This window comes from Roseovarius sp. Pro17 (genome assembly GCF_035599575.1).
Taxonomy (GTDB): Bacteria; Pseudomonadota; Alphaproteobacteria; order Rhodobacterales; family Rhodobacteraceae; genus Roseovarius.
Genome location: NZ_CP141179.1, coordinates 3441877 through 3498470, shown reverse-complemented (window position 1 = coordinate 3498470; position 56594 = coordinate 3441877). Strand labels below are relative to the sequence as shown.

Genomic DNA, 56594 nt, shown 5'->3' with positions numbered 1-56594 from the left:
GGACTACCTCGACCGGTCGTTCCAGTTCGCACAAGGCGCGAACATGATCCTCGACGATGGCGGCGATGCGACGCTGTACGTTCTACTGGGCGCGCGCGTCGAGGCGGGCGAGACGGATCTGATTGAGACGCCCACCTCGGAAGAGGAAGAGGCGGTATTCGCCCAGATCAAGAAGCGCATGAAAGAGAGCCCCGGCTGGTTCACCAAAACCCGCGATGCGATCAAGGGTGTATCTGAGGAGACGACGACAGGCGTTCACCGCCTCTATGATCTGCACAAGAAGGGTCAGCTGCCGTTCCCTGCGATCAACGTGAACGATTCAGTGACCAAGTCGAAGTTCGACAACAAGTATGGCTGTAAGGAATCGCTGGTCGACGGTATCCGCCGCGCAACCGACACGATGATGGCTGGCAAGGTCGCGGTCGTCTTGGGCTACGGTGACGTCGGCAAAGGGTCGGCTGCGTCCCTCAGCGGTGCCGGTGCACGCGTAAAAGTGACCGAGGTCGACCCGATCTGCGCGCTTCAGGCGGCGATGGACGGCTTTGAGGTGGTTTTGCTCGAGGACGTGCTGGCAACTGCCGACATCTTCATCACCACGACCGGCAACAAGGACGTGATCCGCATCGAGCATATGCGCGAGATGAAGGATATGGCGATCGTTGGCAATATTGGCCATTTCGACAATGAAATTCAGGTCGCCAGCCTCAAGAACCACAAATGGACTAACATCAAAGAGCAAGTGGACATGATCGAGATGCCTTCGGGCAATCGTCTGATCCTGCTGTCCGAGGGGCGCCTATTGAATCTGGGCAATGCCACCGGGCATCCCAGCTTTGTCATGTCGGCCAGCTTTACCAATCAGGTGCTAGCGCAGATCGAGCTGTGGAAGAACGGCGGCGAGTACGAAAATCAGGTCTATATCCTGCCCAAGCATCTGGATGAGAAGGTCGCGCGCCTGCATCTGGACCGTATCGGCGTCAAACTGACCGTGCTCAGCCCCGAGCAGGCGGCCTATATCGGCGTCACGCCCGAAGGTCCGTTCAAGCCCGAGCATTATCGCTACTAGAGCGTTTCGCGAAAACCTGAGTTGCAGATTTTCGCGTACTGCAAGCAAGGCCCATTCGGTGTGCCGCGTTTCGGGCCATTCCTGTCTTAGGGTTGATTCGAAACGCTTAAATACCCAAAGTCGACGGATTTCCGCCGAAACAGGCAGGGCTCTTGGCGGGTTCCTGCCTGTTTTGCGTTTTGCCGACCTGTTTTACATTTTTGGGCGCTGGGGCGTGGAACCAAACACGTTCTGCGTGTCTTATCTGATCGTAACATGCTGCCAAGGAGGAAGCTACGATGACACTCAAGACTCTCATGATGACCGCCGCCGCATCCGCACTGATCGCAGGTGGGGCAATTGCTCAGGACACTAGCACGACGGACACGACCGGTGTTGATACCACCGTGACCGACGTGGCACCTGCCGCGCCCCAGTTCACCTCAATTAGCGAGATGACGGTTGGCGATCTGGTTGGCCAGAATGTCTATGAGCCGAATGGCAAAACTATCGGTGACATCGACTATATCATCGGTGCGGGCGGTGGTGCGGATGCCATTATCGGGATCGGCGGCTTCCTCGGTCTTGGCGAATATACAGTCGCCCTGCCGCTGGAAGAGTTCACCTTTGACGCTGAGTCGCAGATGGTGAAGCTGGATACGACGAAGGATGCGCTGAAAGAGCAGCCCGAATTCGACGAGTCCGAAGCCGAAAGCCTGCCGGATGAGACCCCGCTGGCCGACCTGATGGCAAGTGCGGACACCAGCGCGGATACTTCTGCCACAACGTCGACCGCCGATGACGGCGCGATGAAGACAGATGACGACATGGCCGACGATGCATCCGCCAGCGACGGTACTACCATGACCGAAGAGGGTGCCACCGAAGGCGACGACTCGATGGAGACTGAGGTCATCGAAGAGACCGACGTCATTGAGGAAGAGCCTGCCACAGAAGAAGAACCCGCCGCAGAATAAAGCGCGACGGACCAAGTGAAGAAGCAGGAGGCCGCCAGCACCTGATCGCCGGCTTGCGACCTGCAACACTCTCAACTCCCGGCCTCAAAAGGCCGGGAGTTTTTCGCATTTTGGTTGCGCTATACCAAGCCACAGGGATTTTTTCATTGTCAAACGGCCCGCACCCGATAGTCTTCGGCTCAGCCGTTCAGCGGCTTGGGACATTGAACAGCGGAAAGGCATCCGCGAAAAAGGAGATTTCTAATGGGCAAACGTGATGATTTGATCGCGCGCTATGCAGACGACCTGAAGGCGAAATGTGGCATGACGCCGGATATCGCGCTGCTGACCAAGGTGACGATCGGCTGTGGCCCGTCAATCTACAATGCCGACGCCTCGACCGTCGCCGCCAGCCAGAAGGAAGAGCTTGAGACCATCAAGAATAACTTCTTGGTCAAGAAACTGGGCCTTGCCGACGGCCCGCAACTGATGGATGCGATCAACAAGGTACTCGAGACCTACGGCCAATCCGAGCGTAACAAATATCGCGCGGTCGTCTATTACATGCTGACCAAGCATTTCGGCAAGGAATCCGTCTACGGCTGATCCCGTCCGTCATGCGCAGGCCCGCCCGCCCTTTCCGTGGCGGGCGTTTTCTTTGGCGGGCGTGGTAATTGCGGGTGGCAGCCCTAACTTATATGTGCAGACTTTGAGCCAAGGAGTGGCAGAATGACACACCAGACAGTCGACATGAAGGCGCAGCCGGACCGCGACGATGCGCAGGGTGCGTTGGCCGTTTTGCGGCGCTGGGCCGCCGCGGCCACCCCTGAGGAGGTGGCCGATCTGGACCCCTCTATCGCCCGCCTCTTGCCGGGTGGCGAGGTGTCGAACTATCCGGCTCTGTCGCGCGTCTATCCCGAGGGTTTTGAGGCGGACGAGGACCATCGCGCCAATATGCCCGATCTGCAAAATGGCCCCTCATCGCTGATCAAGGGATCTCATCAGCCGTTACAGCATGTGGGTATTTCGAATTTCCGCCTGCCGATCCGGTTTCACACCAAGGATGGCGGCGATCTGACGCTTGAGACGTCGGTGACAGGCACGGTCAACCTTGAGGCGAACAAGAAGGGCATCAACATGTCCCGGATCATGCGCAGTTTCTACAAGCACGCTGAAAAGACCTTTAGCTTTGAGGTGATCGCGTCGGCGCTGGATGACTATATCGCCGATCTGGGATCGGTCGACGCGCGCATCCAGATGCGGTTTTCCTATCCGGCCAAGGTGCAGTCCCTGCGTTCGGGGCTGGAGGGATACCAGTATTACGACATCGCGCTGGAACTGGTTGAAACGGATGGCGTGCGGCGCAAGTTTATGCATCTGGACTATGTCTATTCATCCACCTGCCCCTGCTCGCTGGAGCTGAGCGAACATGCGCGCCAGATGCGCGGGCAGTTGGCGACGCCCCATTCGCAGCGCTCGGTCGCGCGGATTTCCATTGAGGTGACATGCGAGGATTGCCTGTGGTTCGAGGATCTGATCCAGATTGCCCGCAGCGCCGTGCCGACTGAGACGCAGGTGATGGTCAAGCGCGAGGACGAGCAGGCCTTTGCCGAGCTGAACGCGGCCAACCCCATCTTTGTCGAAGATGCGGCGCGCCTGTTTTGCGAGCGACTGCTGGCCGATGGGCGCATCGGCGATTTCCGCATCGTGGCCAGCCATCAGGAAAGTCTGCACAGCCACGACGCTGTCAGCGTTCTGACCGAGGGCGAAACCTTCGCGGCGCAGAGCCTTGATCCGAAATTGTTTGCGACCCTTTTTCACACCGGCTGAGGCGGCTTAAAGCGTTTCGACTTATTTTTGGTTCACAACAATATGGCGAAACGCGCGCAACCTGTTAATCGGGTGGGCGTTTCGAGACAAGTTGTAATTCAAGTTTGTCGCGAAACGCTTTAGCCCTGCCAGATAGTTTCGGCAAGCGGCGCTGCCAGATCGGGCGTCGCGGGCATCAGCGGCGGGCGCAGGTTCAACCAGCGCGCATCACCGGTCTGTTGCGCCTTCAGCGCCTTGAGGCCGGGGATTAGCCCGCCAGTATGCACGGCGGCGCGGTGCGCGTCGATCTGCGGCCTCAGCGCCTTTGCCCCTGCCGTATCGCCCGCGCGGGCAAGGTCATAAAGCTTGCGAATGCCGACTGCGTTGGAATTGCAACTAGCCGATATGCATCCGCCCCCACCCAGCGCCATCGCGTCCAGCATCGCCGCCTCAGAGCCGGGAAAGACAGATATGCCCGGCGCGGACTCGATCACTGCGCGCGTGTTATCCCAATCGCCCGAGCTGTCCTTGAGCGCGGTCACGACCTCTGGAAAGGCCTGGTTAAGGCGCGCGGCGAGGGCGGGCGAGATGCCGATGCCGGCATATTGCGGGATGTGATAGAGGCAGATGGTCAGCGCGTCATTGCCCACCGCCTCGATCAGGGCGCTGAAATAGCGGTATAGCCCCTCATCGCTGGCTGTGACGAAATAGAAGGGCGGCAGTGTCATCACGGCGACGCAACCCAGCTCGACCGCATGGCGGCAAAGTGCCGTGGTTTCCTCGAGGTTGCACAGTCCGGTCCCCGGCATCAGCTGATCGGCGCGTGCGGCGCCACTGTCGATCAGCAGTTCGACCGCGCGCATCCGTTCGGCCACCGAATGGCTGAGCGCCTCGCTGGTCGTGCCAAAGGGCGACAGGAAATGCGACCCTTGGGCAAGGCAAGTGGCCGCGTGATCCACATAAAGGTCATCTGCGAGGCTGAAATCATCGTTGAATGGGGTTAGCAGCGGCGTGACGATCCCTGTCAAACGGTCGGCCATTGGATATCTCCCTCGGGGTTAAACGGCGTCCAGCGCCTGCATGATATCAGCGATCAGATCACCCTCATCCTCTATGCCCAGCGACAGTCGCACAAGGCCCGGTGTGATGCCGAGGCTGGCGCGTTGCGCCTCTGGCAGGCGTTGATGCGTGGTGGTCGCGGGATGGGTGATGATCGATTTCGTATCGCCCAGATTGTTCGAGATCAGCACGATTTTGAGCGCGTTGAGAAAGCGGAACGCCTCGGGCTGGCCTGCCAGTTCCAAGGCTACGACAGTGCCGCCCTTGCCCATCTGACGAACCACCAGATCGTTCTGGGGATGGCTGGTGTGGCCGGGATACAGGGCGCGTTTCAGCTTGGTGTGGCCTTGCAGCGCCTCGGTCAGCGCCAGTGCCGTCGCCGCCTGAGCGCGCACGCGCAGGTCTATCGTCTCAAGCCCCTTGAGCATGATCCATGCTGTAAAAGGCGACATGGAGCCGCCGGTATGCTTCATGTACGGCTCTAGCGTGCCGCGGATAAAGTCGCGCGTGCCAAGGACGATTCCTCCCAACGCGCGGCCCTGTCCGTCGATATGTTTCGTTGCCGAATAAACGACCACGTCAGCGCCCTGCGCGATGGCGTTGGAAAAGACCGGTGTGGCGAATACGTTGTCGACCACCACCAGCGCACCCTGCGCGTGGGCGAGTTTCGCGACGGCTTCGATATCGACGACTTCCAGCGTGGGGTTGGCGATGGTTTCGAAAAAGACGGAGGTGGTGTCGGGTCGGATCGCATCCCGCCACTGGTCCAGATCGGTGCCGTCGACAAAGGTTACCTCGACGCCGTAGCGCGCCAGAATGTCGCTGAGCACATAAAGGCACGAGCCAAAGAGAGCGCGCGCCGCGACGACGTGATCGCCTGCCTTCAGCATTGAGGTCAGCGCGCCCGACACTGCGGCCATGCCGCTGGCGGTGGCAAAGGCATCCTCGGCACCCTCCAGCAGGGCGATGCGTTTTTCGAACATGGCCACGGTGGGATTGCCGTAGCGGGCATAGATGTATTCGTCGGGACCGGTTTCGATAAAACGGGCCTGTGCGGCCTCGGCGGTATCGTAGACGAAGCCTTGAGTGAGGAAGATTGCCTCGCTCAGCTCGCCCCACTGGCTGCGGCAGGTGCCGCCATGCACCATCGCGGTGCGGGTGTTCCAGTCATCTGTCATGTTTCGACCTCCGGGCTGTGCCCATAAAAAACCCCGTGCCGGTCATGCGAAAAGGGGGGCCTTTCCCGTGACCTTTTAGCGAATTATTTAACGTGGCCCGCAATCCGGTAACAAATCGCCACGACGTCGCATCTACTCCTGCCGCGCGCCTGCGTCAACTGGGGCGGCCTCGGGCGAGAGTATTTGGAAGAACGACGAAATCGCGGTCACTCCTTCGGCTCGGAGCTATGCTCGCGGAAGGTTTTGGACTGGGTGATGAAGAAGAGGAAAATGGCCGCTGTCAGGCCGAAGGTTTTGAAATAGACCCATGTCTCCTCGGATTGGGTGCGCCAGATGATTTCGTTCAGAATGGCGAGGCCAAAGAAAAACAGCGTCAGGCGGCGGGTGAGGATCATCCAGCCCTCGTGCGTCAGCGGCATGACGGCGTCCATCACGGTTTGCAGATAGGATTTACCTTGCAGCAGACCGACGCCAAGGATGCCGCCGAAGAGGAGGTAGATGATTGTTGGTTTCATCTTGAAGAACCGGGGGTCGTTGAACCAGATACTGAGGCCGCCAAAGACGGTGATGAGGATGGCCGTCATCGCCTGCATTTTCGACAGGTGGCCGGTCAGCGCCCAGAGGATCGCGATTGAGATCAGGAACACCGGGATAAATCCTGCGGTGACCACGATGAAGCCTTCGTATTCGGTGCCAGCGATCAGAAAAGTGCGGTCCTTGAGCCAGATATAGGCGACGAAAAAGGCCAGTATTGGGCCGAGTTCAAGCGCGGTTTTCAGTGCGCCGTTGATCTTGCGTTCGCTCATTTGGTCTTCCTCCGGAGGCTACCCGCCCATTTCAACTATGATGGCACCGATGGCAATGAGCGACATCAGCGCCGTGCGCCTTGGGCCGACCGTTTCGCCCAGGACCAGCCAGCCAATGAGGGCGGCAAAGACGGTGGATGTTTCGCGCAGGACCGCCGCCTCGCCGACATTGTCGAGGCGGGTGGCCAGCATGATCGCGCCGAAGGACAGCAGGGCCAACACGCCTCCGATGGCACCGCGCAGCATCAGTGGGCCGGGGGTGGGCGGCGCCTCCATCCGGCGCCAGCGGTGCAGGGCGATCAGCGGCATCGTCAGCCCGTCGATAAAAAAGAACCACGCGAGGAAGGTGAATGGATCGGCGGTGGCGCGGATGCCGTAGGCATCAAAAGTGGTGTAGGATGCGACCAGCAGGCCGGTCACGAATGCCAGCATGAGCGCGGCGGGCAGGGTGTCACGTGCAGCGGTCAGGAACATCAGGTTATAGAACGCCAGCCCAAAGATCCCGGAGAGCAGTACGCCGACGCCAATCCATTGCACGACATTGAACGTCTCGCCAAAGATCAGGTAGGCACCGATCACCGCAAAGAGCGGCCCGGTGCCGCGCACGACCGGATAAACGACAGTGAAGGCACCGCGCGAATAGGCCATCGCTTGCAGGATCTTGTAGACCGTGTGCAGCGCCCACGCCCCAGCAAATAGAGGCCACATATGGGGCTCGGGCCATGGCACCACGAAGAGGGCGAGGGGTGCGGTAATCGCCGCATAACTGATATCGGAAGCGCCGCGGGTCAGCCATGGATCGTGCCGCCGCCCTTTTTGCAACGCGCCGAAGGCGGCGTGCAGAATCGCAGCCATGATGGCGAGGGCGAGGGCCAGGTGATGGCCTGCCGCTGTCCCTTCTAGTGAGATCAGCCAGTCGCTCATGCGTGGACATGCTCGCGGCGTGCTATGGCGAGACGCATCAGGAGGCGCATCACCCGGTGTCGAGGCCCGTCAGCGCTGCGGCGAATTCTTCGGGATCGAAGGGGGCCAGATCGTCGATCTGTTCGCCCACGCCGATGGCGTGGATCGGCAGGCCGAATTTGTCCGCCAGCGCCACCAGAACACCGCCGCGCGCGGTGCCGTCCAGTTTCGTCATCACGAGGCCCGACACGTCGGCCAGCTTTTGGAACGTCTCAACCTGGCTAAGGGCGTTCTGGCCGGTCGTGGCGTCCAGCACCAGCAGCGTATTGTGCGGGGCGGTTTCATCCTTTTTGCGGATGACACGGACGATTTTGGCCAGTTCCTCCATCAGGTCGGCGCGGTTTTGCAGGCGCCCGGCAGTGTCGATCATCAACAGGTCCACACCGTCGCGTTCAGCCTGCTCCATCGCGTCCCAGGCAAGGCTGGCCGGATCGCTGCCCTCGGGGGCGGTCAGCACTGGCACGCCTGCGCGATCACCCCAGATTTGCAACTGCTCAACCGCAGCAGCGCGGAAAGTATCACCGGCAGCAATAACCACTGATTTGCCCGCCGCCTTGAACTGGCTGGCCAGCTTGCCGATGGTCGTCGTTTTGCCCGACCCGTTGACACCGACCACCAGCACGACCTGCGGAGTTCTGCGATAGAGCGGCATGGGCTGCGCCACCGGCTCCATGATGCGGGCAATTTCGGCGGCGAGGAGTTGCTTGATCTCTTGCGCCGACAGGCGTTTTCCCATGCGCCCTTCGGCCATGTTGGCGGTGACGCGCAGGGCGGTCTCGACACCCATGTCTGCGGTGATCAGCAGCTCTTCGAGCTGCTCAAGCATGTCGTCGTCCAGCACGCGGCGCGGGGCGCGGGCGATGTCGCCACGGACAAAGAGACGGCCCAGTAGGCCGCTGCGTTGGTTGGTGTCTGGATCGGCTGTCGGGATGTCCTCGATCGGGATTTCCAGCGGCGTCGGCGCGGCGGTGGGCCGCACTGGCTGAGTGGGGATCTCGGGCGGCGTCTCGGCGGAGATTTCGCTGACCGGCGGGGGGATTTCCTCGGGCGTAGGGGGCGGGCGTGCAGGTGTGCGGGGCGCATCCTCGGAGGGAGCAGGCTCGACGGGAGCAGGCTCGGCTGGCGCTGGTTCGGCGGGCGCTGGTTCGGGCGCGGGGAGATCTGGCTGCGGCGTTGGCTGGACATCGGGGGGGTCGGTATCCTCCAGGTCGCCGTCCTGCATGATCGCGTCCAGCCCTTCGTCCAGCTTGGACGAGGAATTGAACAGCCGATCCTTGAGCTTCTTGAAAAAGGCCATGCCGCCCTCGTGTTATGCCTGCCCCATTCATCTAATCGTGTTAACGCCGATATGGAAGAGACCGAGGGGCGTTGTGGTTTTTTGCCGTGATCGCGGCGGCGGGTTCATATATTGCGGCTGGAAACCGGCCTGATTGGCCAAAGGTGGAGGCGCCCGGAATGATCCTGTTTACCTGCGCGACCCTTGCGCCGATCGCGATGATCCTGCTCAGCGCTGCGGTTGGCGGTCTCTGGCCCATCGCGACGCTGCTTTACATGACGGTTCTAACCTTCGCGCTGGATCGGATGATCGCGGCGGCCCCGGCCGAGGTGGACAGCAGCGCCGAATTTCCGGGCGCGCCCCGGCTGCTCGCTGTGCTGGGTGCGGTGCATTTTGTGGTACTGACCGTGGCGGTCTGGGCGGTCGCAGGGCAGTCCGGCCTCGGAGGGGGGCAGCGGATCTGCCTAGGGATTGCCGCCGGGATGGTGTTTGGCCAGATCGCGCATCCGGTCGCGCATGAGTTGATTCACAAGCGCGCGCGGACGCTGCGGATCATGGGCCGGGCGGTCTATACCAGCCTGCTGGTGGGGCATCACGCCAGCGCGCATCTGCTGGTGCATCATGTGCATGTGGGCAGTTCGGGCGACCCCAACAGCGCGGCCAAGGGCATTGGGTTCTACCGATTTGCCATGCGGGCCGGGTGGGGTGGATTCGTCGCCGGTTTGCGCGCCGAGACGGCCATGCTGCGCCGTGCCAGGCGGCCTGTGTGGCGCCACCCTTATGTTCTCTATGTCTTGGGCGGGATCGCCTGTATTTTGCTGGCGGCTGCGCTGGCCGGGTTGTGGGGTGTCGCTGCATATATCGCGATGTGCCTCTATGCGCAGATGCAGATTCTCATGTCGGATTATGTCCAGCATTACGGTCTGCGTCGCCGCACGTTGCCAAGTGGCGGGTTGGAGCCTGTGGGGCCAGCCCATTCGTGGAATGCGCCGCATCGCTTTTCCTCTGCGCTGACGCTGAACGCGCCGCGCCATTCGGATCATCACATCGCGCCCGCCACGCCCTATCCGGCGCTGCGTCTGACGCGCGGTGATATGCCGTGTCTGCCCTATCCGCTGCCGATGATGGCAGCACTGTCATTGGCTCCATCACTATGGCGCAGGGTGATGGACCGCCGTGTCGATCGCTGGACCGCCTCCGGGCCAGACAGCTAAAATCTGTGGCGGGCGGCGGCGCGTCGTGGCATGTTTGCGCCATGCGCACCCTGATCGTGATCCTGACGCTCCTTGCCTCGCCCGCTCTTGCCCAAGGCATGATGACGGCCGACGAGTTCGAGGCCTACACTGAGGGCAAGACCTTTACCTATGGCAGCCTGGGCGCGCCCTATGGGACCGAGCAATACCTAGCGAACCGTCGTGTGCGCTGGTCCTTTCTTGACCGGCGGTGTCAGGAGGGCGAGTGGTATGAGGACAATGGCCTGATCTGCTTTGTCTACGATACTGAGCCTGACCCGCAGTGCTGGAGTTTCCGGCGCGGTGCTGGCGGACTGATCGCGCAGTTCGAGAACGATCCGGGGTTGACCGAACTTTATGAGGTCGAGCGCAGCGAAGAGCCGCTGATGTGTATCGGTCCGGATATCGGTGTCTGATCGGGGTGCTGTGACAACAGCGATTTGATCCCACCGTTAGCGATACCTCCAGCAACAAGAGTGGGGGGGCTTAGCGACGTCTCAGATTCGCAGGAACGGTTGTGCGATGCGTGCCACCCAGCCGCGAAACCTGAGCGGCGCGTCAGTGGCGGCGAGACAGATGCAATCGTCGCCGATATCTGCAATGGGCGAGTGATCCAGATCTTCGGTCGCGATCTCGATATCGCCTCGCGCAAAACGCGCGCCGTCGTCCATGAACGCGCCTTGCAGGACCAGCGTCAATTCGGTGCCGTTATGGCCGTGATCAGGCACGGCGGTTCCGGCCCGGATATGCAACAATCTGGCGGTCGCTCCGCCTTGTGTCGGCAGGATCGCCTGGCGCACGCCATGACTGATGGCGCGCCATTTCACAGCCTCCAGATCGCCACCGACATAGCTTTGTAGCGGTGTCGGCAGGATGCCGGGTTTGCGCGGCACCGGGGATGCGGCAGGCGGCAGTTTGGCTGCCGTCAGGGCCGCGGCCATTGCGGACGGGTCCATCGCCGGGGCTTCGGCCGCGTCCAGCATGGCGCCGCCAATACTGTCAAACGCGCCAAGGCGCGCGCGGCATTCGTCGCACATCGACACATGCGTGGCGATGGTCAGGCTGAACGCCTCGGGCAGAGTGGCTGCGGAATACCCCATTAGCAGGGCGTCCGTCAGGTGGTGTTCGATAGAGTTTGGCATGTCTTGTCTCATTTCATCGTGTGGCGCAGGCGATCCAGCGCCAGGCGGATGCGGGATTTTATCGTACCAAGGGGCAGGCCGGTTTGATCCGCAATCTGGGTATGGCTGAGATCGCTGAAATACGCGGCCTCGATGAGCGATTTCTGCTTGGCAGGAAGGTCTTGGATGGCGCGCGCCAGTTGCGCGCTTTCCTGTTCCAGCGCCAATGCGTCGGATTGATCGGGCGGCGCCTCGGGAGTCCAGTCGATGTCCTCGGGTTCGGGTCGGCGCGCCTTGCGCAGCGCGTCGATGCGGCGGTTGCGCGCGATGGTAAAAATCCAAGTGGCTGCACTGGCGCGGGACGGATCAAACAGATGCGCCTTTTGCCATAGCGTCGCCATGACGTCCTGCGCACATTCCTCGGCCAGTGCCGCGCTGGCGCCTGATTTCATCAGGAAGCCCTTGATGCGCGGCGCAAAGTGATTGAACAGTTCGGCAAAGGCCGCCTCGTCCGCGCTGTCGCGGATGTGCGCAATGCAAATGGCCCATCGCAGGGCTTCGCTCTGTCTGGCCTCACTCTGCCCATGAATGCTTGGCCCGTCTTGTGGCACTTGGCTACGTCCTGACTGTTGCGTTTGCATCGCGCGCAGAGGTTTCGCCGCAAGTGCGCTGCTCAAAGATGCCAAGCGGGGGCCGGAGGTGTCAATCGTGCAAAACATGTGCCTGATACGGCGGATGCGCCCGGCTGGATCACCTTGCCGCGAAAAATAACGGACGCAAAAAGAAAATGCATCCGAAACCGCCGCTGACGCGTATTTACCCCGAACCACACGAATGAGAACGGATACGCAAGCACATGCCATTTGAAATGCAGCCCGCCCCGAGGCGCAAGATCGCAATCATCGGAGCAGGCATATCGGGGCTGGGTGCCGCGCATCGTCTGTCGTCCGATCACGACGTCACCCTTTACGAGTCCGAGCCCCGCCTTGGCGGGCATGCACGCACGATCATGGCAGGAAAACGCGGCGATCAGCCCGTTGATACCGGCTTTATCGTGTTCAACTATGCCAATTATCCGCATCTGGCCGATTTATTCGCAGAGCTGGAAGTGCCGGTCGTGCCCAGCGACATGAGTTTTGGCGCGTCGATAGATGGCGGGCGGCTGGAATATGGCCTGTCGGGCGGGCGCGCGGCCTTTGCCCAGTGGCGCAATGCGGCCCGTCCGGCTTTTCTGCGGATGATACGCGATATTTTCCACTTCAATTCCAATGCGGTGGACGCCGCGCGCGGCGGCATGACCATCAATGATCTGTTGGTGAATCTGCGCACCGGACCTTGGTTTCGTGATTATTACCTGTTGCCGCTATCTGGCGCGATCTGGTCGACACCCAAGGAAACGATCCTCGATTTTCCGGCCGAGGCAATGATGCGATTTTTCGAGAACCACGCGCTGCTCGGGTATGCCGGTCAGCACCAGTGGTACACGGTTCAGGGTGGATCGGTGCAATATGTCACGCGGCTCGAGGCGCATCTGCGCCGGATCGGCACACGGCTGCGCATCGGCTGTCCGGTGCAGGCCGTGCGGCGGATGCCCGGCGGTGTTCAGATCAGGGCGGACGGCGATTGGGAACGGTTTGACGAGGTCGTCATGGCCACACATTCCGACGACAGTCTGCGCCTGCTGAGCGATCCCACGCCTGACGAGCGGCGCGATCTGGGCGCCATCGCGTACCAGCCTAACGATATTGTGCTGCATTCCGACGCGTCGATTATGCCGCGCCGCCGTGCCGTCTGGTCGTCGTGGAACTATACTGAGGACCGGGCCAAGACGGACAGCCGGATCGACCTGACTTACTGGATGAACAGGCTTCAGCCGATCCCGATGGATGATCCGCATTTCGTCACGCTGAACACCACGCGCCATATCCGCGAGGAGCTGATCCACGACCGTGTCACGCTGCGCCATCCGGTCTATGATCACGCGGCTCTCGCGGCGCAGGCGCGCATTGCGGCGAGGAACGGCGCGCAGAATACATGGTATTGCGGTGCATGGATGAAGAACGGCTTTCACGAGGATGGCCTTGGCAGCGCGGTCGACGTGGCCGAGGCGATTACCGCACGTGGAGTGCTGGCGGCGGCATGAGCCGTGTTCGCCATATCGCGGGCCACACGTGGCATGGGCGCAAGGGGGCGGTGCGTAACGCGTTCCGTTATTCCATAGATTATGTGCTGCTGGACGCCGAAGGGCCGGTCGAGGCGCCCCGCCTTTTTGGCCGCAACCGGCGCGGGTTGGCCAGCCTGCACGACGCCGATCATGGCGGTGTGCCACACGAGGGTATCGGCGCGCCATGGGTGCGCCAAGTGCTGGACAGCTATCAGTTGCCGTCGCCCGCGCGGATTGAATTGCTGGCGCAGCCGCGCATTCTGGGCCATGTCTTTAACCCCGTGTCGTTCTGGCTGTGCCGGGATGTGGAGGGCGGTCTGCGGCAGGTGATCGCAGAGGTCAGCAATACGTTCGGCGATCGGCACAGCTATCTGTGCCACAAGCCCGACAATTCCGTGATTGAGGCCAGTGACCGGCTGCACGCGGCCAAGGTTTTTCACGTCTCGCCCTTTCAGCAGGTCGAGGGCGGGTATGAGTTCCGTTTTGATCTGCGCGAGGATCGCATCGGCGTCTGGATCGACATGAGCGGCGGTGATGGCGGCGTTGTCGCCACGTTGGTTGGGCCATGCCGGCCACTGACCAATCGTGGCCTTTTGAGTGCGCTGCTGCGCCGACCTCTTGGTTCGCGACGGGTGCTGGCGCTGATCCACTGGCAGGCGCTGAAATTATGGTGGAAAGGCGCGCAATACCGCCCCCACCCCGAACCGCCGGAGCAGGATGTATCGCGGTGAGAACCGCGCCACGTCTGCCTGCATATTCGGTTTTTGCGGCTTATCTGGCCGCGGCGGGCCTGCCGATCTACATCCACGCGCCCAAGTTCTACGTGGACGAGTATGGAGTATCGCTGACGCTGCTGGGCGGTGTGTTGTTCGCGTTGCGGCTGATCGACGTGGTGCAGGATCCGCTTCTGGGGCGCCTGGCGGCGCGCACCCAGCGTTGGCGCGCGACGACGGTGCTGGTGGCGGGGGCGGCTATGGCGGTGGCGATGCTGGGCCTTTTTGCCGTGACGCCGCCCATCGCGCCGATCTGGTGGTTCGCTGTGATGCTGACGATCGTCTTTTCCGGCTTCAGCTATCTGACGATCTGTTTCTATGCCCAAGGTGTGGCCGCTGCGGGTGCGTTGCGGCAATCGGGGCATTTGCGGCTGGCGCGCTGGCGCGAAACCGGCGCGCTGCTGGGCATCTGCGCGGCATCGGTCGCGCCGATCCTGCTGGGCGGCTATGGCGTTTTCGCGCTTGCGTTTGCGGCGCTGGGCATTGCGGCGCTGATAGCGATGTGGGGCCAATGGGCGCGCGCGTCCATCCCGTCCGAAGGGTTCGGCCCGGTCCTGCGCGACGCCGTGTCGCGCCGCTTGTTGCTGATTGCGTTGGTCAATGCGGCACCGGTCGCCGTCAGCTCGACCCTGTTCCTTTTCTTTGTCGAAAGCCGGCTGGGTGCGCCGGGATGGGAGGGGCCATTGCTGTTGCTTTTCTTCCTCTCGGCGGCTTTGGCAGCGCCATTCTGGGGTCGCGCGGCCGAGCGGTGGGGCGCGCGCCCGGTTCTTTTGGTGGCCATGGTTCTGGCCATCGTCGCCTTTGGTTGCGCCGCGCTGTTGGGGGTGGGCGATCAATTGGCCTTTGCAGCGGTTTGCGTGGCATCTGGCGCCGCCGTGGGCGCGGACCTGACGCTGCTGCCTGCGATGTTTGCCCGCCGCATGGCCGATATCGCGCCGGGGGCGAGCGAGGGGTTCGGCCTCTGGTCGTTCGTGTCGAAGCTGACGCTGGCACTGGCCGCTATCGCGCTGCTGCCCGCGCTGGAGGCCGGGGGATTTCAGGCGGGAGCATATAACGACGCTGACGCGCTGCGCCTGCTGACGCTGCTCTATTGCGCGCTGCCTTGCGTGCTGAAACTGATCGCTATCGCCCTGCTGCTGCGCACCAATATCCCACAGGACATTGCCGCCTGAGCGGGCCGGGGGGAACCGTCCGCGCGTGCCGCAAGTTTTGCTTATGACTGAACAGGATGGCCGAACCTGCGTGGCCGCCACAATGAGGATGACAGCCGCATGACTGAATGGATCTCAAAGCGCTATTGGATGATCGGCGCAAGTGACGGTCTGGGCGCGGCCCTCGCGCACAAGCTGAGCGCGGCGGGCGTTGAGGTGATCCTGTCGTCGCGCAGCGAGGACAAGCTAAAGGCCGTCGCCGCCGAATTGCCGGGCCGCGCGCATGTGGTGACGGTCGACGTCGCCGATCTAGACAGCGTGCGCCGCGCCGCCGAGGAGGTCGGGGAAATCGACGGCATGGTCTATACCGCCGGGGTCTATTGGCCCATGGCCGCCCAAGACTGGAACGCCGAGCAGGCCGAGGCGATGGGCGACATCAACTTTGTCGGTGCGATGCGTGCCTGTGGCGTGGTCGTGCCAAAAATGGTGGCGCGGAATAGGGGCCATATCGTTCTGACCGGATCGCTGTCGGGCTTTCGCGGGCTGCCGGGGGCCATCGGCTACGCGGCGTCCAAGGCGGGCGTCATGGCGCTGGGCGAGAGCCTGCAATGCGATCTGTTCAAAACGGGCGTGCGCGTGCAGATCGCCAATCCCGGTTTTATCAAGACCCGGCTGACCGACAAAAACGATTTCACCATGCCGTTCATCATGACGCCAGAAGAGGCCGCGCAGGAGATGTTCGAGATGATGTGTGACGACAGCGCAACCGTGCGTCATTTCCCGCGCATCTTCAGCTATCTCTTTCGCTTTAGCCGGATCTGGCCGGATTGGCTCTACAACCGCTTTTTCGCCAAGTGATCGAGTCGTCGCGGATGTCGGTGCCGTTTGGCCGATGCCGGGAGTTGGATATTTTCACAAAGAAAACGCCCTGAGAACTCGAGCCGTAGCCGTTAGTTTGGTGCAAAAAACTGGACAATCCCCGCGCGGCTTCGCAGGATCGCCGCGAGGCGGCAGGCGCACCTGCTGCGACACAAGGATATGGCTATGACCAAGACCGGAACGGACCTCACACGGCGCAAGGCGCTGACCACTCTGGCCGGCGGCGTGGCCGCGCTCCCGCTGTGGGCGCGCTATACCCATGCGCAGACCGCCGAGCCGATCAAGATCGGGTTTCAGGTCCATCGCACTGGTATCGGCGCGGCCTATGGGCGCTGGTACGAGCGCACGACGGACGCCGCCGTCAAGCTGATCAACGAGGGCGGCGGGATCAATGGGCGCATGGTTCAGATGATCGCCGAGGATGACGGCACCAACCCCAAGCGCGGCGCCGAAGTGGTTGAAAAATTCGCCAACCAGCATGGCTGTGACGTGGCCTATGGCACGCTGTTTTCCCATGTGGTCATCGGGTCCGCCCCGCGTGCCGGTGAGCTGAAGCTGCCCTATTTCGTTGTCTCGGAGGGGCATCATGTGGCGAGCGGGATGTTGAACCGCTACACGCTTCAGCCCGGTATCACGGATGTCAAAAGCCAGGTTCTGGCGATGGCGCCCTTTGTTGCCGAGAACCTTGGCAAGAAGGTCACGATGATCTTTGCCGATTTCGCCTTTGGCCATGATCATCGCGACTTCTTTACCCAGGCGATCGAGGCGCAGGGTGGTGAGGTGCTGGCACATATCGCCATTCCGCCGAATGAGACGTCGTTCACCCGCTATTTCCCGAAAATCCCGCGCGAGACCGAAGTGCTGTACCACGTGATGGTCGGGCCATCCGTGCTGACCTTCGTCAAGGAACTGGGCGAATTCTTTGGCCCGTCGGGGCCTGAACTGTTCGGTTTCATCGATTCTTTGGAGGCCGTGGACATTGCCAGCCCCGGCCTCGAATTTCTGGAAGGCTCGCATTTCTGGGAGGGGATGTGCCGCGACGCGCAACCCGATGCGACCGAGGACGAAACATTTTATCGCGCCGCCGTGGGCGTCGATGATCATGGTGCGGCCATCGAGGATCCAAACGATGTGTCGACCTATGGGCATATGTTCGGCTGCTGGATCACGCTGCACGCCATCAAGGCGGGGATGGAGGCGGCGGGCTATCGTGGCCCGCAGGACCGCGCCGCGCTGATCGAAGCGGTCGAGGGATTGGGCGACATGCCCCATAGCCGCGCTTATCCGCAGGGGCCGATGCGGTTCAACGGGCGCACGCATCAGGTGTTCGGCCAGCAATATATCAGCCGTGTGCAGGATGGACGGTTGGTGCGGGTGCACACAACCACTATCGACGAGTCGCTCTATCCCGACGAGGTGGATTACACCCAGCAGCCGCTTTGACGGAGAATTTGATATGAAATTAAGTGATTACAAGGCGTTGACCTTTGATGTCTACGGCACGCTGATCGACTGGGAATCGGGGATGATCGCGGGGCTCAAGCCGCTGACCGATCATCTGGACCTCAGCCGCGACGCGGTGCTAGAGGCGCACGCCTATCACGAGAGCACGTGCCAGCGTGTCACGCCGGCTAAGCACTACCGCGACGTTCTGGCTACCGTCTACAAGCGACTGGCCGAGGAGTGGGGTCTGCGCGCAACGTGGAAAGAGGCCGAGGTTTATGGTCGCTCGGTCGCGGACTGGCCGGCCTTTCCCGACAGCGCCGAGGCGCTCGAGTACCTCAAGGATCACTTCAAGCTGATCGTGTTGTCGAACGTCGACAATGCCAGCTTCGCGCATAGCGACGTGCGGTTGGGATCGCCCTTTACGGCAAGTTATGTGGCCGAGGATATCGGCAGCTACAAACCCGATCCGCGCAATTTCGACTACATGCTGGAACAGATGTCCCGGTTGGGGATCGCCAAGGGCGAGATATTGCACACCGCCGAAAGCATGTTTCACGATCACGCCCCGGCCAACCGGCACGGGCTGGCCAATTGCTGGATCTACCGGCGCCACGACAAGGAGGGGTTCGGTGCGACCATGAACCCCGGCGACATGCCGACCTATGATTTGATGTTCCACTCCATGGCCGATCTGGTCGCCGCGCATCGCGCCGAGCTGGCAGGCTAAACGGGTGGAGCTAGGCCCCTACCTGCTATTGGCGACGCTGGAGGGTGCCGTGATGGCGTCGGTTCTGGCGTTGACGGCGGTGGGGCTGTCTCTGGTTTTCGGCGTGATGCGAGTGGTCAACATTGCGCATGGCGAATTCTTCATGCTGGGCGCGGTGCTGGCGTGGTTCATCACGCAGATGGTGGGCGGGCCGCCTGTCATCGGCTTTGCCGTGGCGCTGGTGATGGCACCGTTGATCGTGGGGGCGATTGCCGTGGCCGCCGACATGACCATCCTCAAGCGGGTTGACTATGACCCCGAGCGGACAATCGTGGCGACCATCGGGCTGCTCTACATCATCCAGCAATTGACGCTGATGGGCTATGGCCCCGAGGCGCGTCCCGTCCAGCCGCCGTTTAATGTGCGTCTCGCGCTGCCGTGGTTCGAACTGAAGGACGGCGCGCTGGCGCTTTATTGGCCATGGGGCCTTAGCACGACCAGTTACAAACTGGCGGTGATCGGCGCAGGCGTTGTTGTTCTGCTGGGTGTATGGGCGATGATGGCGCGCACTCGGATCGGGCTGGTGATGCGGGCAGTGCAAGCGGATCGCGATATGGCGCTGGCCTTTGGCATCCCGGTCGAGCGGGTCTATGCAATGGTGTTCGGCATCGGCGCGGCCTTGGCGGCGCTGGCTGCGGTGCTGATCGTTCCGATCTCTCAGGCGCATTACCTGATGGGGGCCGATCCGCTGCTACTGGCCTTTACGGTCGTCATAATCGGGGGCCTCGGCAGTCTGCCCGGCACAGTCGTCGCTGCGATCCTGATCGGGCTGAGCGACGGCATCATCTCGGTCTTTTTCTCGCCCACGCTGGCCAAGATTCTGGCAACGCTGCTGGTGGCGCTGGTGCTGGTGTTCCGGCCTCAGGGCCTATTCGGTACGCGCACGGCATGAGTGATCGGGGCCGCGTGATCGCCTTGCATGGTGGGCTGCTGGCTGTGCTGCTGGTCGGGCATTTCGTGCTGCCTGCTTATCATCACGGCAATCTGGCGCGGATCATGGTGCTGGCGACTTATGCCATCGGGTATAATATCGTCTTTGGCTATACCGGGCTGCTCAGCCTTGGCCATGCGCTGTTCTTTGCCGCAGGCATGTATGGCATGGGTTTGAGCGTACAGCATCTGGGCCTGACCGCCGGGCCTGCCCTGCTGATCGGTGTGCTGGCGGCGACATTGGTGTCGGTAGGCCTCGGCATTTTGGCGCTGCGCACCAAGGGGGTGGCGTTCATGATCGTCACGCTGATGTTTGCGCAGGCGGGCTATCTGAGCGTGCTCTATTTTGGCGAATGGACGCGCGGCGACGAGGGGTTCGTCATCGCGCGCGTCGCCCGTGTGCTGTGGGGAATCGATCTGAGCGACGAGGGCAATCGCTATCTGGCGGCATTGATGCTGTTTGCGGTCGCGCTGGCGATCAGCCTCTGGCTGGTGCGCGCGCCGTTCGGACGCACGCTGGTGGCAATCCGCGAGAACGAGGCGCGCACAAGGATGCTGGGATATGACACGTTCCGGGCCAAGCTGGCGGCGGTGACGATCTCGGGCGCGATCTCGGGCGCGGCGGGGGCGGCCTATGGCCTGCTGTTTGGCTATGCGGGGGCCAGTTTTGCGGGCGTCGAGTATTCGATCCTGCCGCTGCTCTGGGTGCTGCTGGGGGGGGCTGGCACGGTGTTGGGACCGTTCATCGGCACTCTCTTTATGTTCTACCTGATTGATCTCAGTTCCGGCGTCACCACCGCCTACATGTTGATCGCGGGCGTCGCACTGGTGCTGCTAACGCTGTTCGCGCCGCAAGGTCTGATGGGCGAGGTGCGGCGGCGCATCTGGGGGTGGCTGCCATGAGTCTGCTCAGCGTGCGCGGCCTTGGCAAGGACTACGACGGCGTGCGTGCGGTCCATGACGTGTCGCTGGATGTCGAGGCGGGCGAGGTGCGCGCGCTGATCGGCCCGAACGGTGCTGGCAAGACGACGCTGGTCGGAATGATTTGCGGGAGTGTGGAGCCCAGTGGAGGGCGCGTGATCTTTGGCGGGCAGGACATTACCGGGTTGGCGGCGCACAGGCGCACACGGCTGGGAATGGCCTATACGTTTCAAATCACGTCAATCTATGCCCGCTTGCCGGTGTCCGAGAATGTCGCGCTGGCGGCACGGCCACACATAGCCGGGGGCAAGGTGCTGGGCGCAGTCGCATCCGCACTGGCGCAAGTAGGGCTGGAAGAGTTCAGTGGCGCGCTGGCAGGCGATCTGAGCTATGGCCATCAGCGCCTTTTAGAGATCGCGATGGGGCTGGTTCAGGCGCCGCGCCTTTTAATTCTGGACGAGCCGACCCAAGGGCTGTCCGAGGCCGAGATCGCGCGCTTCCTTGCGCTGGTGCGCGCATTGGCAGGCGGCATGACGATCCTGCTGATCGAGCATAATATGGACGTCGTCATGGCGCTGGCGGACCGGGTCAGCGTCCTCAGCGCGGGCGAATTGCTGTTTGAGGGCACGCCCGATGAGGTGCGCGCCGATCCCGGCGTGCAGTCCGCCTATCTGGGGACGGCATGATGTTGCAACTGGACCAGATCTCGGCAGGGTATGGCGCTGCGCAGGTGCTGCGCGAGCTGTCCTTGGAGGTTGCGGCGGGCGAAATCCTCTGTCTCATGGGCCGCAATGGCGCAGGCAAGACGACGGCGATGCGCGCGATCATGGGGCTGATTCCGCTGATGTCGGGCCGTGTGATGCTGGACGGTGAGGCGGTCAGCGCGTTGCCTGCCCACAAGGTGCCGCGCGCCGGGATCGGTTATGTGCCGCAGGGGCGGCGTCTGTTTGCGGGCCTGAGCGTGGCGCAGAATCTGGAAATCGGGATGCGCGCGAGGCGCAGCCCGCCAGAGGTGCTGGACGAGGTGTTGGACCTGTTCCCGCGCTTGCGCGAGCGGTATCGCCAGCCCGCGCAAACCTTGTCGGGCGGTGAGCAACAGATGCTGGCGACCGCCCGCGCGCTGTGCCTGCGGCCCAAGGCGCTGCTGCTGGACGAGCCGGCCGAAGGTTTGCAGCCGTCAATGGTGGAGGCCATTCGGGAGGTGACAGTGGCGATGCGCGCCAGGGGCGTGGCGATCCTGTTGGTCGAGCAGCGCGTAGATGCGGTGCTGGCCGTCGCGGACCGCGTGGCGTTCATCGAGAACGGGCGCGGCGGCGATATCGTGCCGGTGGATGCGCTACGCAGCGATCGGTCGCTGGTGGCGCGCTATCTGGGCGTTTAGGCGAGTGGTGGCAATTGAATATTCCCACTACGAAAAGCCGCAGGCAGTGCGTTACTCCGGCAGCCCTTCGGGTTTGCCGACAACCACGAAACTCAGTTTTTCGGGGTCCAGATATTCGCGCGCGACGCGGTTGATCTGCTCCAGCGTGACGGCGTTCACTTGGTCATTGCGGGTGGCGATGTAGTCGGTCGGCAGCCCCTCGATCTGCATTTCCACGGCGATGTTGGCGATGGGCGCGTTGCCGTCAAAGCGCAGGGGGTATGCTCCGGTCATGTAAGTCTTGGCGTCTTGCAACTCTGCCTCTGTGACGCCGGTTTCGCGCATCTTGGCCCATTCATCCCTGATGACCTCGATGGCCTGCGCGACACGGTCATTGGCCGAGGCGACCTGCCCCATCCATAGCTGCGCGCCGTCCCTGTCGACGAGGTAGGAATAGACGCCGTAGGTCAGCCCGCGCTTTTCGCGGACCTCCTGCATCAGGCGGCTCTCAAATCCGCCGCCGCCTAGGATCTGGTTCAGCAGATACGCGGCAAAGAAGTCGGGATCGTCGCGGTCAATGCCCGGCTGGGCGAAGGTGACGACAGATTGCGGCGTGTCGAAATCCACGACCTTGGTGCCACCGGGCAGGGTGATGTCTGCATTACCGGGCAGGGCGATGTTCGACGTATCGGGCAGGCCATCCGTCAGTCGGGCGACCAGTGCGATCAGCTGCTCGGCGGTGATGTCACCAACGGCGGCGATGTAGAGGCGGTCCTTGACCAGTGCAGCCTTGTGCGCGGCGATCAGATCGTCGCGTGTGATTGTCGCGATGCTGTCGAGCGTGCCATCAGTGGAGGTGGCGTAGGGATGATCGCCGAAGGTCTGCGCGTCGAAGGTGCGCGCGGCAATGGCGTGTGGATTCGTGACGTCTGATTGGATATTCGACACGACCTGACCGCGCACGCGGTCAATAGATTTCTGGTTAAACACAGGATCAATCAGGCTCTGACGCAGCAAATCCACCGCCGCATCGCGATTTTCGCTGAGGAATCGGGCCGACACGCCGATGGCGTCATCGCCTGCGCTGTAAGAGAATGAGGTAGCCAGCGCCTCGGCCTGCCGCGCGAATTCGCGGCTATCCATGTCGCCAGCGCCCTCTTCGAGCAAGCCGGTCATCAGGTTGGTCGCGCCCCGCTTGCCCGGTGCATCCAGTGACGCGCCGCCGCGAAAGCGCAGCTCGAGTGCGACGAAGGGGATCGTGTGATCCTCGACCAGCCACAAATCGATGCCACCTTCGGCAGTGAGGTCCTGCACCTCGATTTCGGCGCGGGCAGGCAGGGCGAGGGTCAGCGCCATCAGTGCCGACAGCAGGAGGTGGATCAGGATATGGCGGCTCATTGGGTCATCTCCGTATCGGTATCGCTAGGCGCCGTCAGGTAGCCGGTGACCGAATTCTGTAGCTGAAAGACATCGCGCGCGGCCTGCATCACATCCTCGGCGGTGACGTCTTGCAGGATGGCGGGCCAGTCCTGCACGTCCTGGATGCTCAGGCCCGACGCAAGGGCCGCGCCATAGCGGTTGGCCAGCCCGTTCACGTCGTCGCGGGCATATATCTGGGCGGCGCGCACCTGCATCTTTATCCGCTCCAATTGGTCCGCATCGACACCGTTTTCCATGAAGCCTTGCAGGACCTCGTCCATCGCTGCCTCTGCCTCGGGCAGGGTAGTGCCGGGAACAGGCACGATCAGCAGCTTGAACGTGGTGTCATCCAGCGACACGCCATCATACCAAGCCGACGATTGCACGGCGATCTGGCTGTCAAATTGCAGCTTTTCGGCCATCAGTGACGTAGTGCCACCGCCGAGAATTTCGGCAAGAACGGTCAGTGCGGCGGCGCGGGTCTGATCGCCGTTGTCACGCTCGGGGGCAAGGTATGAGCGCGTCAGATAGGGCTGCGCGACGCGCGGATCCTCCATCGTCAGGCGGCGGGCAGCCATGTGGCGCGGCTCTTGCGGGCGCGCGCGCTGGGGCAGGTCCGGATTGGCGGGAATCGCGCCGTAATACTTCTGCGCAAGCGCATGGACGTCGCTGGGCACCACATCGCCCGCGACTACGACGATGGCGTCGTTCGGGGCGTAATATGTGCGGTAAAAGCTGGTGGCATCCTCCAACGTCAGCTCGGGGATCTCGTTCTGCCAGCCGATAACGGGTGTGCCGTAGCGATGGTTCAGGAATTGCGCCGCGCTCTGCTGTTCGCGAAACAGCGCGCCGGGGTTATTCTCGACCCGCATGTTGCGCTCTTCAATGATGACGTTGCGCTCGGTCGCGACGTTCTGCTCGTCCAGTTGCAGATTGACCATGCGGTCGGATTCCATCTGCATCATCAACTCCAGCCGGTCAGCGGCGATGCGCTGGTAATAGGCGGTGAAATCGTAGCTGGTAAAGGCGTTGTCGTCGCCGCCCTGCTTGGCCACCGTGGCCGAAAATTCGCCGGGCGCCAGCGTGTCGGTGCCCTTGAACAACAGATGTTCCAGAAAATGCGCCACGCCCGAGCTGCCCGGAGGTTCGTCCGCCGATCCGGCGCGATACCAGACCATATGCGTGACGACGGGGGCGCGGTGGTCCTCGATCACGATCAGTTCCAGCCCGTTGTCCAGCGTAAAGCTGGTAACTTGGTCTGTCCCAGTATCCTGCGCTGTGGCCATCATGGGCAAAAGGGACATGAGAGCGATCAGAAAGGCACGCATATTAGATCTCCGATTGGGATAGCCGCGCAGCTGGGGCGACAGGGATTAGATACAGCGCGCCGGGCGCAGTGCAACCCGCAATGCCGTATCCGTGATCCGGTATCACCGCCGCGAAGATGACTGCGCCCCGAACCATGATGGCCGGGGCGTGCTGATGCTGAAGGCGTGCAGTTACTGCGGTGGCGGCGCCGAGGGCGTCACCACGCCGCTGCGCGTCATGCGCTGTTGTTCAGCCTGACTGTCGAGCCACTGCTTCTTGTAGGCGTCGGTATAGTCGTCATTTGGGCCGATGTTAAAGATGTTCACCCGGCCATGACGGCGGCGTGTCTGTGCATCCTCGGCGGCCAGCGTCTGTCGGACAGCGGGTGTCACGCCATGGCGCCGTGCGTGGTTGACCAGCCCGCCATCGCCTGCGCCGACATTGCCGGGCACGGTGGCTGCCGGATTGCCGCCCAGCGCCGCGACGCCCTCGGCCCGCGGGTTCGTGTCGACCAGATTGGCACCGCCCGGCGTGGGTGCGGGCAGCACGTTGTAGGTTTCGGGCGTCTGCAACGGCTTGGTCGGCAGGACGGTAAATTCATCCGGGCCGTCGCCGGTGTTCTTGATACGGGTCAGAGTGCCGTCGCTGCGCCCACAGGCGGCGAGGGCGAGGGTCAGGACGGTGAGTGCCAGAATACTGCGGCGCATGGGATCGGCCCTTCTTTCGCAAAGTGTCGCGGGTTGTTTAGCGCAATCGCACAGCGAGGTCACGCATGCTTTTTGCTGGGGCTAAAGATGACCATGCCGAATGCGCCCATAAATATCGCGATGTCGGCGACGTTGAATGCAAAAGGGTTGTTCAGCCCGCAGCAGGACATATTCAGGAAGTCGGCGACAGCGCCATACAGCAACCTGTCGATCACGTTGCCCAGCGCGCCGCCGATCAGGAATCCGGCGGCGATTTTCTGCCATTTGCCGCCCGGCTCGTGATGAACCCACCATAGCACCGCGCCCGCGATGACCAGTGCGACGGCAATCAATACCCAGCGTGTATAGGGCGAATCGCCAGCCATAAGGCCAAAGTTGATCCCGTAATTCCATGCCATGCGCAGATTGAGGAAGGGCGGCCAGACGTCGATCGCGCCCAGATTGCGCAGGTCCATCCAGTGAACCGTCAGATATTTGGTCGCCTGATCCAGCAGAAAGACCCAAAAGGCCGTCCAGAAAACGGTTTTCATAACGTGCCCTCCCAAGGCCGGAAGGAGCTAGTGGCGAAAATGCCGCATACCGGTCAGTACCATTGCAAGGCCGGCCTCGTCGGCGGCCGCGATAACATCGTCGTCGCGCATCGACCCACCGGGATGGATCACCGCCGTCGCGCCGGCCTCGGCTGCCGTCAGCAGACCATCGGCAAAGGGAAAGAACGCGTCCGAGGCGACTACGCTGCCTTGGGTCAGGGGCGCGGGCAGCCCCAGCGCGTCTGCCATGTCCTGCGATTTGCGCGCGGCGATGCGGCAGCTGTCCACACGGCTCATCTGGCCCGCGCCGACGCCGACGGTTGCGCCGTCCTTGACGTAGACGATGGCGTTGGATTTGACGTGCTTGGCGACCTTCCATGCGAACAGCAGGTCAGCCATTTCCGCGTCGGTTGGCTGGCGTTTCGTCACGACTTTTAGATCGCTCGCGTCGATATGTCCGTTATCCTTGTCCTGCATCAGATAGCCGCCCGATACCTGCCGGATCGTCTGCGCGGCGGCACGCGGATCAGCCATGCCTTCGGTGATCAGCAGGCGCAGATTTTTCTTGGCCTCAAAGATGCGGCGCGCGTCCTCGTCTGCGCCGGGGGCGATGACGACTTCGGTGAATATCTGCGCGATTTCCTCGGCGGTGGCGCCGTCCAACGGCTGGTTCAGCGCGATGATCCCGCCAAAGGCCGAGGTGCGGTCGCAGTCAAAGGCGCGCATGTAGGCCTCTTTCAGCGTCCCCGCGCGGGCCACGCCGCAGGGGTTGGCGTGTTTGATGATCGCGCAGGCGGGACCGTCTGCTGTGGCGAATTCGCTGGCCAGCTCGAACGCGGCGTCGGTGTCGTTTATGTTGTTATAGCTCAGCGCTTTGCCCTGTAGCTGGCGGGCTGTCGCCACGCCGGGGCGGGCGCTGCCATCGGTATAAAAGCTGGCGGATTGATGGGGGTTTTCGCCATACCGTAGCACTTGGGCCAATGTGCCAGCGACGGTGCGGCGACGAGGGGCGATATCGCCTTGCTGTGCGGCCATCCAAGTGGACACAGCCGAATCGTAAGCCGCTGTTCGCGAGTATGCTGTCATCGCCAGTTTCTGGCGAAAGGCTAGCGTCGTGCCGCCATCGTTTGCAGTCATTTCGTCCAGCAATGGACCGTAATCCTCGACATCGACGACCACGTTCACAAACCCATGGTTCTTTGCGGCGGCGCGAATCATCGCGGGGCCGCCGATGTCGATATTCTCGATGCAGGTGTCGTAATCCGCGCCGTCTGCGACCGTGCTCTCAAACGGGTAGAGGTTCACAACCAGCAGGTCGATTGCGCCTATGCCGTGCTGCTCCATCGCCTTTACGTGTTCGTCATTGTCGCGCAGGGCCAACAGGCCGCCATGCACCGCCGGGTGCAGTGTCTTGACGCGTCCGTCCATCATCTCGGGAAAGCCGGTCACGTCCGCCACGTCGCGCACGTCCAGCCCGGCATCGCGCAGCGCCTTGGCACTGCCGCCGGTGCTAAGCAGTTCGACACCCTGCGAGGCCAGCGCGCGGCCCAGATCAATAAGCCCGGTCTTGTCCGAGACGGACAGAAGGGCGCGGCGGATGGGGGCGATATCGGTCATATGGGCGGTCCTGCGTTCTGGCGGTTCAATCGTCGTTCAGTCGTCGTCTGGTGCCGGGAATGGCGCGTCCTGCGCCAGATCGCGGATGCTGATCGGGGTATCCTGCGCCTTGGCGAGCGACCATCTGATGCGGTCCGCATACTCCAGCGCGCGCCCGGATAAAACTATCTGTTTACCCGCACGCGGTTTGAGCCGTGATTTTTCCAGATAAACTGACGGTTCCAACGAGATGCGTGCGCGCGCGTCGGTACGGAATACCCAGATTTCGCCGCTGCGCAGCGCCAGCGAGACGGCAGCGCCGCCCATGTCGATGTTCGCGTCCACCTCTGGATGCAGGTGGAAATGGATCTGGTAGGGCACGCCCTGCATGGCGTGCGTGTCCATCGCCGCGTCGAACCGGCGCTTGTCCTCGAGGTCCATCGCCAGCAGCATGTCCTCGCCTGCGACGCCGCGCCCGTCAAAGGTCATCTCGATCGTGCGCGCGTGCGTCAGGCCAAAGCGACGCACATAGCCATCATGCCCGCCCTCAAAGCGCAGCCCGTCCGAGGCATGGCTCATCTGGATAGGCACGTCGCTGGGCCCGTGCGTCAGCCATTCGGCATCCGTCCCCGTCGCGCCCAGCCGCGCGCTGGATTCGCCTGCGACTACGAGGGTTGAATGCGACGGTGTCGCGCGTCCCGCCCGTCGCCATTCAACGCCAAAGCTGGCGCCCGAGCCGCAATTGACGATCACCGGGCGGCGCCCCGACGTTAGCTCGAACGCCATCGCCGAGGCGTGTGCGCCTGCGGATGCAGCACCCGAAGGCGGCGGGGCGGCGTCAATGATGAGCGATGTGCGCCCCGCGCTGAGGCGTGCATAGCCCATCGCCAGCCCATCCGGTTGCCGCCCCTTGACGCCGCTGGCAGCCAGCGCGGTGTCCAGCCGACCCTCTAGCCCGCGCCCGCCACCGTGGAACCGCGCCAGCCCGCCGTCAGAATGCCGCAGCGTGCGCAGCGTCGGCGCGATGCGCTGCGTCGCCGCCGTCAGGGACGGTGGCGGGGGTGTGCCTGACTCGTCCAGCGCGGCGGCGGCCCATGTGAGCAAGGTGAAAACGTCTAGCAATTCCTCGGGGTTGCGGGTAGGCAGGACGCCCGCCTCGCCGATATGCGCCTCGCATTCGCGCCCCAGCGCGCGGGCGGCTGGGGCCACATGACCCTCCATCCCCTCCAGCGCGAGGCCCGCATAGATAAGGCCGGTCAGCGCCTCGAACCGTGGCAGGCCGGGCGCGGTAGCGTGCCAGCGTTTGCCCAGAAACAGCGTCTGCTGCGCTAGCGAGCGATAGAATGGGTCCGATACCGCGCGATCCTGCCCGGTTAGCAGGAACAATGCGTGGTTGATCCAGCGGATCAGGCGCCGCCCGGTCAAATCCGGCGTCCAGCCGGGGCCGCGCCCACCGCCGTGGCGCGCGATCCACTCCCACGTCCACTCCCGCGCGCAGGCCCGCGCGGGCCCGTCTCCCGCCGCCGCGAGATCGTCGAGCCAGCCAAATCCGTGCATTTCCGCCTCAAAGGTGGGTCCTGGCGGGTTCAGATCCCAGATTGCCAGATCGGGTCGTTCGATCAGATGCCCGGCGAACAAGAAATTGCCCGCCGATAGCTGTCGCCCGCGGGCAAAACTGCCGATCGTGCGCGGCTCGGGGGATGAAACAAACGCAGTCACAGGCCGCGCCCAAGCCGCGCGCCGCGCGGTGATGCGGTTCATCGCCCTCGTCCAGTTCGCGCCGTAAGTGCCGGGTGTTGCCATGCGCCTCGTCTCCGGGCGCTCTTGTTGGCGCCTCTCTGCGCGATCATACCGCGCAGTCGCGGCCAAGTCACCGAGGGATTGTGAAAATCGCGTCAGATCCGCAGGAGCGCGATGTAAAAGCCATCTATGCCGCCTTGATCGCCCCAATAATCGGGGCGCAGGCGCAGTCCGCCTTCTTCGGTGATCCAAGTGGGGTCGATGCCGGGCATAGCCAGTGCATCGCGATCGACCTTGAGTGCGGGATGTCGGATCAGCGCCTCGTCGATTTGGCATTCGCCCTCGTCTGGTAGCAGCGAGCAGGTGCAATAGACCATTCGCCCGCCGGGTTTTAACAGGCCTAGCGCGCGGTCCAGCATTGCGGCTTGCAACGCAATCAGATCGCCAATTTCGGACCCGTCGCGCGCGTGTGGCAGATCGGGATGCCTGCGGATCGTGCCAGTGGCCGAGCAGGGGGCGTCGAGCAGGATCGCGTCATATTGCCCCTCATGGGTCAGCGCGTCACCGGTGACCAACGTAGCGTTCAGCCCCGTGCGCGTCAGGTTTTCGCGCACCCGCGCCATGCGGGCGTCTGATATGTCCAGCGCGGTCACATCCGCGCCCGCGGCCGTCAGTTGCAGCGTCTTGCCCCCCGGTGCTGCGCACATATCCAGCACCGCCTCTCCGGGCTGGGCGTTCAGTAGGCGGGCGGGGATGGCGGCGGCCGCGTCCTGCACCCACCAGTCGCCCGAATCGTAGCCGGGCAGGGCGCTTATCTGCCCGGCTTGTTGTAGCCTGACCGATCCGGTCGGCATTTCAGTGCCGCCCAGCGCCTCAGCCAGTGCGGCCGCATCGCCTTTGGGCGTCAGGTCCAGCGGCGCGCCTGCGAAATGCACGGCCTCAAAACCCGCGACCGTCTCAGCGCCATAGGCCTCGGACAACGGTGCGCGCAGCCATTTGGGCAGGTGCGGCACACGTAGGATGGCCCATTCGGCGGGGCCGTCTGTGGCGATTTTACGCAGGACGGCGTTGACTAGCCCTTTTAGCGTGGCAAAGCGTTTATGCCCCGCGATCATGCTGACACAATCGTTGACCACCCCATGCGCGTCGCCGCCAAGGCACAGCTCTGTCGTGCCGAGCCGCAGGATGTTCATCACATGCAGGGGCGGCGGCTTGCGCAGGTGTTTCTTTAACAGGCGGTCCGCGCGTTCCATTCCGCGCAGGGTCTGCGTGGCAAGGCGCTGGGCGCGGGCGCGTCCCGGTGCATCCAGCCGGTCCAGCGCGCCGGACGCCAACAGCTCGGTCAGCAGGCGGTGTTCGCCCAGAATCTGATCCAACAGGTGAACGGCGGCAGCGCGCGGCGATGGCGGGGACATGGCAAATCCTTGCTGAATGGCGACGAGGGCGTATATCAAGGGCATGCGAGCAAAGGAACCCATGCCATGACGGACCGTCCCGATCTGCCACCCGAAGCGCAGCGCGCCCTCGCCGAGGCCGAAGAGCGCCGCAAACATGCGGATGCGCCGGACCTGCCCAAGGAACTGGGCGGACGCAAGGACGGCCTTGAGGCCGTGCGCTACGGCGATTGGGAGAAGAAGGGTATCGCGATAGACTTCTGATCTGCGCGGTTTCGACGCTTGACGGCGTAGCTGCGCGCGCCCATCCTAGCCGGGTAACAGGGGCGCCCCGAATAGCGGGGCTGAGACGCACCCTTAGAACCTGAACCGGATAATGCCGGCGGAGGAAGTTGCGCGCGACGAGGGCCGTATCAGGCCTTGGCCGCCTGCCTATCCCTCGCCCGGCCTGAGGGAAAAGATGGATAACGCAGGACAATATCTGGCACATATGCGCGCCCGCGCGCCGCTGGTGCAGAACATCACCAATTATGTTGCGATGAACGTCATGGCCAATATCATGCTGGCCGCTGGTGCCAGCCCCGCCATGGCCCATGCGCGCGGCGAAGCGGCTGAATTCGCGGGACTGGCCGATGCGCTAAGCGTCAATATCGGCACGCTCGATCCTGAATGGGTCATCAGCATGGAAGAGGCCGCCAAGGTCATGGTGGACGCGGGCAAGCCTTGGGTTTTGGACCCTGTTGCAGTGGGCGCAACCGCGCTGCGCCGCGATGCAGGCGCGCGGCTTCTGGCGCTGAAGCCCACTATCATTCGCGGCAATGCGTCCGAGATCATCGCGCTGGCGGGGGCCGAGGCAGCGGGCAAGGGCGCCGATGCTGCCAATGCCGTCGCCGACGCCGAGGACGCGGCGCGTGCACTGGCCCGTCAGACGGGCGGCGTCGTCGCCGTGACCGGCGAGGTCGATTTTGTCACCGACGGCGAGGCCGCCTACCGCGTCGCGGGCGGCCATGCGCTGATGCCGCGCGTCACCGTTCTGGGCTGTTCATTGACCGGCCTCGTCGCCGCCTTTGCAGTGGGTCAGCCCGCGCTGCCCGCCACTGTCGCCGCGCTGGCCTACTACGGCGTCGCGGGTGAGGCAGCGGGGGCAGAAGCCGTCGGACCAGCCAGCTTTCAGACCGCCTTTATCGACACGCTTCATGCGCTGACGCCTGATGACGTAACCGCCCGCGCGCGGATCGAGGCGACATGAGGCTGGGTCCGGTCTATTTCGTCACCGATGCAGATGCGCCGGTATCTGTGCCCGATCAGGTGCGCGCGGTCGTTGCGGCAGGCGTGCCGATTGTGCAACTGCGCGACAAAGATGCCAACGACGCTGATTTTGCGGCGTTGGCGCGTGAACTGCTGCATATCACCCGCGCTGCCGGTGCGGCGCTGATCGTCAACGACCGGATCGGAGTGGCGTTGGAGATTGGCGCGGATGGCTTGCATGTCGGGCAGGGCGACGGTGATATCGCCGACATTCGCCGCCGGATCGGGCCGGATATGATCCTTGGGCTTTCGGTGGAAACACTGGAGCAATTAGGCTCTATCCCGCCAAATAGTGTCGATTATCTTGGCGTTGGTCCCCTGCGCGCGACTGCGACCAAGCCGGATGCGGCGCAGCCGCTGGGCATGGACGGGCTGGCACAGATCATCGCCGCCGCGCCGCTGCCCTGCGTCGCTATTGGCGGCATAAGGCCGGGGGACGCGGCGGCCATCCGGCAGGCGGGCGCGGCGGGTATTGCAGTCGTCTCGGCAATATCGCGTGCGCAGGACATGGACCGCGCGGCGCGCGCGCTGATTGAAAAATGGGAGGCGGCATGATCCCCAATATCCTCTCTATCGCGGGGTCCGATCCGTCGGGCGGCGCCGGTATTCAGGCGGACATCAAGTCGATGTCGGCCAATGGCGGCTACGCCATGGCGGCGATCACCGCGCTGACCGCGCAGAACACCCGTGGGGTGCAAGCGGTGCAGCTGCTGACGCCGGACATCATCACGGCCCAGATCACTGCGATCCGCGACGATATCCGCATCGACGCGGTCAAGATTGGGATGCTGGGCAATGCGGCCATCATCGGTGCGGTGGCGGACGCGCTGGCGGATGTGAATGCGCCCATCGTGCTCGACCCGGTGATGGTCGCGAAGGGCGGTGATCGGCTGCTGGCCGCCGAGGCGGTCGATGCGCTGCGCCGCCTGCTGCTGCCGATGGCGGCGCTGATCACGCCGAACCTGCCCGAGATTGCTGATCTATTGGGCTGCAAAGAGGCGCGTGATACCGGTGAGATGGCCGAACATGCCGAGCGGTTGATGGACCTTGGCGCGCGGGCGGTCTTGCTGAAAGGGGGGCATCTGGATGGTCCGGACAGCCCCGATCTACTGATGTGGAGCGGTGGCACCGAATGGTTGCACAGCGCGCGCATCGACAGCCCAAACACCCACGGCACCGGCTGCACCCTGTCTTCGGCCATCGCGGCGCATCTGGGGGCGGGCCTTACGCTGCTGGATGCTGTCCAGCGTGGCAAACTCTATGTCACCGGCGCCATCGCCGATGCGCATCGGCTGAGTGTTGGCCATGGTCACGGCCCGACGCATCACTTTCATCTCTGGCAGCGTTAAAGCGTGTCGAAGTAAAGTCGAGGCACAACCTGAATTCGAAACGCTCTAGGCGCTATTTGACCGTCAGATCGGCCCCGCGCCCCTTGCCCTGGTCCGATATGAACCGGATCGTATCGCCGCTGATCTTTACGGTCTGGCAATTGGGGTCCAGCCGGTCCGCACCCCAGTAAAGATCGCGACAGAAATAACCGCCCTGCCAGTTCCACGCGCCGGTGACGGGCGAGCCGAAGGCGCGGCCCTTGATCTCGCCATTGGGCGCCACGGACAGGGTTATGCCCAGCCGCGTCAGGGCGCGTCCCGAAACGGCAGCGACGAACGCATCGCGCGTCGTCACGGCCTCGAACGATTGGGCCTGTGCCGGCGCTGCGAATAGGCTGAGTGACACGGCGCAGGCGATGGATGTGACAGAGCGCATGACTTTTGCTTCCTGCTATGGTTTCACACCATATACGGCGCGCCTCGCGCATTGGATCACCCGCCCCACACCAAAAGGAGGCCCTTGTGCCAGCACTACCCGATTTCCGGCTGGAGACGCATTTCGCCAAGTGGGAGTTCAGCGCCCGCCACCACATGACCGCGTCCGACGCCGAGAGCGTGTCACTGGCCGATCTGCTCGGCATGGCCAGCGATGAGGATCGCGCGGCGTTTCAAAACATGTGGCTGGGCTATACCGAAACATGGGGGGAACCGGCGCTGCGGGCCGAGATCGCGGCGACCTATGCCGCGCAATCCGCCGATGATATCCTTTGTTTTGCGGGCGCGAGCGAGGGGATATTCGCCGCCAATTCCGTGCTGTTGGAGCGCGGCGATCATGCCATCGTGGTCACGCCGAATTATCAGTCGCACGAAACACTGCCCAGCATGATTTGCGAGGCCACAGGCGTGCCGCTGGACCCCCAGGATGGCTGGTCGCTGGACATCGACCGGATTGCCGTCGCGATCCGGCCTAACACCCGGCTGGTGACGATCAACTTTCCGCACAATCCCACCGGCGCGATCCTGCCGCTGGACCGCTATCGCGCGCTGATCGAGCTATGCCGCAAACATGGTATCTGGATCTTGCATGACGAGATTTTCAATGGGCTGGGACCAAGTGGTGCCGCGCATCTGCCCTTTATCGCTGATGAATACGAGCGCGGTCTATCGCTGGGCGTGATGTCGAAATCCTACGGCCTGCCCGGCCTGCGCATCGGCTGGATCGCGTGTCAGGACCGCGACGTGCTGTCCCGCATGGAGCGGATGAAGCACTACCTGTCGATCTGCAATTCCGGCCCGTCCGAACATCTGGCCCGCATCGCGCTAAAGGCGCGGGATCGCCTGCTGGCGCGCAACAATGCCATCGTGGACGAGAACCTGCCGAAATGGGACGCGTTCTTTGCCCGCCATCCGGACCTGTTCGAATGGCAGCGCCCTCAGGGGTCGTGCATGGGCTATCCGCGGTATCTGGGGCCGGAGGGCGTCGAGGAATTCGCGCGGCGCTTGGTGGAGGAAAGCGGCGTGTTGGTGTTGCCGAGTACGATCTACCGCTCGGAATTGGGTGAAACGCCGCAGAATCGCTTCAGGATTGGGTTTGGGCGGACGGGATTGGATGCGGGGCTGGCGGCGATGGACGCGAATATCATGCGGAACCGTGAATAGGCGTTGGATCAACTATATCTGGACGTGCGTGATTGCATGAATATGCCCCACCGCTTAGCGGTCCGGCGTCGTCCAGTCCTTTTCAATATCGGCATTGCTTCGCCTTAGCCGCAAAGCAAGACCGACCGAGACACCCACACCAATGGCGACGGTCAAATCCGCGAACACGGTCAGAACCAGCGTCAGGATCAGCAGCACACGATCCGAGACGCGCGTTTGCATGTAGCCGCGCCATTTATGCGGCTCACTCATGTTCCAGGCCGTCAGGATCAGCAGACCGGCAAGGGCCGGCATGGCAAGGTAGCCCGCCACAGGCGCCGCCAGCAGCATGACCAGCAGAATCGTCAGCGCGTGAATGACCCCGGCAACGGGCGTCTTGCCGCCAGCGCGCACATTCGTCGCCGTGCGGGCAATGGCCCCGGTCGCAGGCAAGCCGCCAAAGAGGGCAGATCCGATATTGGCAAAGCCCTGCGCCAGAACCTCGGCGTTTGGCCTGTGTTTGCCGCCGATCATCTTGTCCGCGACCATCGCCGACAGCAGCGATTCGACGCTCGCAAGGAATGCAATGATCAGGGCCGAAGGCAGCAGGCTGATAATCCGCTCGACGCTGATGTCCGGGAGGGCGGGCATGGGCAGCGTGCTGGGCAACGGGCCGAAACGGGAAAAGATCGTATCGACCGGTAGATATGCGATGGCGACGATGACCGAGGTAAGCCCAACAGCGACGACCAGTCCTGGAAACCTGGGGGCGACGCGGCGCAGTCCGACGATCATGGCCATGGTCGCGAGGCCGATCGCGACTGCATAGAGATTGAGAGTATCGCGGGCGGCCCAAAGCGCGTGGGTCTTGGCAATGAATTCGGCCGGAACCTCGGCCATGGACAGGCCAAAGAAATCCTTGATCTGGCTGGTCGCGATGATGATCCCGATGCCGATGGTAAATCCGTTGATGACGGGTTCGGGCACATAGGCAACGAGGTTTCCGGCCTTCAGGTAGCCCGCAACCAGCATAATGATACCAGCCATGAGCGTGGCCAGAACCAGCCCGTCATATCCGTGATTTGCAATGACGCCAAAGACGACGACGATGAACGCACCCGTCGGCCCGCCGATCTGCACACGGCTGCCACCCAGAAACGAGATCAGGAACCCCGCAACGATTGCTGTCACCAGCCCCTTTTCCGGCCCCGCCCCCGATGCGATGGCGATGGCAAGGCTGAGTGGCAAAGCAACCATCGCCACGCTCACGCCGGCGATCAGGTCGCTGGTGAACTGTTCGCGGTCATAGGTTTTCAGTGTCGTTATTATCTTTGGTTTCATGGAAAGCGCTACTATCCCCGCAGCAGGATCGACAAATTATCAAAATGCACGTTGGCCATGGGCGGGGCGAAACCCTTGGAGGGATGCGTAATAGACCCTTACCCCAACCCCAAAACATCCAGCATATCATACGCCCCCGGCGGCCTTCCCTGACCCCAGAGCGCCGCCTTCAAAGCGCCGCGCGCGAACACCGCCCTATCGGTCGCGATATGGCGCAGAACGATCCGCTCGCCCGCCGCGGCAAAGATTACGTCATGCTCGCCCACCACATCGCCGCCGCGGATGGCGGAAAACCCGATATGGCCCCGCTCACGTGGCCCGGTGATGCCGTCGCGGGCGCGGTCCGATACATGGTCCAGCGCGACTCCGCGCCCGGTCGCCGCAGCCTCGCCCAGCATCAGGGCGGTGCCCGAGGGGGCGTCGACCTTTTGATTGTGATGCGCCTCGACGATCTCGATGTCGAAATCGTCGTCCAGCGCCTTTGCGACCTTCTCGGTCAGCATGGTCAGCAGGTTGACGCCAAGGCTCATGTTGCCCGCGCGGACCTGCACGCAATGGCGGGCGGCGGGCTTCAATGCTTCCAGCTCTGCCTCGGAAAATCCGGTGGTGCCGATGACATGCACGGCGCGGGCCTGCGCGGCCAGTTTGGAAAACGCGACTGTGGCGGCGGGGGCGGTAAAGTCGATGATGGCCTGCGCGGGGGCGAATGCCTCAAGCGCGTCGTCGGTCACCGTGACGCCCAGTGGCGCGCCGCCCATCGCCTCGCCCGCGTCGCGACCGATCCATGCGTGACCTGCCCGCTCGACTGCGCCGGCGAGGTGGGCGCGCCCGCTATCCGTGATGGTGCGGATCAGCATTTGGCCCATCCGGCCCGATGCGCCTGTCACTGCTATGCCCGGTCCTGTGGTCATGATCCCGCCTCCGTTGGTTTCACGCCTTTGATAGCGTGGGCATCGTCGCTTGGCAAAGGGCGGCGGAGCGACTAAATGCAGACCCATGGCAAAGAACAAATCTCATGATGGCTCCGGCCCGACGCAGCGGCAACTTCAGGTGGGCGAAAATGTGCGCCGCACACTGGCCGAGGTTTTGGGGCGCGGCGATATCCACGATCCGGACCTCTCCCGCATGTCGGTGACGGTGGGCGAGGTGCGCATGTCTTCGGACCTCAAGATCGCGACCGCTTATGTCATGCCACTGGGCGGCGAGGGGCAGGACGAACTGGTCGGCCTGCTGGCGCGCAACAAAGGCGAGTTGCGCCGTGTCATGAGCAAGAAGCTGGGGCTGAAATTCGCACCCGATCTAAGGTTTCGCCTGGATACCACGTTCGATCAGATGGACGAGACCCGGCGCCTGTTTTCGCGCGGCGACGTCCAGCGGGATCTGGATGACTAGGGCGTGGTTGGCCGCTGCGCTGGCGCTGTTGCCGATGCAGGCGGCGGGCGCCGAGTGCCGCCGCGACACGTTCGAGGGGGTGGGTTATTCCATCTGCGAGGTGGACATGGCGGACGAGGATTTGCGCCTGTTCCTGAAGTCTCAGGACGGTGAGACACTGGGCAGTTTCAGCCGCACCAATGCGATGCTGGCGGATGAGGGTGCTGCGCTCAATTTCGCCATGAATGCCGGAATGTATCATTCGGATCGTCGCCCCGTTGGCCTTTACGTTGAGGACGGACATGAGGAGGCGGGCATCGTCACCTCTGAGGGGCCGGGCAATTTCGGCCTGCTGCCGAATGGCGTGTTGTGCATCCGCGAGGATGGCGCCGACGTGATCGAGACGCTGCGGTTTGTGCGTGAGGCGCCGACGTGTCGCGATGCCACGCAATCAGGGCCGATGCTGGTGATCGACGGCGAATTGCATCCCAGGTTTCTGGTCGATAGCGACAGTCTATATGTGCGCAACGGTGTCGGGACGAACGAGGGCGGAACGCGCGCGGTCTTTGCGATCTCGGACGCGGCGGTGAATTTCCATACATTCGGGCGAATGTTTCGCGATCATCTAAAGCTGCCTCAGGCGTTGTACTTCGACGGCAATATCTCAAAGCTCTATGCGCCGGAACTGGAGCGTAGCGACGTCGGCTTTCCCATGGGGCCGATTGTTGGCACCGTGACGCGCGTGCAGCCGGACGAATAAGCACGTTTCGCATTTGTGAGCCGGTTTTTGCGCCGAACGCCTTAGGTGGGCGTGATTGGTTGGGTGCCTGTTCGGCTGCCGGCGGAATGGTCGGCCGCCCCGCGCGCGATTGACAGCCAACAGCCCTTGGGCTAGCCCCCGCCTATCATCAGCATGGGGCGACACGCATGGCACGCAAACGCAAGGGGCGCGATATTTCCGGCTGGCTGATCGTGGACAAGCCTGCGGGCATCACCTCGACCTCTGTCGTCAACAAAGTGCGCTGGGCGCTGCAAGCCAAGAAGGCGGGACACGCAGGCACGCTTGACCCCGAGGCGACCGGTGTTCTGGCAGTCGCGCTGGGCGAGGCGACCAAGACGGTGCCCTACATCACCGACGCCCTCAAGGCCTACAAATTCGAAGTGCGTTTCGGCGCGGCAACCAATACCGACGATGCCGAGGGCGAAGTGATTGCGACCAGCGACACGCGCCCTTCTGATGACGAAATCAAAGAGGCGCTGCACGCCTTCGTTGGCGATATCATGCAGGTGCCGCCCAAATTTTCGGCAGTCAAGATCGACGGCCAGCGCGCCTACAAACTGGCCCGCGACGGCGAGGATGTGACGCTGGCCGCGCGGCCCCTGTGGGTGGATGAATTGCTGCTGGTGGATCGCCCGGACCCCGACCGCGCGGTGCTGGAAATGGTCTGCGGCAAGGGCGGCTATGTGCGCGCCATCGCCCGCGATCTGGGCGAGACGCTGGGCTGCTACGGCCATGTAACGTGGCTGCGCCGCGTCTGGTCGGGCCCGTTTGAGGCGACCGAGGGCGTAACGCTGGAGAAGATCGAGGCGCTGGCGCACGACCCGGCGCTGGACGCACATATTCTGCCGCTGGAAGTGGGTCTGACCGACCTGCCCGAGCTGCGCTGCACGCAAGAGGGCGCGGCCAAGCTGCGCAATGGCAATCCCGGTATGGTTTACCCCGGCGACGCCGAATACGGCGACGAATGCTGGGCCTCGCTTGAGGGTCGCGCGATAGCGGTCGGCATCTACAAGGCTGGCGAGCTGCATCCCAGCCGCGTCTTTGTGGATCCTGCATGATCACGCGCACGCATCAAAAGGGCGATGCGGATTCCATCGCCATCTATTCGGATTGCGAGCGCTATCGCTATGCGCTGACCCGCGTCTGGGACAAGGCGGGCAAGCGCGTTCATTTCATCATGCTGAACCCGTCAACCGCGACCGAGCAGCAGAACGATCCCACGGTCGAGCGCTGCGAGCGGCGCGCGCGGGCGCTGGGGTTTGGCGCGTTTCGAGTCACCAACATCTTTGCCTGGCGCGACACCGACCCGCGCAACATGCGCGCAGCCGTTGATCCCGTCGGCCCGGCCAACGACTCTGCCATTCTGGAGGGGTGCGTCTGGGCCGACAGCAACATCGCCGCCTGGGGCACGCATGGCGCGCATCTGGACCGGGGCGCACGCACGATGGCGCTGCTGGCCGGGGCAGGCACGCGCCTGCATCATCTGGGCCTGACCAAGGACGGACACCCGCGTCACCCGCTTTATATTGCCTATGCGTGCCAGCCCGAGCTGTGGGAAATGTCGCAAAGCGATTAACCAATTGTTTAGAAACATCTGTTCAAAAGATGTGTGTTCCGGAATGGTTAGCTTTGGACGATTGGGATTTGTGACATGCTGCTTCTTGCGGGCCTGATGGGAATGATGGCGTTGGGTGCGACCGCTTTCATGGGTCTCAGCGCGGAGCAGGACGACGATTCTAGTGCTGATAGGGATGTCTCTGAGCAAGAAGATCACGCAGACGAGCAGGCCGTGGCCGACGTCGGCGCCCAAGGAAACGGGACCAGCATTCTCGACTTTCTCAAGGATGAGGCTGAGGATGGCAATGATCTGGCCGGGGATGATGATAAAGGATCTGGTGCTGAGATATCTGTGAAAGCCAGCGATCAGGCCCCGCCAGCAGGCAGTGATGCTGAAATTGACAGCGATACCCAAGACACCCGTGAGGCCAAGAGCAATAAAGTTGCCGCCGAGCGTATCACGGTCGGTACGCCCGAGGGCGACCTGCTGGATGGGGCGGACGCGCGCGATGTAGCCAACGGCTATGACGGCGATGATACCATGTCGGGCAGATTGAACGACGATGAACTGTGGGGTGCCTTCGGCGCCGATTCATTGGCTGGCGGTGCGGGCCACGACACGCTGCATGGTGGCGCCGGTGACGACGTTATGCTGGGCGAAGATGGCGACGATAACATGTTCGGTCATGGTGATAACGACACGATGTCGGGCGGAGCTGGTGACGACAGCCTTGTCGGTAGCGCGGGCGACGACACGCTGGATGGCGGCGCGGGCGACGATGCGGTGCATGGTGGTCTGGGTAACGATCAGTTGCGCGGCGGTGCGGGCCATGACGTGCTGTTTGGCGGCTGGGGTGACGACACGCTCTCGGGGCTGGAGGACGATCCCGATACGGACGACTGGGCTGATACCGATATGATGGATTTCCTCAACGGGGGCGGCGGCACGGACATGATCACGGCTGGCGCAGGCGATGTTGTGACCACCGGCGATGGGGCCGATACCGTGCTGCTGGGTGACTGGCTGAGCGCCGAGCATCAGGCAGAAATTCTGGACTTTGCGCCGGGCGAGGATACACTGATGGTGGTTTACAACGATGCAAGCGGGGACGAGCCCGACGTTGACCTGACCCCTGATCCAAACGATTCGACCCTTCAGCATATAATGCTGAACGGGGTACAGATCGCATCGGTGAACAACGCGCCGGGACTGAACGCCGGGCATATCACCCTGATCGGGTCCAGCCAGTTGCCCGCGGGCGCGCTGCTGTAGGCTGCGTCGGGGGCTAGCCGCGTGCCTGAACCGGCCGCTGCCAGTATCTGAGCCCTTTTCAAGCCCGCGCAATTACCCTATATGCGCCCGGTGCGCGGTTCCTTGGCCCGCGCGCAGATTCTCTATGGACCTTGCTGGACGACATCCCGGCTTGCGCCCGCAACCCTCGTTAAAAGGAGATCCCGATGTCGATTACCGTCGAAGAAAAGCACCGCTTGATGAAGGAATTCGCGACCAAAGAAGGCGACACCGGTTCGCCCGAAGTTCAGGTCGCCATCCTTACCTCGCGCATCACCACCCTTACTGAGCATTTCAAGACCCACAAGAAGGACAACCACGGTCGCCGTGGCCTTCTGAAAATGGTCGCCCTGCGCCGCAAACTGCTGGACTACACCAAGTCCAAGGATGTTGCCCGCTATCAGGACCTGATCAAGCGTCTCGGCATCCGTCGCTGATTTTCTGTTCTTGAGAACCGCAAAACGCCCGCTCATTGTTGAGCGGGCGTTTTCGTTTGGCAAGGCGCCGTGCCTGCGATCTTTCCCAAGCTCTCAGCCTACTGCCAAGCGCAAATTCCCAATATCGCGCCTTCTTGGACAGCAGATTTCCCTTCGTCCTCGGGCATCAGCCGCGATTCGCCATCCTTGCAGACGACAAGTTGATCGCCCATGCCCGCCATATCGATGAGGATTTGATCCCAGTGTCGGTACTGCGCGTCATGACCGCCATCGGGATAGTCACGCCGCGCTGCGATGTTGGGATAGACCTCTTCCCAACGATCGGCGTGGGCTGGTGTGACGAGGGAATCCTGCCCGCCCTGATAGATATAGACCGGTGCGTCGACCTGCGACACATCCGGCAAGGGCAGATCGCAATAGCGCCGATATTCCGCGATCTCTGCCGCGCCGCTTCCCTTTTGGCCCGCCATTGCGAACGTGCGCGCGCCATCATCGCCAGCCGCCGAGGCGAAACCGGGGATGCGATGGGTCGGGCTGTCTTCGGGAAAGGCCCACCATTTCAGCGGATGGGCTGCGTAATCGTCCAGGGTCTCCTTCATTTTTTCTTCGGTCGCATCGCAAAGGCTGGATCTGGTCGCCAGTGACGTGGCCGCCGCCAGATGTATCGTGCGGATACGCTCGGGGTTGCGCGCCACAAACGCGGCGCTGTACGGACCACCGCCCGAGATGGCCATTACCGAGACCTCCTCGATCCCGAGCTCGTCCAAAACCTGTTCGGCATCGGACGCATAGTCGTCAAAGGTCCAGTTCTCGGCAGGATCCGACTGACCGAAACCTGCACGACCAACCGAAATCAGGCGCAAATTCAGGTCTTCGCGCATCCCGCGCAAAAAGTCGGTAAGTCGGGTCACGGCTGCGCTGGTGCCGGTGCCGCCGATAAAGAGAACGGCCTCGCCATCCTGCGGCCCGGTATCGACATAGGCGACTTTGCGCCCGTCCTCGACCTTGATGGTTCGAACCGTCGGACCCATGAAATCGAATGTTTCGGGCAGGTCTACCTCGGCCATTGCCGTTCTGGCGCCTGCAATGGCCATCAATGCCAGACATCCGCAGCGAATAATCATCATGTCATACTCCTTTCGTATTGAAATCAAGGACCTCCCACAGGTCAATCAAGCGCTAATTCTTCCTGAATTACTAATGGTTCCCTCCTGCCGGACTTTCCTATATGAGCAGGCAATCTGAAACGGCGTGCCCGGACCCTAGCACCCCGAAAGACAAGATGAATGGGGTCGGCGGCAATGGGGCCGCCATAGCAACGGAAGGGTCGGGGTACGCCCGATGCGCTTCCAACTAGGATACATAGATGTTCAACGAAGTAAAAAAATCGATCGAGTGGGGCGAAGAGACCCTCACACTGGAAACGGGCAAAGTCGCCCGTCAGGCCGATGGTTCGGTCATCGCCACCTTGGGCGAGACCTCCGTCATGGCCAACGTCACGTTTGCGAAATCGCCCAAGCCGGGCATGGATTTCTTTCCGCTGACAGTCCACTACCAAGAGAAATATTATGCAGCCGGCAAAGTTCCCGGCGGCTTCTTCAAGCGCGAGGCGCGTCCGTCGGAAAAAGAGACGCTGACCGCGCGTCTGATCGACCGTCCGATCCGCCCGCTGTTTGTCCCCGGTTTCAAAAACGAAACACTGGTGATGTGCACGGTCCTTTCGCACGATCTGGTGAATGATCCCGACATGGTCGCGATGATCGCCGCCTCGGCTGCGCTGACGATTTCGGGTGCGCCCTTCCGCGGCCCGATCGCATGCTGCCGTGTTGGATTCGAGGATGGCGAGTACATCCTGAACCCGACCGTCGACGATATGCACGATCTGAAAAATAACCCCGATCAGCGCCTTGATCTGGTCGTCGCAGGCACCAAAGACGCCGTGATGATGGTCGAATCCGAGGCTTATGAGCTGACCGAAGAGGAAATGCTGGGCGCGGTAAACTTTGCGCATGAGCAGATCCAGCCGGTCATCGACCTGATCATCGATCTGGCCGAAGATGCGGCCAAAGAGCCGTTCGATTTCCAGCCTGCCGACTACTCGGACCTATATGCGGCCGTGAAGAAAGCGGGCGAGGACAAGATCCGCGCCGCCTATGCGATCACCGACAAGCAGGAACGCACTGGTGCGGTGTCTGCCGCCAAGGACGCGATCAAGGCATCGCTGTCTGAAGAGCAACTGGACGATGCGAACCTCGGCGCAGCGCTGAAGAAGCTGGAAGCCACCGTTCTGCGCGGCGACGTCGTGAAAACCGGCAAGCGTATCGATGGCCGTGCCCTCGACACTGTGCGCGAAATCGTTAGCCAGACGGGCCTTCTGCCCCGTACGCATGGCTCGGCGCTGTTCACACGCGGCGAGACGCAGGGTCTGGTTGTTACCACGCTCGGCACCGGCGACGATGAGCAATTCATCGACGCGCTGCATGGTAACTTCAAATCCAACTTCCTGCTGCACTACAACTTCCCTCCCTATTCGGTTGGCGAAGCTGGGCGCGTGGGCCCTCCCGGCCGCCGCGAAATCGGCCATGGCAAGCTGGCTTGGCGTGCGCTTCAGGCGGTTCTGCCTGCTGCGACGGATTTCCCCTACACGATCCGCGTCGTGTCTGAGATTACCGAATCCAACGGCTCGTCGTCGATGGCGTCGGTCTGCGGCGGGTCGCTGTCGATGATGGATGCGGGCGTTCCGTTGAAGGCAGCTGTGGCTGGCGTTGCCATGGGCCTGATCATGGAAGAGGATGGCGAATACGCAATCCTGACTGATATCTTGGGCGACGAGGATCACCTTGGCGACATGGATTTCAAGGTCGCTGGCACCGAAAAGGGCATCACGTCCTTGCAGATGGACATCAAGATCGCAGGCATCACGCCCGAGATCATGTCTAAGGCGCTCGCACAGGCCAAGGACGGACGGATTCACATCCTGAACGAGATGTCCAAGGCGCTGACCGGCGCTCAGGACTTCTCGATCCACGCGCCGCGTATCGAGACGATGCAGATCCCCACGGACAAAATCCGCGAAGTCATCGGTTCGGGCGGCAAGGTTATCCGTGAGATCGTCGAAGTGTCGGGCGCCAAGGTCGACATCAACGACGAAGGCATCATCAAGATCGCATCGCCAAATGGCGAGGCCATCAAGAAGGCCTACGACATGATCTATTCGATCGTGGCCGAGCCCGAAGAAGGCCACGTCTATGACGGCAAGGTCGTCAAGATCGTCGATTTCGGCGCGTTCGTGAACTTCTTTGGCAAACGTGATGGTCTGGTGCATGTCAGCCAGATCGAAAGCCGCCGCCTGAACCACCCTTCGGATGTGTTGAAGGAAGGTCAGGACGTGAAGGTCAAGCTGCTGGGCTTTGACGATCGCGGCAAGGTCCGTTTGTCGATGAAAGTCGTCGATCAGGAAACTGGTGAAGAAATCGCGCCGGAGCAAAAAGAAAAAGACGACGCGTAAATCGCTTTGGACAGTGAAAAGAAGGCCCCGGTGGAAACGCCGGGGCCTTTTGCATGTCAGATCGGCAGCGCTGTCGTGTTGCATATCGTTCGCAGCGCGAAACTGCTCTGCATATTCGCCACGCCCGGTAGGCGGGTCAGATACTGGCGGTGGATACGGGCGAAATCCTCGGTGTTTTCAGCGACGATTTTCAGGATGTAGTCGGCGGTTCCGGCGGTCAGGTAGCACTCCAGAACGTCCGGCACCCGCGCGACGGCCCGCTCAAAGGCGTCGAGCACGTCATCGGCCTGTGTGGACAGCGTGATTTCCACAAACACGGTCGCAGACACACCCATCTTGCGCGCGTCCAGAATAGCGACGTAGCCCGCGATATAGCCATCATGCTCTAGTCGCTGCACGCGGCGATGGCAGGCGCTGGCCGACAGGTTCACCTTGTCGGCAAGGTCCGCGTTCGAGATGCGACCGCGTTTTTGCAAGACGGTCAGCAATCGGCGATCAATCGTATCAAGGGACATTTTCGAAAATCCTCAGGTATTTCACCATTGATAGAGAATATTATTGCGTGAACAAAGCGAAAGTCCGATCATTTTCGCGCACGATCCGCAGATCACACAGGTAATTTGCGATGGTAACGACAGGAGAGTAAGAATGAAAATCGGATGCCCAACCGAAATCAAGTCACAGGAATTTCGCGTCGGCATGACGCCCAATGCCGCGCAAGAGGCCGTCGCGCACGGTCATGAGGTCGTCGTTCAGGCGGGGGCCGGCATTGGCGCAGGCTTTACAGATGCTGATTACACCGCCGCCGGAGCCACGATTGTCGACAGTGCCAACGAGGTTTACGCCAGCGCTGATATGATCGTGAAGGTGAAGGAACCGCAGGCAGTCGAGCGCAAGATGCTGCGCGAGGGTCAGGTGCTGTTCGCATATCTCCACCTCGCGCCCGATCCGGACCAGACGCATGATCTGATCGCATCGGGCTGCACTGCCATCGCCTATGAGACGGTGACGGGCAACGGTGGCGGTTTGCCTCTGCTCGCTCCGATGTCTGAGGTTGCCGGTCGTCTTGCGCCGCAGACGGGGTCATGGGCGTTGCAAAAGGCGAATGGCGGCAGCGGTGTTCTGATGGGTGGCGTTCCGGGCGTGCGCCCTGCGAATGTGGCGATCATCGGCGGCGGTGTCGTCGGTATGGCGGCGGCGCGCGTGGCGGTCGGCATGGGTGCTAACGTGACGGTCTTGGATCGCTCCGTGCAGCGTCTGTCGTATCTCGACGATGTGTTCATGGGTCGCCTGACCACGCAATATTCCGACAAGGGCGCGGTCGAGGAGCTGTTGCCGCGCATGGATATGGTGGTCGGCGCCGTGCTGATCCCCGGCGCAGCCGCGCCCAAGCTTGTCAGCCGCGATCAGCTGTCACTGATGAAGCCGGGCTCGGTTCTGGTGGACGTGGCCATTGATCAGGGTGGTTGTTTCGAGACGTCACGCGCGACGACGCATCAGGACCCGATCTATGAGGTCGACGGGATCGTGCATTATTGCGTCGCCAACATGCCGGGGGCGGTCGCACGCACGTCGACGATCGCGCTGGGGAATGCCACGATGCCCTTCATGCTGGCGCTGGCTGACAAGGGTTGGAAAAAGGCCTGCGCAGACGATCCGCACCTTCTGAACGGACTGAATGTGCATGCCGGACAGTTGACCTATGAGGCGGTCGGCACCGCTCTGAACATAGACACGGTCAAGCCGGAATCGCTGATCTGATCGCGAGGGGCCGCCCTCGCATCGGGGCGGCCCATTTCAAAATGGCTTGAGGCGCTGGGGCCGGACGGCTAGACCGGGCGCCAAAGGAGCCGCGCCATGAGCCTCAATACTTTCGGACATATGTTCCGCGTTACGACCTGGGGCGAAAGCCATGGACCAGCGTTAGGCGCGACGGTTGATGGATGCCCGCCGGGCGTGGCGTTGGACGAGGCGACGCTGCAGCAGTGGCTGGACAAGCGGCGCCCCGGCCAGAACAAAAACATGACCCAGCGGAATGAGCCTGACGCGGTGCAGATCCTGTCTGGCGTGTTTGAGGGCAAGACGACCGGCACGTCCATACAATTGATGATCGAAAACACCGATCAACGCAGCCGCGATTACGGCGATATCGCCAACACGTTCCGACCCGGTCATGCCGACATTACCTATCACCAGAAATACGGGCTGCGCGATTATCGCGGCGGCGGGCGCAGTTCGGCCCGCGAAACGGCGGCGCGTGTCGCCGCTGGTGGAATTGCCCGCGCGGCGCTGGACCAGTTGGTGCCGGGCGTTCAGGTCAAAGGCTACATGACGCGCATGGGGGCCATGACGCTGAACCGTGCGCGGTTTGACTGGGACGCGATTGAGGGCAACGATTTCTGGCTGCCCGACAGTGACGCCGCGCCCGAGTGGGAGGCGTATTTGCAAAAGCTGCGCAAGGCCCACAACTCGGTCGGGGCGATTGTCGAGGTGGTCGCGCGGGGCGTGCCTGCGGGGCTGGGCGCGCCGGTCTATGCCAAGCTGGATACCGATCTGGCTGCTGCGATGATGTCTATCAATGCGGTGAAGGGTGTCGAGATTGGCGAAGGAATGGCAGCGGCCGAGCTGATGGGCACCGACAACGCCGATGAGATTTACATGGGCGCGAACGGGCCGGAATATAGCAGCAATCATGCAGGCGGTATCTTGGGCGGTATTTCGACCGGTCAGGACATCGTCGTGCGGTTCGCGGTCAAGCCGACCTCGTCGATTCTCAGCCCGCGCAAGTCGATTCGCATGGATGGCAGCGCGACCGAAGTGGTCACAAAGGGCCGTCACGATCCCTGCGTCGGCATCCGCGCGGTGCCGGTGGGCGAGGCGATGATGGCCTGTGTGCTGCTGGATCATCTGCTGCTGCATCGCGGGCAGACAGGCGCGATAGGTCCCGTGGGGCGCATCGGCTGATTTGCCGGGAAAACGCGCGCTTTCCCGGCACTTTGCGTTAGCTGTCCTTCATATTGCCGGTCATGTAGATCAGCGTCGGGCCATCGGCCTTGAACGCCGCTGTCACGGCTTTTTTCAGTGCTTCCAACGTTTTCGGCGCTTCGGCTTTGGCCCCGTAGGCTTTTGCCAATGCGCAGAAATCGGGGTTGTGCGCGATTACCGAATTGGGCGCAATCTGCGCGGCAACCATGCTGTCCTCGATCTCTTTCAGCTTGCCATTGTCCCATAGCAGGATCGGCAGCGGCTGTCCCAGTTCGACCGCTGTTCCCAGTTCCTGCACGGTGTATTGGAAGCCGTAATCGCCTGCGATAATCACCGTAGGCAGGCCGGGCCGGGCCGCTGCGCCGCCGATACCGGCGGGCAGAGCATAGCCCAGTGTGCCAAATCCGTAGGGGTGGTGCCAGTGGCCGGGTCGATCCATGTCCCAGAATTCTTTGCCCGCATAGGCGAACTGAGTCATGTCCGAGAAGAACATCGTGTCCTCGGGCATCACTTCGCGCAATGCGTCGCAGATGCGCGCGATGCCGGGGCGTTCGGAATCCGCTTCCGCGCGCCAGCGTTTGCGCGCCTTGGTGATCTCGTCGGCGGTCCATGACGTGTCGGCGCTATGACCCTCGATGGCAGCGTTCAGCCCGGTGAAAAAGTCATTTGCGTCCATCGGGACGGCGATGCTGCCCGGCTCTTGGCCCAGCACTTCGGGGTCGATATCGACGCGGATCATCTGTGCGGTATGCTCCAGCTTGTCACGCCAGAGGTCCGTCTCGGACAATTCGCTGCCGACGACGATCACCAGATCGGCGCTTGCGGCGACCTTGGCGGTTTCAGGCCGACCCAGATAGCCACCGAAATGCAGCGGGTCGTCCTTGATCGAAATGATGCCACGCCCGGCGTCTGTCGGAAAGCTGGCTGCCTTGAGCGTCGTCAGGGCACGCCGCGCCTGTTCAGAGGCGCGCACAGCGCCACCGCCGAGGATAAAGAGCGGGCAATTGGCCGCCATGATCTGGCCCGCGATACCCTCGGGCAGGACGTGGCGCACCGGCTTGAGGCTGGGCGGTTTGTCAGGCGCGGCCTTGGCTTCGCCTTCCAGCGCGGCGATGGGTACCTGAATATGCTTGGTGCGGGGACGCTTTGTCTGAAACTCGCTCAGCGCGCGGTCGATCAGCGTATAGGCCGCATCCGCGTTGTTCGCGGTGTAGGACCAGTCGGACACGGTCGCACCCGCCGCTTGCTGATCCAGCATTTGATGCAACTGACCGCGCGTCGCGGCGGTATCGTCAAGGCACGAGGACAGCACCAGCACCGGCACGCTGTCGGAATAGGCCTGTCCCATCGGCGTCATGGTGTTGCACAGGCCGGGTCCAGTGATGACATAGGCGATACCGGGCTTGCCGCTGGCGCGGGCGTATCCGTCGGCCATGAAGCCCGCGCCCTGTTCGTGCCGGGCCAGGAAATGACGGATGCCCGCCTCTTCGATGCCGCGATACATTTCCTGATTGTGGACGCCGGGGATGCCAAAGATTGTGTCAACGCCCCGCGATTTCAGCATGTGCGAGATTTGTGCGCCCAAGGGGCGAGTGTGGGATGTATCAGACATCAGATCCTCCAGAATGATACGGTGAATATGGCATAGACGACGACCAGCTCCAACCGGCCGATCAGCATGGCGGTGGTCAGGATCCACTTGGCCGTGTCGTTTAGCGTTACGAAGTTGCCTGCAGGGCCGATCGTGTCGCCCAGACCGGGGCCGATATTGCCCAGCGCGGTCGCGGCACCCGAAATGGCGGTGGTGAAATCAAGGCCCGTGAGGCCGAGCAGCACCGAGATAAGGCCGAGGCTGACGGTAAAGAAAACAAAGAACGACATGACCGAACTCAGCACGTCGTTGTCCACAGCACGCCCCGCATAGCGCGGTGTGAACACGCCATGCGGCGTGCGGATGCGGGCCAGTTGTACGCGGATGGATGCGAACAGCAGTTGATAGCGAAAAATCTTGACCGAGCAGGCCGTCGATCCGGCGCAGCCGCCGATCAGCCCGGTAAAGAAAAAGATCGAGACAGCGAAAGGCCCCCAGAGCATATAATCTTCGCTGGCATATCCGGTGCCGGTAATGATCGATACGACGTTGAACAGCACCTCGCGGAATGTCTCTTCGGTGAAATGCTGACGCTGAAAGAATTGCCACATGGTCAGCACGCCGACGATGCAGCTGATCGTCGTGAAAAAGCCGCGCACCTGCGGGTCGCGTAGCAGGGGCTTTGCAGTGCCTGCGGTCAGCTGCACGAACCGCACAAAGGGCAGTGCCGACAGCATCATAAAGATGACCGCCACATATTCAGCCGAAGGGTGAAGCGCGCCAAAGGAGGCGTCGTAGTTCGACATGCCGCCGGTCGCAACGGTCGTCATGGCATGAACCGTGGCGTCGAATGCGGTCATGCCGGTGGCGATGTAGGACATGATGCAGGCCAGCGTCATGCCCAGATAGATCACGGAAATGCGGCTGGCGATCTCACCCGCGCGTGGCAGTATCTTGCCCATCGTGTCGAACGATTCGGCCTTGAATATCTGCATGCCGCCGACCCGCAGTTCGGGCAGGAACACCATGGCGACGACGATGATACCGATCCCGCCCAGCCATTGCATGATGCCGCGCCACAACAGCAGTCCCTTGGGTAACGTATCCAGCCCCTCGACCACGGTCGAGCCGGTCGTCGTCAGTCCCGACATCGCCTCGAACACGGCGTCTGTAAAATCGAGGCCGGTCGCCCCCAGCATGAAGGGCAGCGCGCCAAAGACGGGTAGCACGACCCATACGCCAGTCGTCAGCAGGAAGGTCTGGCGAATGGTCAGCCCTTCGCCCACCCCGTTGCGGCACGCACCTGCAACAAGGCCGCCGATCAGGATCGTCAGGATCGAAGACTGCGCGAAAACATGCCAGTGGCCGCGGCTCTCGGCGATATCCACCACGAGCGGCAGTAGCATGGCAAGGCCCAGCGCCATGGCCGTCAGGCCGATAACATATCCCACCGGGCGCAGATCCAACATGGGGGCGAGCGTTGGCGCGACCTTCGCCCCGTGTCAAGCGCGATCAGGTGGTTACGTGGTGGCCTCAGCCAGTCAGCGGCCCGCTTCGATAGCGAAAAACGCCAGTGGCGGTGGCCGCTAGGGTGCCCGTCTCGTCCGTCACCCGCGCCTCGGCAAAGTAGGTCTTGCGCCCGCCGCCGATGCGCTTGGCCGTGGCGATGATCCGCTTGCCTTGCAACTGGCCGACATAGTTGACCGTCATCGACAACGTCAGGGCGTTTTGTTGCGCGCCCGGCTCGCCTGTGTAGCATCCCGCATAGCCCATGGCCGTGTCCAGCAGCAGCGCGTGGACGCCGCCATGCAGCAGTCCTTGGCGATTATGCAGATGCTCTGCAAAATCCAGCTCGACCTGCGCGTGATCGCGCGACCATTCGGTGAGCTGATATCCCAGATGGGTTTGCAGGCCGGATGGGGATTCCAGCAGCGCGGGGTCGATGGGGGCGTCGGTCATGGGCTGGGCCTTTCGTCACGGGTTGCGACGACAGGTGGCACAATCCGGGCCGCGCTGCAATCGGGCGGCCTTGACCTTGGGCGGGGTTAGGCCCCATCTAAGCCCCATCAGCCACACCGGAGCCAGCCATATGACATTCGACCGCCAGATCAGGATCGCCCCCTCAATCCTCTCCGCAGATTTCGCCAATTTCGGGCAGGAGATTCGCGCGATCGAGGCCGAGGGCTGCGATTGGGTGCATGTCGACGTGATGGACGGGCATTTCGTGCCAAACCTCACCTTCGGCCCGCCCCTGCTCAAGGCGATTCGCCCGCATATTCAGACCGTCATGGACGTGCATCTGATGATCTCGCCGGTGGATGCCTATATCGATGCCTATGCCGATGCAGGCGCTGATATCCTGACCGCGCATCTTGAGGCAGGCCCGCATATCCACCGCACGTTGCAGGCCATTCGCGGGGCTGGTTGCAAGGCCGGGCTGGCGCTGAACCCCGGCACGGGGCTGGACGCGGTGCCGCATTTGCTGGACATGATCGATCTGGTTTGCGTGATGACAGTCAACCCCGGCTTTGGCGGGCAGAAATTCATCCATAGCCAGATTGAAAAGGTGCGGTCCCTGCGCGCCATGATCGGCGACCGGCCTATTCATATCGAGATCGACGGTGGCATGACTCCCGAAACCGCGCCTTTGATGGCGGCGGCTGGGGCCGATGTGTTTGTTGCTGGCTCGGGTGTGTTCAAAGGTGGCAGCGTCGACAATCCTGCGCCTTATGGCGAGAATATGCGCGCCATTCGCGCTGCTGCCGAGGGCGCGCTGGGTTAACCGACATCAATCCAGCCGAATATTCACCCGCGCGCTGCGCCCCAGCGCGTCGATGACCGATATCTGGCTGAATCCCGCACCTAGCCCCGGCAGGCTGGCCTGTGGCACCTGCACGCCGGTCAGCATCGGCTGGCCGTTTGCCATCCATGTATAAGGCGGCTTGCCGCCGCGCACCTTGACCGGCAGGCCTGCGCCGAACTCGGCCAGCGTCGCGCCTTCGGGCGGAAAAATCAGCTCGGGCGCGCCGGGATCCGGGGCAAAGACCGCGCTGCGCCCAGTAAAGCGACGTAGCGGTTGCGGCAGTTCGGCGGTCGAGACAATCAGCGTTTCAGGCGGGGGCGCGGGCAGCGGATCGGGCGCGGGCTTCAGCCGCTGGAACGCCTCGAACAGGATCGGCGCGGCCAGATCGCCGCCGAACGCGCCCGGCACCGGCGTGCCGTCAGGCCGCCCGATCCAGACACCCGCCACATGCGCGCCGTCATAGCCCAGCGCCCAGGCATCGCGATGGCCGTAGGAGGTGCCGGTCTTGTACGCCAACGTCCGGCTGGGGGCATTGGGAGGGGGCGTCAGGCCCGCGAGGATATCGCCCACCTGCCACGCGGCAGAGCGGCTGAGGATGGGGGTGGGGCTCGCGTCCCCCTCGCCCTGCCGCCAGTGAAGTGGAATCGCCTCGCCGCCCCGCGCGAGAGCGGCGTAGAGTTGCACCATATCCGACAGCGTAATACCGATACCGCCCAGCGCGACGGCGAGGCCCGCGTGATCGCCGGGCAATTCGGGATGCATCCCGGCGCGGCGCATCGTGTCCATCAGATGGGCCGGGCCGATTTCGTCCATCAGGCGCACGATGGGGATATTCAGCGATTGGCGCAGGGCGTCTGTCACGGTCAGTTCACCGCGAAAATGGCCGTCAAAATTCTGCGGCGCGTAACCGCCGAAACGCACGGGTGCGTCGTTTATCAGTGTTTGCGGATGCGCTAGACCCCGATCAAAAGCCATGCCGTAAATCACCGGCTTCAGCGTCGATCCGGGCGAGCGTAGCGCCTGCGTCATGTCGACAAATCCCTGCCGCGCGCCCGAATCGTAACCGGCGGACCCGACAGAGGCGAGGATATCTCCGCTGCGATGATCGGCCAGCACGATCGCGACCGACACCGCGCTGGGCAGACCGCGCACCGCACGGGCGGCAAGCGTCTCAAGCTGGGCCTGAAGCCGGGCGTCGATGGTCAGATCATGGCGCAGCGCGCCGGGCGCGTCCGCGATGGCGCGGTCCGCCAGATGCGGCGCGAGGGCGGGAAAGGGACGGCGCGCGCTGGGCACCGGGTCCAGCTTGGCGGCGCTTGCGGCCTCATCGCTCAGTATGCCTTGTCGCGCCATGCGGTCCAGAACGCGGTCGCGCGCCACGCGTGCTGCATCGCGGTGCCGGTCGGGTCTGCGCGTTTCGGGCGATTGTGGCAGGGCCACCAGCAACGCCGCCTCGGCGGGGGTCAGGCGGGCAGGTTCCTTGCCGAACCACGCGAGGGTGGCGCCGCGGATGCCCTCGATATTGCCGCCATAGGGCGCGCGGGTGAGATAGATTTGCAGGATCTGATCCTTGGTCAACCGTCGCTCCAGCGCTAGCGCCAGCCGGATCTGGCGCGCCTTGCCCGCCCATTGGCCGGTGCTGCCATCCTCCATCAGACGCGCGGTCTGCATCGTCAGGGTCGAGCCGCCCGAAACGATGCCGCCGTTCCAAACGGCCTGCATCGCCGCGCGCAGCATGGCGCGTAGATCGACGCCGAAATGGCTGCGATAGCGGCGATCCTCGTAGGCAATCAGCATGTCGATGAACGCCGCATCCACCTGACCCGGCTCTAGCCGCCAGCGGCCATCGGCGACGGTATAGACGCGCAGCGTGCGCCCGTCGCGGTCCAGCACTTCGGTGCCGGTCGCACTCAGCAACGGAGGCATTGGCGTCGCATCTATCCAGCGATCCAGTGCATCGCGCCCGCCCGCCGCAAGGCCCAGCGTCAGGGCGAGTGCAAAGAGCCAACGGTGCGCGCGCATGGTGCTACTCGGTCACTGTCATCGCGCCGGTATCGGTATGGGCGCGATACTGGGGTCGATACATGTCTTCGACCGTGGCGGCCGGGTGATGGTAGCTACCGGGCGAGATAGCGCGCACGATATAGGCAAGGCGGAATGCCTCGTCTTCGCGCCAGTCGACGGCGGCGATGAAGCGGTCTGAGCGGAATTCGGTATGCCGCGCATATGCGGTCTTCAACCAATCCAGCGAGCGCACGTCGCCTGAGCGCAGAAGGTTCGGGTTATCGATCTCAAGCCCCGCAGGCAGCGGATCGTCAATGATCAGCCGCGCCTCGCTGTCCTCGAAAGGGGTGACGGTCAGAACGGTAACCAGCCGCGCGCCGGAGGGGACATTGACCAGCGTGATCTCGTTTCCGTCCATGTCGTAATACGTGCGCTCGATCCGGTAGCCATAGCCATCCGCCGGGCCGGGGACCAACGGCACGCCAAAGGTGGTCAGCGTGATGTCGGTGTCTGTCTGCGCGGTATTCTCGATCCGCTGGGGCGTCAGCGTCTCAGCCTCCAGCTTGCGGATGAACGGGCCGGTGACAGGATCGCCGTTCACGGTCAGGCCCTGCGATGAGCTGTCCTTGATCAGGGCATTTGCGGCCAGAAGGCTCCACGCCTCTTCCTGGGTGGACATGTGCGGGCCGTCGGTGTTCAGGCGGCGGGCCAGATCGGCGGCATCGCCCACCTCGCTGCCTGCCTCGACCAAAAGGGCCAGAACGCCAGCGCGGTCACGCGCGGCAGTGCCGTAATCCGAGCGCCAGACATGGCGGCCGTCGCTGTCATTCGCGCTTTTGTCCAGCGCCGCGCGGAACATGCGATCCGCGCGCGATTGATCCCCGTAGAAGGCCAACGCCGCGCCCAATTGTGCCTGCGCAAGCGGTGTTGCAAAGTCGCCGACCTTGACGTCGGCGTAATAGCGCAGATCGCCCATGCTGGCCGCACCTTCGCGGGCGAGGACCATCAGCGCGTAGGCGATATCTTCGCCGCCATTGTCGAAATCAGGGGCATAGTTCACGCGGTTGCGCAGGTTGTCCATCGCCATGGTAAAGGCGTGGTTGGGCACATCAAACCCTTCGGCGCGCGCGCGCGACAGGAAGTCGGCGACATAGGCGTCCAGCCAGAAATCACCCGATTCCGCGCGCCAGAGGCCGAAGGCGCCGCTGCCTGTCTGACGGGTCAGTACTTTTGCAACGGCCTGCTGCACGCGTTCCTGGATTCTGGCGTCATTTCCGAGGCCCAAGGCCGAGGCGACTTGGTTAAAGTAGATCAGCGGTAGCGCGCGGGACGTCGTCTGTTCGGTGCAGCCATAGGGGTAGCGGTTCAGCGATTGAAGCAGGCCGGGCACATTCAGCCGTGCCAACGCGCCCGCTGACATGACCGCCTCGCCCGTGCCGGGGCGATATAGCGCGAACAGGTCGTCCGTCAGGGTAAAGGTATCGCCTGCCGCCAACTCGAACCGCCGGGTTCCGGATACAGCAGGATCATTGGCGCGCACGGGCAGCGTCAGCGATTTGGTCAGCTGCCTGCCGTCCGGCGTAGTGAGGGCAATGCGGATGTCGTAATCACCGACCTCGCCTGCGGTGACGGGCAGGCGGAAGGTCTGCTTTTGCCCTTCGCCCAGATCGAAACCTGAGGGGATGTTGCCCGTCAGGGCCAGACCCGGCGCGGAAAGATCCAGACCGACGCGGCCCGTGGGTCCGGTGGCGTGGACAATTTCGAGCAGCATCGAGCTGGTATCGCCGGGCGCGAGAAAGCGGGGGACAGACGCGGTCAGCACCACGGGATCGCGCACGAGCACGTCGCGCTCGGCTTGGCCCACGCCCTTGGCGCTCCACGCGATGGCCATGAGGCGCACGGTGCCGTTGAAATCGGGAATGTCGAACTGCGCCTCGGCTGTGCCGTCTGCGCCGACGGTCAGCGGCCCGGTGAAGTAAGCGACCAACTCCTCGGTCGGCGGGGGCGATTTGCGCTGCATACCGTTGCCTGCATCCCCGCCCGAGCGTACGCGCCCGTCAGCGCCATTCATTGCGTCGATGAGACGTCCATAGATATCGCGGATCTCGACTCCTAGGCGGCG

General features: G+C 62.8%; 55 protein-coding genes and 2 riboswitches (2 of these 57 only partly in view). Of the genes, 31 read left to right on the top strand and 24 right to left on the bottom strand.

What is annotated here, in order from left to right:
- From ahcY to folE2, 4 genes are all read left to right on the top strand, one after another.
- Positions 1-1066 carry the 3' portion of an adenosylhomocysteinase gene (gene ahcY, locus U3654_RS16880; protein WP_324752691.1) on the top strand. The gene continues 326 nt to the left of window position 1, outside the view, so only the last 1066 of its 1392 coding nucleotides appear in the window; the start codon falls outside the window, past its left edge; it ends in the stop codon at positions 1064-1066.
- Between the two features lie 278 nt (positions 1067-1344).
- Entirely contained in the window at positions 1345-2022 is a 678-nt protein-coding gene (locus U3654_RS16875) for a PRC-barrel domain-containing protein (RefSeq protein ID WP_324752690.1), read from the top strand.
- Between the two features lie 243 nt (positions 2023-2265).
- Complete coding sequence (locus U3654_RS16870; protein ID WP_324752689.1) at positions 2266-2607, top strand: DUF2853 family protein; 342 nt, start codon at positions 2266-2268, stop codon at positions 2605-2607.
- A 123-nt stretch (positions 2608-2730) separates the two neighbouring features.
- Positions 2731-3831 carry a GTP cyclohydrolase FolE2 gene (folE2, locus tag U3654_RS16865; RefSeq protein ID WP_324752688.1) on the top strand — a complete coding sequence of 367 codons (1101 nt, stop codon included), beginning with the start codon at positions 2731-2733 and terminating at the stop codon, positions 3829-3831.
- A 119-nt stretch (positions 3832-3950) separates the two neighbouring features.
- On the opposite strand, the gene U3654_RS16860 is transcribed toward folE2, so the two are convergent.
- From U3654_RS16860 to ftsY, 5 genes are all read right to left on the bottom strand, one after another.
- Positions 3951-4850, bottom strand: coding sequence for a dihydrodipicolinate synthase family protein (locus tag U3654_RS16860; RefSeq protein WP_324752687.1), 900 nt, complete (start codon positions 4848-4850; stop codon positions 3951-3953).
- A gap of 18 nt (positions 4851-4868) precedes the next feature.
- Complete coding sequence (gene metZ, locus U3654_RS16855) at positions 4869-6047, bottom strand: O-succinylhomoserine sulfhydrylase (RefSeq protein WP_324752686.1); 1179 nt, start codon at positions 6045-6047, stop codon at positions 4869-4871.
- A 55-nt stretch (positions 6048-6102) separates the two neighbouring features.
- A riboswitch (SAM riboswitch) is annotated at positions 6103-6179 on the bottom strand.
- A gap of 74 nt (positions 6180-6253) precedes the next feature.
- Positions 6254-6853: an inner membrane-spanning protein YciB gene (locus U3654_RS16850; RefSeq protein ID WP_324752685.1), complete on the bottom strand. Its 600-nt coding sequence runs from the start codon at positions 6851-6853 to the stop codon at positions 6254-6256.
- An 18-nt stretch (positions 6854-6871) separates the two neighbouring features.
- On the bottom strand, positions 6872-7777 hold the full coding sequence (locus U3654_RS16845; RefSeq protein WP_324752684.1) for an EamA family transporter: 906 nt from the start codon (positions 7775-7777) through the stop codon (positions 6872-6874).
- A 49-nt stretch (positions 7778-7826) separates the two neighbouring features.
- Positions 7827-9113 (bottom strand): signal recognition particle-docking protein FtsY, encoded by a 1287-nt coding sequence (gene ftsY / locus U3654_RS16840; protein WP_324752683.1) that lies wholly within the window; start codon positions 9111-9113, stop codon positions 7827-7829.
- A gap of 158 nt (positions 9114-9271) precedes the next feature.
- Between ftsY and U3654_RS16835 the strand changes: the two genes are divergently transcribed.
- Together U3654_RS16835 and U3654_RS16830 are read left to right on the top strand one after the other, a co-directional pair.
- Positions 9272-10306, top strand: coding sequence for an alkane 1-monooxygenase (locus tag U3654_RS16835; RefSeq protein WP_324752682.1), 1035 nt, complete (start codon positions 9272-9274; stop codon positions 10304-10306).
- Between the two features lie 41 nt (positions 10307-10347).
- Complete coding sequence (locus U3654_RS16830) at positions 10348-10740, top strand: hypothetical protein (RefSeq protein WP_324752681.1); 393 nt, start codon at positions 10348-10350, stop codon at positions 10738-10740.
- Positions 10741-10821: 81 nt separating this feature from the next.
- Here the strand turns inward: U3654_RS16830 and U3654_RS16825 are convergent, their stop codons facing one another.
- Together U3654_RS16825 and U3654_RS16820 are read right to left on the bottom strand one after the other, a co-directional pair.
- Positions 10822-11466, bottom strand: a complete 645-nt coding sequence (locus U3654_RS16825; protein WP_324752680.1) for a ChrR family anti-sigma-E factor — start codon at positions 11464-11466, stop codon at positions 10822-10824.
- A gap of 8 nt (positions 11467-11474) precedes the next feature.
- Positions 11475-12086: a sigma-70 family RNA polymerase sigma factor gene (locus U3654_RS16820; protein WP_416384600.1), complete on the bottom strand. Its 612-nt coding sequence runs from the start codon at positions 12084-12086 to the stop codon at positions 11475-11477.
- 215 nt (positions 12087-12301) lie between these two features.
- Between U3654_RS16820 and U3654_RS16815 the strand changes: the two genes are divergently transcribed.
- From U3654_RS16815 to U3654_RS16770, 10 genes are all read left to right on the top strand, one after another.
- Positions 12302-13588, top strand: a complete 1287-nt coding sequence (locus U3654_RS16815) for an NAD(P)/FAD-dependent oxidoreductase (protein ID WP_324752678.1) — start codon at positions 12302-12304, stop codon at positions 13586-13588.
- The gene (locus U3654_RS16810; RefSeq protein WP_324752677.1) at positions 13585-14340 is read left to right on the top strand and encodes a DUF1365 domain-containing protein; all 756 of its coding nucleotides are present in this window, start codon (positions 13585-13587) and stop codon (positions 14338-14340) included. Before U3654_RS16815 ends, U3654_RS16810 begins: the two co-directional genes overlap by 4 nt.
- Positions 14337-15554: an MFS transporter gene (locus U3654_RS16805; RefSeq protein ID WP_324752676.1), complete on the top strand. Its 1218-nt coding sequence runs from the start codon at positions 14337-14339 to the stop codon at positions 15552-15554. Before U3654_RS16810 ends, U3654_RS16805 begins: the two co-directional genes overlap by 4 nt.
- Positions 15555-15653: 99 nt before the next feature.
- Positions 15654-16391, top strand: coding sequence for an SDR family NAD(P)-dependent oxidoreductase (locus U3654_RS16800; protein WP_324752675.1), 738 nt, complete (start codon positions 15654-15656; stop codon positions 16389-16391).
- Positions 16392-16577: 186 nt separating this feature from the next.
- Positions 16578-17855: an ABC transporter substrate-binding protein gene (locus U3654_RS16795; RefSeq protein WP_324752674.1), complete on the top strand. Its 1278-nt coding sequence runs from the start codon at positions 16578-16580 to the stop codon at positions 17853-17855.
- A 13-nt stretch (positions 17856-17868) separates the two neighbouring features.
- On the top strand, positions 17869-18585 hold the full coding sequence (locus U3654_RS16790; protein ID WP_324752673.1) for a haloacid dehalogenase type II: 717 nt from the start codon (positions 17869-17871) through the stop codon (positions 18583-18585).
- Positions 18586-18589: 4 nt separating this feature from the next.
- Complete coding sequence (locus tag U3654_RS16785) at positions 18590-19516, top strand: branched-chain amino acid ABC transporter permease (protein WP_324752672.1); 927 nt, start codon at positions 18590-18592, stop codon at positions 19514-19516.
- On the top strand, positions 19513-20457 hold the full coding sequence (locus U3654_RS16780) for a branched-chain amino acid ABC transporter permease (RefSeq protein WP_324752671.1): 945 nt from the start codon (positions 19513-19515) through the stop codon (positions 20455-20457). The genes U3654_RS16785 and U3654_RS16780 overlap by 4 nt, the downstream gene beginning before the upstream one ends.
- The gene (locus U3654_RS16775; RefSeq protein WP_324752670.1) at positions 20454-21161 is read left to right on the top strand and encodes an ABC transporter ATP-binding protein; all 708 of its coding nucleotides are present in this window, start codon (positions 20454-20456) and stop codon (positions 21159-21161) included. The genes U3654_RS16780 and U3654_RS16775 overlap by 4 nt, the downstream gene beginning before the upstream one ends.
- On the top strand, positions 21161-21856 hold the full coding sequence (locus tag U3654_RS16770) for an ABC transporter ATP-binding protein (protein WP_324755318.1): 696 nt from the start codon (positions 21161-21163) through the stop codon (positions 21854-21856). The genes U3654_RS16775 and U3654_RS16770 overlap by 1 nt, the downstream gene beginning before the upstream one ends.
- Before the next feature lie 51 nt (positions 21857-21907).
- Here U3654_RS16770 and U3654_RS16765 read toward each other — a convergent pair whose 3' ends face one another.
- The 7 genes from U3654_RS16765 to U3654_RS16735 form a co-directional block, all read right to left on the bottom strand.
- Complete coding sequence (locus U3654_RS16765) at positions 21908-23233, bottom strand: pitrilysin family protein (protein ID WP_324752669.1); 1326 nt, start codon at positions 23231-23233, stop codon at positions 21908-21910.
- A complete protein-coding gene (locus U3654_RS16760) occupies positions 23230-24582 on the bottom strand; it encodes a M16 family metallopeptidase (protein WP_416384531.1) in 1353 nt (450 codons plus the stop codon). Before U3654_RS16760 ends, U3654_RS16765 begins: the two co-directional genes overlap by 4 nt.
- 171 nt (positions 24583-24753) lie before the next feature.
- On the bottom strand, positions 24754-25269 hold the full coding sequence (locus U3654_RS16755; RefSeq protein ID WP_324752668.1) for a DUF3035 domain-containing protein: 516 nt from the start codon (positions 25267-25269) through the stop codon (positions 24754-24756).
- 59 nt (positions 25270-25328) lie between these two features.
- The gene (gene lspA, locus U3654_RS16750; protein ID WP_324752667.1) at positions 25329-25799 is read right to left on the bottom strand and encodes a signal peptidase II; all 471 of its coding nucleotides are present in this window, start codon (positions 25797-25799) and stop codon (positions 25329-25331) included.
- A 27-nt stretch (positions 25800-25826) separates the two neighbouring features.
- A complete protein-coding gene (purH, locus tag U3654_RS16745) occupies positions 25827-27416 on the bottom strand; it encodes a bifunctional phosphoribosylaminoimidazolecarboxamide formyltransferase/IMP cyclohydrolase (protein WP_324752666.1) in 1590 nt (529 codons plus the stop codon).
- A gap of 36 nt (positions 27417-27452) precedes the next feature.
- Positions 27453-29198 carry a heparinase II/III family protein gene (locus U3654_RS16740; protein ID WP_324752665.1) on the bottom strand — a complete coding sequence of 582 codons (1746 nt, stop codon included), beginning with the start codon at positions 29196-29198 and terminating at the stop codon, positions 27453-27455.
- Positions 29199-29290: 92 nt separating this feature from the next.
- Complete coding sequence (locus U3654_RS16735; protein ID WP_324752664.1) at positions 29291-30550, bottom strand: RsmB/NOP family class I SAM-dependent RNA methyltransferase; 1260 nt, start codon at positions 30548-30550, stop codon at positions 29291-29293.
- Between the two features lie 66 nt (positions 30551-30616).
- Here U3654_RS16735 and U3654_RS16730 point away from each other — a divergent pair, with 66 nt between their 5' ends.
- The 4 genes from U3654_RS16730 (at position 30617) to thiD (ending at position 33186) form a co-directional block, all read left to right on the top strand.
- A complete protein-coding gene (locus tag U3654_RS16730; protein ID WP_324752663.1) occupies positions 30617-30793 on the top strand; it encodes a DUF1674 domain-containing protein in 177 nt (58 codons plus the stop codon).
- A gap of 48 nt (positions 30794-30841) precedes the next feature.
- A riboswitch (TPP riboswitch) is annotated at positions 30842-30937 on the top strand.
- Positions 30938-30989: 52 nt separating this feature from the next.
- The gene (thiM, locus tag U3654_RS16725) at positions 30990-31778 is read left to right on the top strand and encodes a hydroxyethylthiazole kinase (RefSeq protein ID WP_324755316.1); all 789 of its coding nucleotides are present in this window, start codon (positions 30990-30992) and stop codon (positions 31776-31778) included.
- Positions 31775-32392, top strand: coding sequence for a thiamine phosphate synthase (gene thiE / locus U3654_RS16720; RefSeq protein ID WP_324752662.1), 618 nt, complete (start codon positions 31775-31777; stop codon positions 32390-32392). The genes thiM and thiE overlap by 4 nt, the downstream gene beginning before the upstream one ends.
- The gene (gene thiD / locus U3654_RS16715) at positions 32389-33186 is read left to right on the top strand and encodes a bifunctional hydroxymethylpyrimidine kinase/phosphomethylpyrimidine kinase (RefSeq protein WP_324752661.1); all 798 of its coding nucleotides are present in this window, start codon (positions 32389-32391) and stop codon (positions 33184-33186) included. The genes thiE and thiD overlap by 4 nt, the downstream gene beginning before the upstream one ends.
- 52 nt (positions 33187-33238) lie before the next feature.
- Here thiD and U3654_RS16710 read toward each other — a convergent pair whose 3' ends face one another.
- Entirely contained in the window at positions 33239-33601 is a 363-nt protein-coding gene (locus tag U3654_RS16710; RefSeq protein ID WP_324752660.1) for a dihydrodipicolinate reductase, read from the bottom strand.
- An 86-nt stretch (positions 33602-33687) separates the two neighbouring features.
- On the opposite strand from U3654_RS16710, the gene U3654_RS16705 reads away from it, so the two are divergent.
- On the top strand, positions 33688-34824 hold the full coding sequence (locus U3654_RS16705; protein ID WP_324752659.1) for a pyridoxal phosphate-dependent aminotransferase: 1137 nt from the start codon (positions 33688-33690) through the stop codon (positions 34822-34824).
- 54 nt (positions 34825-34878) lie between these two features.
- On the opposite strand, the gene U3654_RS16700 is transcribed toward U3654_RS16705, so the two are convergent.
- Both U3654_RS16700 and dapB read right to left on the bottom strand, forming a co-directional pair.
- Complete coding sequence (locus U3654_RS16700; RefSeq protein WP_324752658.1) at positions 34879-36144, bottom strand: SulP family inorganic anion transporter; 1266 nt, start codon at positions 36142-36144, stop codon at positions 34879-34881.
- A gap of 98 nt (positions 36145-36242) precedes the next feature.
- Positions 36243-37055: a 4-hydroxy-tetrahydrodipicolinate reductase gene (gene dapB / locus U3654_RS16695; protein WP_324752657.1), complete on the bottom strand. Its 813-nt coding sequence runs from the start codon at positions 37053-37055 to the stop codon at positions 36243-36245.
- Between the two features lie 85 nt (positions 37056-37140).
- Between dapB and rbfA the strand changes: the two genes are divergently transcribed.
- The 6 genes from rbfA (at position 37141) to rpsO (ending at position 41581) form a co-directional block, all read left to right on the top strand.
- Positions 37141-37536 carry a 30S ribosome-binding factor RbfA gene (gene rbfA, locus U3654_RS16690; protein WP_324752656.1) on the top strand — a complete coding sequence of 132 codons (396 nt, stop codon included), beginning with the start codon at positions 37141-37143 and terminating at the stop codon, positions 37534-37536.
- Positions 37529-38275, top strand: a complete 747-nt coding sequence (locus U3654_RS16685) for a phosphodiester glycosidase family protein (protein ID WP_324752654.1) — start codon at positions 37529-37531, stop codon at positions 38273-38275. Before rbfA ends, U3654_RS16685 begins: the two co-directional genes overlap by 8 nt.
- 167 nt (positions 38276-38442) lie before the next feature.
- Positions 38443-39354: a tRNA pseudouridine(55) synthase TruB gene (gene truB, locus U3654_RS16680; RefSeq protein ID WP_324752653.1), complete on the top strand. Its 912-nt coding sequence runs from the start codon at positions 38443-38445 to the stop codon at positions 39352-39354.
- The gene (locus U3654_RS16675) at positions 39351-39872 is read left to right on the top strand and encodes a DUF1643 domain-containing protein (RefSeq protein WP_324752652.1); all 522 of its coding nucleotides are present in this window, start codon (positions 39351-39353) and stop codon (positions 39870-39872) included. The genes truB and U3654_RS16675 overlap by 4 nt, the downstream gene beginning before the upstream one ends.
- Positions 39873-39947: 75 nt before the next feature.
- A complete protein-coding gene (locus U3654_RS16670) occupies positions 39948-41126 on the top strand; it encodes a calcium-binding protein (RefSeq protein WP_324752650.1) in 1179 nt (392 codons plus the stop codon).
- 185 nt (positions 41127-41311) lie between these two features.
- On the top strand, positions 41312-41581 hold the full coding sequence (rpsO, locus tag U3654_RS16665) for a 30S ribosomal protein S15 (protein ID WP_324752649.1): 270 nt from the start codon (positions 41312-41314) through the stop codon (positions 41579-41581).
- Between the two features lie 98 nt (positions 41582-41679).
- Here rpsO and U3654_RS16660 read toward each other — a convergent pair whose 3' ends face one another.
- Positions 41680-42708: an alpha/beta hydrolase gene (locus tag U3654_RS16660; RefSeq protein WP_324752648.1), complete on the bottom strand. Its 1029-nt coding sequence runs from the start codon at positions 42706-42708 to the stop codon at positions 41680-41682.
- Positions 42709-42947: 239 nt separating this feature from the next.
- Here U3654_RS16660 and pnp point away from each other — a divergent pair, with 239 nt between their 5' ends.
- Entirely contained in the window at positions 42948-45089 is a 2142-nt protein-coding gene (gene pnp / locus U3654_RS16655) for a polyribonucleotide nucleotidyltransferase (RefSeq protein WP_324752647.1), read from the top strand.
- 56 nt (positions 45090-45145) lie between these two features.
- On the opposite strand, the gene U3654_RS16650 is transcribed toward pnp, so the two are convergent.
- Positions 45146-45604, bottom strand: coding sequence for an Lrp/AsnC family transcriptional regulator (locus U3654_RS16650; protein ID WP_324752646.1), 459 nt, complete (start codon positions 45602-45604; stop codon positions 45146-45148).
- Between the two features lie 133 nt (positions 45605-45737).
- Here U3654_RS16650 and ald point away from each other — a divergent pair, with 133 nt between their 5' ends.
- Complete coding sequence (gene ald, locus U3654_RS16645) at positions 45738-46850, top strand: alanine dehydrogenase (protein WP_324752645.1); 1113 nt, start codon at positions 45738-45740, stop codon at positions 46848-46850.
- A 96-nt stretch (positions 46851-46946) separates the two neighbouring features.
- Complete coding sequence (gene aroC / locus U3654_RS16640) at positions 46947-48053, top strand: chorismate synthase (protein ID WP_324752644.1); 1107 nt, start codon at positions 46947-46949, stop codon at positions 48051-48053.
- 37 nt (positions 48054-48090) lie between these two features.
- On the opposite strand, the gene U3654_RS16635 is transcribed toward aroC, so the two are convergent.
- From U3654_RS16635 to U3654_RS16625, 3 genes are all read right to left on the bottom strand, one after another.
- Positions 48091-49686, bottom strand: coding sequence for a thiamine pyrophosphate-binding protein (locus U3654_RS16635; protein ID WP_324752643.1), 1596 nt, complete (start codon positions 49684-49686; stop codon positions 48091-48093).
- Positions 49686-51134: a TrkH family potassium uptake protein gene (locus tag U3654_RS16630; protein WP_324752642.1), complete on the bottom strand. Its 1449-nt coding sequence runs from the start codon at positions 51132-51134 to the stop codon at positions 49686-49688. Before U3654_RS16630 ends, U3654_RS16635 begins: the two co-directional genes overlap by 1 nt.
- 64 nt (positions 51135-51198) lie before the next feature.
- On the bottom strand, positions 51199-51624 hold the full coding sequence (locus U3654_RS16625; RefSeq protein ID WP_324752641.1) for a PaaI family thioesterase: 426 nt from the start codon (positions 51622-51624) through the stop codon (positions 51199-51201).
- Between the two features lie 130 nt (positions 51625-51754).
- On the opposite strand from U3654_RS16625, the gene rpe reads away from it, so the two are divergent.
- Entirely contained in the window at positions 51755-52447 is a 693-nt protein-coding gene (gene rpe, locus U3654_RS16620) for a ribulose-phosphate 3-epimerase (RefSeq protein ID WP_324752640.1), read from the top strand.
- Between the two features lie 6 nt (positions 52448-52453).
- On the opposite strand, the gene pbpC is transcribed toward rpe, so the two are convergent.
- A complete protein-coding gene (gene pbpC / locus U3654_RS16615; RefSeq protein WP_324752639.1) occupies positions 52454-54490 on the bottom strand; it encodes a penicillin-binding protein 1C in 2037 nt (678 codons plus the stop codon).
- A 4-nt stretch (positions 54491-54494) separates the two neighbouring features.
- Positions 54495-56594 carry the 3' portion of an alpha-2-macroglobulin family protein gene (locus U3654_RS16610; protein ID WP_324752638.1) on the bottom strand. It continues 3309 nt past the right edge of the window, so 2100 of the gene's 5409 nt are visible here — the last part of the coding sequence; the start codon falls outside the window, past its right edge; the stop codon is at positions 54495-54497.

Bases quoted from the DNA above. Each gene is read 5' to 3' on its own strand.
- U3654_RS16875 (WP_324752690.1), top strand. From the start codon at position 1,345: ATGACACTCAAGACTCTCATGATGACCGCCGCCGCATCCGCACTGATC.
- U3654_RS16870 (WP_324752689.1), top strand. From the start codon at position 2,266: ATGGGCAAACGTGATGATTTGATCGCGCGCTATGCAGACGACCTGAAG.
- folE2 (WP_324752688.1), top strand. From the start codon at position 2,731: ATGACACACCAGACAGTCGACATGAAGGCGCAGCCGGACCGCGACGAT.
- U3654_RS16860 (WP_324752687.1), bottom strand. From the start codon at position 4,850: ATGGCCGACCGTTTGACAGGGATCGTCACGCCGCTGCTAACCCCATTC.
- metZ (WP_324752686.1), bottom strand. From the start codon at position 6,047: ATGACAGATGACTGGAACACCCGCACCGCGATGGTGCATGGCGGCACC.
- U3654_RS16850 (WP_324752685.1), bottom strand. From the start codon at position 6,853: ATGAGCGAACGCAAGATCAACGGCGCACTGAAAACCGCGCTTGAACTC.
- U3654_RS16845 (WP_324752684.1), bottom strand. From the start codon at position 7,777: ATGAGCGACTGGCTGATCTCACTAGAAGGGACAGCGGCAGGCCATCAC.
- ftsY (WP_324752683.1), bottom strand. From the start codon at position 9,113: ATGGCCTTTTTCAAGAAGCTCAAGGATCGGCTGTTCAATTCCTCGTCC.
- U3654_RS16835 (WP_324752682.1), top strand. From the start codon at position 9,272: ATGATCCTGTTTACCTGCGCGACCCTTGCGCCGATCGCGATGATCCTG.
- U3654_RS16830 (WP_324752681.1), top strand. From the start codon at position 10,348: ATGCGCACCCTGATCGTGATCCTGACGCTCCTTGCCTCGCCCGCTCTT.
- U3654_RS16825 (WP_324752680.1), bottom strand. From the start codon at position 11,466: ATGCCAAACTCTATCGAACACCACCTGACGGACGCCCTGCTAATGGGG.
- U3654_RS16820 (WP_416384600.1), bottom strand. From the start codon at position 12,086: ATGCAAACGCAACAGTCAGGACGTAGCCAAGTGCCACAAGACGGGCCA.
- U3654_RS16815 (WP_324752678.1), top strand. From the start codon at position 12,302: ATGCCATTTGAAATGCAGCCCGCCCCGAGGCGCAAGATCGCAATCATC.
- U3654_RS16810 (WP_324752677.1), top strand. From the start codon at position 13,585: ATGAGCCGTGTTCGCCATATCGCGGGCCACACGTGGCATGGGCGCAAG.
- U3654_RS16800 (WP_324752675.1), top strand. From the start codon at position 15,654: ATGACTGAATGGATCTCAAAGCGCTATTGGATGATCGGCGCAAGTGAC.
- U3654_RS16795 (WP_324752674.1), top strand. From the start codon at position 16,578: ATGACCAAGACCGGAACGGACCTCACACGGCGCAAGGCGCTGACCACT.
- U3654_RS16790 (WP_324752673.1), top strand. From the start codon at position 17,869: ATGAAATTAAGTGATTACAAGGCGTTGACCTTTGATGTCTACGGCACG.
- U3654_RS16780 (WP_324752671.1), top strand. From the start codon at position 19,513: ATGAGTGATCGGGGCCGCGTGATCGCCTTGCATGGTGGGCTGCTGGCT.
- U3654_RS16775 (WP_324752670.1), top strand. From the start codon at position 20,454: ATGAGTCTGCTCAGCGTGCGCGGCCTTGGCAAGGACTACGACGGCGTG.
- U3654_RS16770 (WP_324755318.1), top strand. From the start codon at position 21,161: ATGTTGCAACTGGACCAGATCTCGGCAGGGTATGGCGCTGCGCAGGTG.
- U3654_RS16765 (WP_324752669.1), bottom strand. From the start codon at position 23,233: ATGAGCCGCCATATCCTGATCCACCTCCTGCTGTCGGCACTGATGGCG.
- U3654_RS16760 (WP_416384531.1), bottom strand. From the start codon at position 24,582: ATGCGTGCCTTTCTGATCGCTCTCATGTCCCTTTTGCCCATGATGGCC.
- U3654_RS16755 (WP_324752668.1), bottom strand. From the start codon at position 25,269: ATGCGCCGCAGTATTCTGGCACTCACCGTCCTGACCCTCGCCCTCGCC.
- lspA (WP_324752667.1), bottom strand. From the start codon at position 25,799: ATGAAAACCGTTTTCTGGACGGCCTTTTGGGTCTTTCTGCTGGATCAG.
- purH (WP_324752666.1), bottom strand. From the start codon at position 27,416: ATGACCGATATCGCCCCCATCCGCCGCGCCCTTCTGTCCGTCTCGGAC.
- U3654_RS16740 (WP_324752665.1), bottom strand. From the start codon at position 29,198: ATGGCAACACCCGGCACTTACGGCGCGAACTGGACGAGGGCGATGAAC.
- U3654_RS16735 (WP_324752664.1), bottom strand. From the start codon at position 30,550: ATGTCCCCGCCATCGCCGCGCGCTGCCGCCGTTCACCTGTTGGATCAG.
- U3654_RS16730 (WP_324752663.1), top strand. From the start codon at position 30,617: ATGACGGACCGTCCCGATCTGCCACCCGAAGCGCAGCGCGCCCTCGCC.
- thiM (WP_324755316.1), top strand. From the start codon at position 30,990: ATGGATAACGCAGGACAATATCTGGCACATATGCGCGCCCGCGCGCCG.
- thiE (WP_324752662.1), top strand. From the start codon at position 31,775: ATGAGGCTGGGTCCGGTCTATTTCGTCACCGATGCAGATGCGCCGGTA.
- thiD (WP_324752661.1), top strand. From the start codon at position 32,389: ATGATCCCCAATATCCTCTCTATCGCGGGGTCCGATCCGTCGGGCGGC.
- U3654_RS16710 (WP_324752660.1), bottom strand. From the start codon at position 33,601: ATGCGCTCTGTCACATCCATCGCCTGCGCCGTGTCACTCAGCCTATTC.
- U3654_RS16700 (WP_324752658.1), bottom strand. From the start codon at position 36,144: ATGAAACCAAAGATAATAACGACACTGAAAACCTATGACCGCGAACAG.
- dapB (WP_324752657.1), bottom strand. From the start codon at position 37,055: ATGACCACAGGACCGGGCATAGCAGTGACAGGCGCATCGGGCCGGATG.
- rbfA (WP_324752656.1), top strand. From the start codon at position 37,141: ATGGCAAAGAACAAATCTCATGATGGCTCCGGCCCGACGCAGCGGCAA.
- U3654_RS16685 (WP_324752654.1), top strand. From the start codon at position 37,529: ATGACTAGGGCGTGGTTGGCCGCTGCGCTGGCGCTGTTGCCGATGCAG.
- truB (WP_324752653.1), top strand. From the start codon at position 38,443: ATGGCACGCAAACGCAAGGGGCGCGATATTTCCGGCTGGCTGATCGTG.
- U3654_RS16675 (WP_324752652.1), top strand. From the start codon at position 39,351: ATGATCACGCGCACGCATCAAAAGGGCGATGCGGATTCCATCGCCATC.
- U3654_RS16670 (WP_324752650.1), top strand. From the start codon at position 39,948: ATGCTGCTTCTTGCGGGCCTGATGGGAATGATGGCGTTGGGTGCGACC.
- rpsO (WP_324752649.1), top strand. From the start codon at position 41,312: ATGTCGATTACCGTCGAAGAAAAGCACCGCTTGATGAAGGAATTCGCG.
- U3654_RS16660 (WP_324752648.1), bottom strand. From the start codon at position 42,708: ATGATGATTATTCGCTGCGGATGTCTGGCATTGATGGCCATTGCAGGC.
- pnp (WP_324752647.1), top strand. From the start codon at position 42,948: ATGTTCAACGAAGTAAAAAAATCGATCGAGTGGGGCGAAGAGACCCTC.
- U3654_RS16650 (WP_324752646.1), bottom strand. From the start codon at position 45,604: ATGTCCCTTGATACGATTGATCGCCGATTGCTGACCGTCTTGCAAAAA.
- ald (WP_324752645.1), top strand. From the start codon at position 45,738: ATGAAAATCGGATGCCCAACCGAAATCAAGTCACAGGAATTTCGCGTC.
- aroC (WP_324752644.1), top strand. From the start codon at position 46,947: ATGAGCCTCAATACTTTCGGACATATGTTCCGCGTTACGACCTGGGGC.
- U3654_RS16635 (WP_324752643.1), bottom strand. From the start codon at position 49,686: ATGTCTGATACATCCCACACTCGCCCCTTGGGCGCACAAATCTCGCAC.
- U3654_RS16630 (WP_324752642.1), bottom strand. From the start codon at position 51,134: ATGTTGGATCTGCGCCCGGTGGGATATGTTATCGGCCTGACGGCCATG.
- U3654_RS16625 (WP_324752641.1), bottom strand. From the start codon at position 51,624: ATGACCGACGCCCCCATCGACCCCGCGCTGCTGGAATCCCCATCCGGC.
- rpe (WP_324752640.1), top strand. From the start codon at position 51,755: ATGACATTCGACCGCCAGATCAGGATCGCCCCCTCAATCCTCTCCGCA.
- pbpC (WP_324752639.1), bottom strand. From the start codon at position 54,490: ATGCGCGCGCACCGTTGGCTCTTTGCACTCGCCCTGACGCTGGGCCTT.